Genomic DNA, 57,671 nt, shown 5'->3' with positions numbered 1-57,671 from the left:
GCCAGGTAGTGAATTCACGATGGCTGGCCAGGTGCACCGGGTTATCCAACAGCTCTGCGATACGCTTCACGCGCTCGGGGTCACCGGGGACGATCGCCAGGGTGGCGCCTTGCAGATCCGCTTTCTTCAAACCCAAGTGAAATACATCAGACATATTGGACTCCTGGTTGCCCCCTGCCAGCATGGTCAGGGCACAAGTTAAGATGATTCTTTATGATACTTTCAAGCCTTTACCCCCCTCTTCGGGGAGGCGCCAACTATGGTCGAAAGCGCTTTCCAATTCCTTGAAGCGCCTCACACTTCCACGCATTGACAGTGACAAACATTGCGCAAAACGTTTGCTAACTCAATGAAATAATTGACAAACGTTTTTCTGCCAATCGAGTCAGATGCGAGAAAGTCAAGCCTGGTTCAGCGCTTAATTAACGACTCGTGATCGACCCCGTAAAGTTGTAAACAAGATGCTTTTGTATCCCTTTCTAGATGGTAGCCTAGATCTTAACTACCACTTAATGGCTAACTATAGGAAGTCCATCATGGCTACATTCAAGTTCTATATTCCCGCTATCAACCTGATGGGTGCCGGCTGTCTGCAAGAGGCCGCCGCCGATATCAAGGGCTACGGCTATCGCAAGGCGCTGATCGTCACCGACAAAATCCTCAACCAGATCGGCGTAGTCGCCAAGCTCACCACCCTGCTGGCTGAACATGGTATTGAAAGCGCTGTTTTCGATGAGACCAAACCCAACCCCACTACCAGCAACGTCGAAGCGGGTCTGGCCATGATCAAGGCCAACGACTGCGATTGTGTCATCTCGCTGGGTGGCGGCTCGCCCCACGACTGCGCCAAGGGCATCGCGCTGGTGGCCGCCAACGGTGGCAGCATCAAGGATTACGAAGGGGTGGATCGCTCCACCAAGCCGCAGTTGCCGCTTATCGCCATCAACACCACCGCCGGTACCGCCTCCGAGATGACCCGCTTCTGCATCATCACCGACGAAGCGCGCCACGTGAAAATGGCCATCATCGACAAGCACGTTACCCCGCTGATGTCGGTCAACGACCCCGAGCTGATGCTGGCCAAGCCAGCCGGTCTCACCGCCGCCACCGGTATGGATGCCCTGACCCACGCCATTGAGGCCTATGTCTCCACCATCGCCACCCCGGTGACCGATGCCAGCGCCGTGATGGCCATCGAGCTGATTGCCAAGCACCTGCGCACCGCAGTTCACCATGGCGATGACCTGCATGCCCGCGAGCAGATGGCCTATGCCCAGTTCCTGGCCGGCATGGCCTTCAACAACGCAAGCCTCGGCTACGTGCACGCCATGGCCCACCAGCTGGGCGGCTTCTATGACCTGCCCCACGGCGTCTGCAACGCCGTGCTGCTGCCCCACGTTCAGGCGTTCAACGCCCAGGTGAGCGCCGCTCGCCTGAAGGATGTGGCCCGCTACATGGGGGTGGACGTGAGTGCCATGAACGACGAGCAGGGCGCCGCCGCTGCCATTGCCGCCATCAAGCAACTGGCGCTGGATGTGAAGATCCCGGCCGGTCTGGAGCAGCTCGGCGTCAAGGCCGATGACTTCGATACCCTGGCCAGCAACGCCCTGAAAGATGCCTGCGGCTTCACCAACCCGAAACAGGCGAGCCACGAAGAGATCGTCGCCATCTTCCGCGCGGCGATGTGACCCTGTTAACACCTTGAATAGCGAGGGGCCGATCAGGCCCCTCTTTGCATTATTTCGTCAACACGACATCGTTGATGGAGCTCGCCAACCGGGTCAGTACAGTACGAATATTGCTTTTGGTTGCTTTGAAGGCCAGGGAGCGATCACTGGCACACTGGGCCACGAAACGGGTATCCCCTTCGAACGCCACCGTGTAGATCTGGATCCCCTTGCGTTTCATCTCCCGGCATAACAGCAACTGCTTGCGATCCCGCAATGCCGCTTCGGTCATGTGTTCCCCATCGGAAAACAGCACCATGATCTTGCGGTTATCCTGTAACCCATATGGGCGCGGCAAAGCTGCCGCCCCCTGCCGCCAGCGTCCCTGCCACTCTGGTGAAAGCAGCCGCCAACCCCACATCACCCCCTCTGCCGTGTTGGTATTGAATGCGGCATAGAGGGTATCAAGCGCCTGACGATAGTCGGCACGGGTCGCAAGATGAGGCTGGATCGGACTGACCCCGCAATCTGCATCATCGAAAATACCGAGCTTGTCACGGCGGTTTTCCAGATAGCGATCCAGCGGATTTTCTTTGGGCGCAAAGGCCAGCAAGGGCGTCCCATCGCCATAATGGGCAATGGGGGGAGGCTTGGTACTGTAAAAAAGATGGGGCCGCAGTTCATCCCGCGGAGCCTGCTCCAGTTTGCGGATCCAGCCGGGCGTGACCTCTGCCACCCGATCGATACCATCAACATGTTCCGGCAATCTGGCACAGAATGCCTTGCGTTGACGCCCTGGCACCTCCCGCGACAACAGATTGAGCCAACCACGCTCCTCTGCCAGCGTCCGCAACCCGAAGGGAATTTCGATGCTTTCGGGATGAAACAGCTCGGGATGATCGCCGATATTGACCAGCCCGGTGGCGGGAATGATGCTGACTACCCGATCCTGATTGCGCCGCTCTCGACCAAACAGCACCTCGCCAAACTCGACAAGGCCCTGCTTGATCGCCTTCATGGGTGCACCTGACATGGAATCGGAAATATCCAGCACCAGCGCGACTTCAATCCGGCTTCGTGCACTGCTGGCACGCGCAGCCGCCGCAATCGGCATCCCATCCTCCCCTTCATCTATCGCCGAGAGATCCATCAGAGCGGGAACTTTTCCCTGCAAGATCACCTGCGCCCCCTGCTCTCCCTGGTTCAGGCGGGGAGTAGCCACCTGCAGGTTACGCCCGCTCAGATTGGCCTGCATCAGCGCCTGGGCATCTTGCAAGGCTGTGTCGCTATCTGCCGCAGAGTAGATGACTGCATCGGCAGCGGCGCTGAGCAGACTCTGGCCGTTGTAACCGCGCACCAGCTCGATGGCGCCCCCGGTCAGCGCCAATACTCCGACCAGCATCAATGCGAATGCCGGAGATAAGCCGCCACGCTGTTCAGACAATAGTGGCATCAGTGAACCTCCTGAATAAAGTGGGTGGTCAACGCACGATCGCCCCACAGGCGGCGAAACATGCCCCCCCCTTCCAAATCCGGACGATAGCAAAGGGTCACCCGCATCAAGGTGCCAACCCGCAGCGGCGGCCAATTGCCCTGCCCGGCACAGCCACTTCCCTGCAACAGCGGCAACAGTTCACCACTGGCGCTGTTGTACTGCTCTATGGTCAACGCCGCTTGCCCACCATGCAGAGCCGCCAGTTGCTGCTGCACAAATCCTTGATAAAACGCCAGCTGGGAAACTGCCGCCGCATCCTGCGTGCCCCCTTGCTGGGTCACGATCTGAGTCACGTTATAGGCCACATTGTGCAACCGCTGTTCAAGGCGCAGCAGTTGCAATGCCTCGTTGCCAAAACTGAGCAGGGCCAACAGCGCGGGGATAAACAGCATCGCCTCGATGCTGATGCTCCCTCTGTTTTGTGCGGGTCGAGAGATGGTTCTGCTCATCCTGCACCACCTGCCGGCAACCGGTCAGTCAGCAACAACAAGGTGCTCTGATAACCCAGCTGGCGATCGGCCACCAGCCAGCTCGGGGTCAACAGCAAACGGGGGCGAAGTCTGGCAGTCACCTCCAGCACGGGATCGGCAGGCGCACGGGTGTCACTGCCCGGATCCAGCCCCCCCTCTTGTTGTCCCAACATGGCTGCAAGTGACACATGATGCCTGACAGTCACCTCCACCCCGGCCAATTCACCGTGCCCTTGCTTGAGTAACCGCTCCCGAATAGCGCCAGCCAAGGGAATACGCCCGGCGGCCGACTCAGCCTGCAGCTCCCGCAATGCAGCGCGCAGGCCATACTCCAGGGTGCTGTATTGCAGCTGTATCCGCAGCACATCCACCACCAGCAACAACAACGCCAGCAGCAGTGGCAAGATGATCACCAGTTCGATGCTGGCCACGCCACGCTGATGATTCACACAGACTGCCCTCTGAGTTGCGCCTTGAGCAGCCGGATATCGTGTTCCAGCTGGCTGGCACTGAGAAAGCGTGACAGGATGAGGCGAGCCTGAGGTTCATTGCCCTCGGCCAGCAGCAGCAGGGCGTAGTTCATCTCCACCTGGGGTGGCAGGCTCTGATAATGCAGCAGCGGCTCGAAGGCCTGACGAGCTGCGACCCGGTTACCCTCCATCAGCCAGCCCAATGCCAGATTGCCCCGATAGTCAGGCTCATCCGGAGCAGCGGCTACCGCCGCCTCAAACAGCGCACGCCCTTTGGCAAACGCCCCCTGCCGCAGACTGGCTACCCCCAGCCCATTGCTGAGCCGGGCCCGTGCCAGCGGTGTCAGCTTCGGCAAGGCGAGTCCTTGACGATAAGCGGTTGCGGCCTCCTCCGTACGACCATCATCGAGCAGGAACTTGCCCAGATAATTGGCCGCCTCCGGTGCCTGCTTGCCAGCGCGGTCGAGCAGCTGTTGCAGGCCATCGCGTGCGGCCTGCTTTTTATCTTGCTGATAACGGGTTCGCGCCAGCATCAGCTGCGCCTCTTCCAGCGAGGCATCACTGCTCAAGAGCGCCAGATAGAGGCGTTCCGCCTTCTCGTACTGGGCAGAATCAAAAGCAGCCTTGGCCACCGCCATGCCATTGCTTTGACTCTGCGCCGATGCATCACCATGGCTGCTGCATCCCGCCAGCAGAAGCAGCGAGATAAAAATGAGGTAATAGCTTGATTTCATATCCGATTCCATCACCTGCTCAACGCAGGCTGTTGATCAACAAATTGAGGGTGGGGGCAATGATCAGCACCAGCATGGGCAACATGATGAGCGCCATCTGGATGAGAGTGATCTTGCCCGGCAGGGAGCCTGCCTGCTCCTCCAGTGCCAGTCGTCGCATCTGGCGCGCCTCCTGACTGATGGTGCGCATGGTCTCGGCCAATGGCGACCCGTACTGCTGAGCCATCTGCAAGGTGTTGGCGAGACGATCCAGCTCGGGCAAACCGGTCCGCCAGGCAAGCCGTGCCAGACAGCTGGCCTGATCGCCGCGCATCTGGATCTCGGCATGGGTACGCAAGAATTGCCGGGCAAGCCCCGGCTCCAACGCCTCCAGATAGTGACCCACTCGCAGCAACGCCCGATCCAGCGCAAGCCCTGCCTCGACACTGATCACCAGCAGGTCGATGGCATCAGGCGCCACCTTCTGCTGAGCCGCCTTGACCTTGCGGGCCCGCCACTGCAGCCAGCGCTCCGGCAAACCGGCCCCTACCACATAGGCCATCAGTACCCACATCAGGGTGAATCCATCGGCCGGGGCACCCAGCAGGCGCCATGTCAGCACCATGATGGCCAACCCCAGCCCCCCCAGCAGCTTGGCACCCCGTAGCCGGTCAAAACCCTGGCTGGCAAAGATCCCGGCTTGCGCCAGTAACTGCTGCAAGCGTGCCTGCTCGCGGCCGCCCACCGGATAACCGCGGCCGCACCACGCCAGCCACTCACGCCCCGGCACCTTTGCCGCAGCAAGAGTGGCATAACGGCGACACTGTTGTTGCCACTGTTGCTGTTGCCGGTAACCGTACCAGCCCGTCACAGCGGCAAGCGCAAGCGACAGCAGTGCCAATGCGAATAGTTGGGTAACAGCCATGACCTACCCCTGCAGACGCGTGAGCCGGCGGATAAGCCAAAGCCCCACCGCCACGCTGATTGAGACATACCCCATCACCCACTGGCCGCTGGCCGTGGTCATCAGATAGGTAAAGTGCTCCCGTCCGGTACTGAACAGCACCAGCAGGATGATGACAGGCAGAGCGGCCAATACCTTGGCAGAGTTGCGACTCTCGGCGGTGATGGTCTGGATGCTGGCCGCCAGGGTCTGACGGGCACGCAGGGTTTCGACCAGTTGTGCCAGCACATCGGAGAGGCGACCACCGGTCTCTTGCTGCAGGCTGAGCACTATGGTCAGAAACTGGAACTCGGCCACCGTGACCCTGCTTGCCGCCTGTCGCATCACTTGCGCCACCGGTTGCCCCACCTGCAACTCGTCGTGCATCTGGGCAAACAGCCGTGACATCAAGCCGCGCTGCTGCCGTGCCACTTGCAGGAAAATATCGGCCAGCGGCGCCCCCACCCGCAGCGCCCGGATCATCCCGTCAATCACCTCGGGCAGGCCGGTGCGAAACTGCTCCAGCGCTCGCTGTTGCAGCTGTTGATAGAGCAGCAGACCAAGCAGCAGTGCCCCGCCAACCGCCAGCAACAACGCCAGCCAAAGCGGCATGCCATTGGCGACCAGCAAGATGCAGGCAAGTGCGGCGCCTGCCGGCCCCTGCCAGCACCAGCGAGTCAGTTGTTCCTGACCCACCATGGTCACCATCTGCTGATACCACTGGGGCAAGGGACGCGCCGCCTCCTGGGACTCCGGTTGCCCGCCATAACGCTGGCTCTGTTGCAGCCAGGCTTCACGCCGACTCTGCCACTGCCAGAGCAGCAGACAAGCCGCCCCCCAGCCAAGGCAGACCGATAACAGCATACTCATGCGCCCTCCTCCCCATCTTCATCCATGCACGCCTGCAACTCGGCTAGCAGGCCCGCCTGACGAGCCTTTTCTTGTACCCCGGCCGAGAGCGGATGGGCCATGAAGCGCCCCTGCAACTTGCCATGCAGCTCGGACTCCAGCACGAAACGAAACACCGGTTGCATCCTGATCTGGCCTCCCTCCAGCGCCGTGATTTCACTGATGGCAGTGATGCGGCGCTGACCATCGCGCATCCGCTCCAGTTGCACCACCAGATCCACCGCGCTGGCGATCTGGGCCTGAATGATCTGCTCAGAGAGGCGCTCAGCCCCCATCTGCAACATGTTGGTCAGGCGCAGCAGCGCATCTTCCGGGGTGTTGGCGTGCAGGGTGCAGAGTGAACCGTCATGGCCGGTATTCATCGCCTGCAGCATGTCGAACGCCTCGGCGCCGCGCACTTCCCCCAAGATGATCCGGTCCGGCCGCATCCGCAGCGCATTGCGCACCAGCGCCCGCACACTCACCTCCCCCTTGCCTTCGGCACTCTCGTTGCGCGTTTCCAGCGGTACCCAATGCGGCTGCTCAAGAGAGAGCTCGGCAGCATCTTCAATGGTGATGATCCGCTCGTCGTCATTGATGTGCTTGCTCAGGGCGTTGAGCAGGGTGGTCTTGCCCGACCCCGTCCCCCCCGAGATCAACACGTTGAAACGACTGCGAGCAGCCAGACCGAGAAAGCGGGCCATGGCATCCGACAAGGCCCCTTTCTCCACCAGATGAGCCAACGTCAGGCGGCTACTCGGGAATTTGCGAATGGAGATGGAGGTGCCGCACAGGGCGATAGGCGGTGCAATGACGTTGACCCGGCTGCCATCGGCCAGACGAGCATCCACCATGGGGGTAGACTCATCCACCCGCCGTCCCACCGCATTGACGATCCGCTGCGCCACATTGAACACATGCTGACGGTCGCGAAAGCGCACCCCTGATAACACCAGCTTGCCGTGCCGCTCCACATAGACCTTGTCCGGACCATTGACCAGAATGTCCGACACCTCGGGATCATCGAGCAGGGGTTGCAGCGGCCCGACCCCCACCATCTCATCCACCAGTTGCCGCCCCAGCAGGAGCAACTCCTGACGGTTGTAAGGGAGCATGCGGCGGCTCGAGAGCTGATCGAGGGCATTCGCAACCCGCTCCAGCAATGCATCACGGGGCAAGGTGGCGGCCACCGAGGGCTCCACCAGCTCGTAAAACGCCTCGCGCGCAGCCTCAGACATGGTCAGCAGCGCCCCTTGTACCGGCGGCTGCCGATTGCTGGCTTGTCCGAACATCAGCGCAATCCTCCCCGGCGGCGTCCCGCAGGTTGAGTGCCAACCAGCTCGGCTGCCAGCCACTTGATTGCTCGGGCCAGTTTGCTTTTTTGCTTGATAAGCGCCATACCGGCCCGCTCGGCTCGCACAAAGGCGCCGTGGTCATAAGGCAACACGGCGGCATGAGGTTGACCACAGACTCGCTCCAGCTCCGTGGCGGGCACTCGCCCCTCCTTGCCGCGGCAATGGTTGCCTACCAGCAGGTGACGTTGAGCCTGCCCCCCTTTGGGCAAGTTCCCCAACAGTCGCAATGCCCCCAGACTGAAATCGTGCAACCAGATCACCACATCTGCCTCTTGCAGCAAGGCGCGTAACCCATGGCTGCGCAGGTCCGGCACATCGATAATGAGGGTGCTGTAGTGCTCAGCCATCACATTGACCGCGGCCACCAACTGCTCGGCGCCGAGCACCAGCTCAGCGCCCTCGTCATAGAAAAGGAACAACCGTGACCCGAGTTGATGAGCGGTGTGGGCCAGCAGGGTGCCATCTAACCGATCAGTCGCCTGCCACCACTGCTCGCCGGGCGGGGCATAGTCGCTGCCCAGCAAAATAGGGTGACGGCTGTGATAAAGATTGAGATCCAGCAGGGCCACCTGACGGTGATGCTGCTCTGCCAGCTCCAGTGCCAGATTGGCGCAAACGGTACTGGTGCCCACGCCACCCGCGGCCCCCACGACACAGATCACTCTCCCTTTACGCAAGGAGGTCACCAGAGGCACCCCCAGCAGACGCAGCAGACCTGCACGAAGCGCATCAGGATCCAGTGGCGCCGGGTAGTAATCATCCACCCCCACCGAGATCAACCAGCGAAACAGGGCGACATCTCCCCGCTCCCCCAGCAGCACCAGCCGCATCTGGGGTGGACAACATTCGGCAAGCGCCGCCAGATCGGCCGCCAGCGTCTGCTGATTTTCCACTTCCACCAGCAGGATATCGGGCGCCCCGTGAGCCAGACAGTGCGCTCTGGCCTCTGCCAGAGAACCCGTCAGTTGCAGGTGCTCCACATCGCTCAATCCGGCCATCACCCGCTCGACCCCGGCACTCAAGGCAGGCTGGCGCGTCACGGCCACCAGCCGTTTGGCTTGTTCACTCATGACTTACTCCCCGGTCGTCTGCTGTTTCTTGGCCGACTTGGCCTTGCCCTGATAGAGGCGCTGTACCGCGCCGGCATCGAGGGCGCTACCACTGCCGTCATAACGAGCACCTCGGGCCCAGTGCTCGCCATGGCTTTGGGCACGATATTGATTGCGCAGCACCAGACAGGCGCTGGCAGGGGCTGACGCCCCGCCTCTGGCATAACGGCAGCTACCCGGCTGCAAGGTGGCATGGAGTTGCACCTGATAGTCACCTTGCCCAGTCGGGGTGAAGATGAGCCGGGTATCGAGCGCCAGCCACTGAGCCAGCTGCTGGCGCAGCGCCTCCGGCGTTGGCGCATGGCTTGCTGGCTGCGGCCCGCTGATCTGCAGCGTGACTTTGCCCGCCTCCAGCCGATTGGCCAAAGGGGCCAATTGCCATTGCAACTGCTGTTGCAACTGCGACGGGGCAACCCGGAATTGCAACTGATCCTTGAGAGGGGCAGCCGGTGGTGGAGTGGTACAAGCCAGTAGCGGCAACGTCATGGCCAGCAACAGCGTCTCTTTCAACATGGTCATCCTCCTCAGTAGCTGTAGCCATAGTTGCCAAACAGGCGGGTTGTCTGCCCCGCCGGCAATTGGGTTGACCCCATGTCGGTGAAGAACAGTCGCTCGAAGCGACTCGGAGCCCGGTAGTGATCCAGCGGCGTCGACAGAGAAAGGGGATCGCTGGTGGGCTGTACCAGACGGGCGGTAGCGATGATCACCAGCTCGCTCTCCTGATTTTTGAAGCTGTTGCTGCCAAAGAAGGGGGCCAGCCCGGGGATCTCTCCCAGGAAGGGCAACGCTTCGTTATTCTGGTTGCGATGGCTGCGCACCAAACCTGCCAGCGCAAAGCTCTGGCCGTCAGCCAGCTCGATGGTGGTGGTGGTACGACGCGTCTCGATACCCGGTACCACGACCCCGGCAATGGTGACGCTGTTCTCCCGGCTCAGGGTCGATACTTCCGGGGAGACCGTCAGGCTGATGCGATTGTTGTCCAGCAGGGTCGGCGTCAGCTCCAGCGAGATACCGAACTTCTTGAACTCAATCTCGGGCCCGTTATCCCCGTTGCCAACCGGAAAGGGGAACTCACCGCCGGACATAAAGGTCGCAGCCTCTCCCGATTTGGCCGTCAGGTTGGGCTCGGCCAGTACATTGACCAGGCTGTTTTCCACCAGCGCATCGATGATGGCGTTGATGTAGACCACATCTTTCTTGCCGGTCCAGCTGCCTCGCTCCAGCGGCTTAGGGAAACGGTTACCCGGCGAGACACCCAACTGCAGATACTCCCCCATCGCGCTCCAGCGCAGTCCCAGCTGTTCACTGGTAGTACGCTGCATCTCGACGATGCGCACCGATATGTTGATTTGATCCGATCCGGCCAGTCGCAGCTGGTTGATGACATTGGCGTACTGACCGCTGCCCCCACCGGCGACAGCGGCACCTTCATCCTGGTTACCCGCCGGAGGCGAAGGGGCCATCACCGTACTCTGGGCGACGGATTGCGGTTGCAGTCCCTTGGCAAAGCCTTCCACCATGCTGAGGATTTCGTGCGCCTGCAGCGGGCTGGTCACCTCTCCTGCCACTACGATGGCACCGCCCGACTCGCTAAAGGTGAGTCGACTCTGGGGAAAATGCTGACGGGCCAGCTGTTCAAGCGGTGCGAGATCAGCGACGACGGTTACCCGATAGTGACCCAGGGTTCGGCCATCGAGGGCGGTCACCACCAGATCGGTGTTGCCCACCTTGCGGCCATAGATCAGCAATTGCTGATCAGAGGGGCTGTGTACTCTGACCAACTCCGAATTGGCCACAAATGCATCCAGCACAGGTTCATCAAAATTGAGCAGAGTGGATTGCTCGGGAGTGAGCGTCAGGCTCTCGGCGGCTGCGGCCCAGAGCGGCAGCATGGCGAGCAATATGGCAAATGTTCGCAACATCATTTCCTTTCTGTGTTGATTAGGGTTGACGGGTTCGGTCGTTGCCGTCGCCATAACTGATCTTGACCCCATGACCTGGAATAGCTCTCGGGTTCTGGCCGCGAGTGACCTGTTCAGCCCATATCAGACTCCCCTCCGGCAGCGCCATCGCAGGGCTGCCCGCCGGTGCGCTCTGTGCCGAACGCAGTACCAGAGCCAGCTCTCCCAAGCGATGTGCCAGCAACAAGCGTGCTGCCGCCCGAGGGGGCAACTCGAAGGTCACGGCGACCTGGTCGAAGTTATCCTGTGCCGCAGGATTGCCGTTGAGCGCGGCGATATCGGTCACCTGGGCGTCGATGGCCAGCAGTTTGATATCGGTCAGAATGATCTCGGCCGACTGATTGCTGGTTACCTCTGCCCCTTGGGCATTGTGCTGACGCGCATGCTTGCTGGTGAGGATCACATCCACCCGGTTACCGGGCCGGATCAGGCCGTGGCTGGCCGCCTCCCTCCCCAACGCCAGCGTCACCGCTCGCATGCCCGGCGCCATCATGGCGGAGAGATAGTGACTCTGCTCGGGACGAACCAGATCATCGGCAGAGACTATCTGGCCCGCCTCCAGCGTGCGGGTCACCAGACTCCCCTTGAGGGCCTTGGTATCGGTAAAACCAAACAGAAAGAGACCCGGCAGGTTCCTCTCTTCGGCTTCGGGAAGGGCTTGCCAGCCCAGATCTTCGGGATGGATGAAAGAGCCAGCCTGCACCCGATGGGCGGCAACCAGCACTTGGGCCACCCGATCCGGCGCTAACGATTCTGCTGGCGGATCCCGTGGGGATGCAGCGCTCTGCGGCGCAGGTTCAGCTGGCCACAAGGTAGCCAGCATCGCCGCCAGCACCAGCAGTGCAGCGATAAGCAAAAAGAGTTTCTTCATAAGGTGTGACTACATAAATAGAGGTGTGGTCAGAGCTGCCGCCCAGAGGATGGCAAACCCATAAGGCACAGTAGTTGGATTGGGTGAAGGGCGCAGGCGGCTATGGATCAAACACACCAGGCTGAGCAGGCCACCGGAGAACGCCATCAACAGCAATAATTCGGGCCATTGCTCGCCTGCCCCATAGAGGCAGACCGCCAGCAACTTACTGTCCCCGGCGCCACACCAGCCTCGGTGATAGGCAACCAGTCCCAGCAGCAAGGTCAGTATGGCCAACACCAGTGACAGCGGATTGAACGGCAACAACCAGCCAACCCAGAGGGCCAGTACCAGCACCGCAAGATTGGGGATCCGCCGTTCGAATAGATCACTGACCAGACACCAGCAGGCCATCAATGTGGCGAGCCATTGCCCCCACGCCATCACTTGCCAGCCGCGTCCATATTCAACCCGGCAACGATGGCGGTGAACTTCTCCTTCAACGCCGTGATGAAGATCCCGTCCGAGCCAAATATGGCCAGGATCCCGGCCGCCAACCCTGCAGCCAGGATGCCGTACTCAATGGCCGTGGCACCGCTTTCATCCTTCAGGTAGTCACGAAGGTAATCCCAAACTCGCATCGTCATTTTTTGTCCCTGTTTTTTATGCCTGAAATTAAACAACGACAGGATGATATTGAGATCACAAACAAGAATCAATATCATTATCACCAAATGAAATAATTCGCAGAGTGAATTTGCCAATCTAACGAAGTTAACAGCAAAAACATCTGCAATGGGTTTCATTTACGCGCTAAAAACCGGACTTGGCAGATTAATAATCTAAACAACAATAACGGAGTCGAACGTGTTCAGGACAACGAAACCACTGCTGTTGCTCCTTTGCTGCGCCACATTGCTGGCATGCAAGGCAGAGCTGGGCAGCCCCGAGCAGGCGGGAAATAACGCAAGCAACAGCGGAGGAAGCGGTAGCAACCAGCAACCCACCACACCGGATAGCGGAAGTGGCAACACCCCGGGCACTGCGGGAGGTACTGCCAGCGGAGGAAACACCAGCAGTAGCAGCGGAGGGAGCTCAGGTAGCGGCTCGGGAGCAACTGCACCAGACCAATCGGGCCAACCAACAACGGAGACGACACAGCCCGCCCCACCCACTTCGCTGGATCTGGCCGGCGCACTGCCGCTGACTCACGAACAGGGTGGACAATTTGATATTCAGCTCTGTGCCGACAAGGTCTGCGTCACCCAGAGCGCTCAGGCTGATGGCAGTTTCGGCTTCAAACTGAAATTGAGCCAATGGCCACAAGACAAGGCGCTGCGCCTTGTCGCCAGCCACCGTCAGAACATCGCGCTATCCCTCAGCAGTGAATTGCCTACGCTGACACAACTGCTCAAACAGGATCAAAACGGGGATGGCATCATCACCGAGCAAGAGAGTCCTCGTCTGCACCTTTCCCCCATGCCGCTGGCATATCAGAGCATCATGGCGGCGCTGCAAAAGCAGGAGGGAAAACAGGATGTCTCTGGCCAGCTCTTCAGTGACCCTCATCTCAATCACCGTTTTGCCCGAGATCTCACCGCCTTGCTGCAGTTGACCCTGAACGGCGATATGCCGAACCCGGCTCAGCAGCTCGGTGAGTTGGCAACTGCACTGGTCAGCCAGCAACAGTCCAACCCGACATCCACCCTGCTTGAACACCTGACGACACTGGCCACCAGCCAAGGCACAACATTACCTGACGACGCCGAAGCCCGGCTGAACGATGCCCTCGCTGCCATGGAGAAACTGGATACCCGCACAGCGACCTACCAGCTGCTCACCACCTTCTACCCACAGCGCAAACTGACCTTGCTGGGACAATTCCCCTCTCGTCTGAGCGAAGCATCGGTATCGGTAGAGATCGGTGCCAAACCCAACCACGATGGGCTCAATGCCCACTATTTCACACCCGAACGCCCCATTCGGCCACAACGGCTTGCGGTAATGGCCCAGAGTGGTCGGATGCAAGAGTCTCTTCCCATCAAGCAGGGCAACCAGTACAGCATCACTCTCACGCTCGCTGACCTCAACAACAGCTTCGCCAGTTGCAAACCGGGCAGCAGCGAGACCAGTGATGATCTGATGGAAGATACCCTGACCCTGGTGGTACAGGATGCCAAGAGTGAGGTGGAACTGCGCTCGGTGCTCGGCTCTTTCTGCGAGCTGGTCAAGCGCGATGAAAATCGCGATGGCATGCTCGGTGCCAACGAATATCCGCGCCTCAATGTGGGCTATACCACCACGGCGCAGTGGGCTCTGCTGCTCAAAACCACTCTCAGTGCCGGCATGGGCTCTTTCCTGGACTGGCAAGCCTGGACCCTGGCGGAGCTGGATCAAAAACTCAAGGCACTACCAAGGCATCAGGTTGAGCTACTGGCAGCCATGGTTGCCCTGCAGGCCGAGGGGGAGCTCTGGCAGCAACCTGTCAACCTGATCGAGGGCACTGATTTTCGCCAGCAACTGCTGAGCTGGCTGGAGATCAACATGGCCAATGAATATTCAACCGTGTCCCGCAACAATCAGATACCGGACCTGTTCAAACTGGAAACCACCATCGCCGAAAATAGCGGGCTGGGGCCCCTGTTGAATGCCAATCCAGACAAGAACATCTCCCACATCATCAAGGCGGCGGCAGGTCTGATCCGCAACTCGGAAAGCGATGCTCTTCTCTATCCCGGAACCAGCACAGCGGGTAGCTGGCTCACCCCCTACCCCAACAGCCCCATATCCCCTGTCTGTCAGCGCGAGGTGTTGTCAGATCAAGTGATCGGCCTGGCTATTCTGGGCCAGGGCCGTGATCAGGATGGTAGCCACTGGGTCACCATCGGCTGGCAACCCCAGGAGGGAGTGAGTCAGTATCGAATTGGCTGGGGGAAAACCCCGTTTGAACATATTGAAAACGCCGAACAGCAAGACATCAGCCAGCTGACTCGCATCACCCTCAAGGGTCTCCCTCACTATCAGGACTACCAGATAAGAGTGATGAGCGAGGGTGGCACCATCAGTGCCCCACTGACCTACCGAGCCGGGCAGTTGCATGTGGCCGATACCCGTATCACCCACAGCATGGGGCTGGATGATGGCAAGCGTGGCCGGGACTTGGATAGCCGCTGCGATCCCTTGAGTGGACAAGCGGTCAACAGCAATCTGGATGGAGAGCTTGGCGCTCGCTACATCAAGCTGGACAACCGGGGAGAGCCGCTACCACGCCAGGATCTCTCCTACAAACAGATGCCGTTTGCCTGCGTGGTCGATGCCCTGAGCGGGCTGGTATGGGAGACCAAGGTACAACACAAGGATGGCGAATCTTCCCTGCACGATGACAAGAGCCTGTTTGCCTATGACGATATCCAGAGCAACAACGCCTTCAACGGCAGCTGCTATGACCCGCAAAGTGGCGCCCTGGCCAGTGACCGTAGCCGCTGCAATCTGAAACGCCAAATAAGCCAGGTCAACCAGAGCAAGCTGTGCGGCCTCTCCAACTGGCGTGCCCCCAGTCAGCAGGAGTTCTATGGCATCATGACCCTGACCGGCGAGAATCCCGTTGCCCTCGATACCCGCTACTTCCCGCTCTATTCAGGTCTGCAATACACCGATGGCAAATGGCAAGAGCTGGAGAGGATCTTCTACGGCTTCTGGACCTCGGATGTCATGCCAATCAGCCGTCCCATCGGCACCTGGGCGAAAGATGATGGCGGTCCGGATGCATATAAGGTTCGGCCGGATACCCAGCTGCGAGGCAGCGTTGCCAGCCAGTATCAACCCCACCACGTCATGCTGGTGAGCGATGGCTTCAAGGTCACAGGAGAATAAAATGTACCACTCTCTCTTCCCTCTATTACTAACTGCCGCCCTGTTGCCAGTAGCAAGCCAGGCCCGTGTATGCCTGCTTGGCTATCAGGACGATGATACCCGTTTCGTTAGCGAACTGATCGACACGGACGAAGGCAAGCTGCAGGTGGTCAACGACAGAGCCACCGGTCTGCAGTGGCTCTACTGCCCATACGGCCAACAAGTCAGTAATAATGGCTCTGGCTGCGAGGGCATGCCCGAGGTGATCAACAGCAGAGCAAACCCGAGTGACAACCCCTTGATGACCATCATCATGCAGGCCAACGACCGGCTGAACACCCCTGCACACCCTTGGCGGGCCCCAGACATCAAGGAGCTGTTTACCCTCTACAACCCTCAGTGCCAACCTGGTACCTACAGCGCAGTGGGCTTTCCAGACCCTCAGCTGGCCGCAGATACTGAAACCCTCAAACAGCGTGCGTGTGAAGCCAGATATGATCCGGTGACCAATGAATATATTGAGCCGACTGAAGAGCAGGCACAGGCTTGCAACAAGCTCACCGAGCAAAGCAATGCCTTAACCATGCTCCAGTTTATTTCAGACAGTTCCTCCGGAGATGGATACAACTACCTTCAGTTCGAACCATCACATGAAGTGTTTAATGAAGGCGGTTACAGTGCACCTATGCTTAGGCTCGTCAGGCCAATCCCGAACCACAGTGAATGACGCCGTGCTGGCCAAAGGGAGGTAACTCCCTTTGGCAATTTTTGCCTTGGCTTTTTACTTCCGCCAAGGGAGTAGGTATGATTCGGCCAGCGTAAAAAGACTTGAATGGATGATCTGAACTCGATATGCGGATGAAACACCTGATTGCCGCGGCTTTGGCCGCCCTCACCCTCTCCGGTTGCAGCCTGGTCTATCGTATCGATATTCCCCAGGGCAACTATGTGGAACAAAAACAGGTCGACAAACTGCGCCAGGGGATGACCCGCGAGCAGGTCAGCTATGTACTGGGAACCCCCATGTTGCGTGACGGCTTTGACCCCAACACCTGGTACTACCTCTATGAATTCCAGCCGGGCCACGGCGACAAGGAGCGCAAAGAGCTCACTGTCACCTTCGCCAACGACAGGCTGACCACAGTGACGGGTGACTTCCCGCTGCCAGCAGCTTTCAATACCCCGCTCTGATATCCCGCAAAACCGGCCTCGCGCCGGTTTTGTTTTATCCAGCCCCGCGTAATTCATCCTGCCCGACAACACTGAGTCATTTCTCCCCATTGCAGCTGCTCGCAAATTGCCTGATGCTGATGAACAGCCACCATGGCATCAACACCATCGAATGACACAGGGAGAATCCCCATGAGCCGGATCCTGATTGCCGGAGCCAGCGGCCTGATCGGTCGCGAACTGGTGCAGCAACTGCCTGCCGAACATGAACTGACCCTGCTCTGTCGCAAGCCGGGCAAGGAGGCGCACCACTGGCTGCCGGTCAATTTTGATGATCTGGCCAGCGTCACCCTCTCCCGCCCGGTGGATATCGCCTTCTGTGCCCTCGGTACCACCCGCAAGGAAGCGGGCTCTGCCGAGGCGTTTCGTCGGGTCGATCTCGACTATGTGGTCGCCTTTGCCGAGCTGGCCCGCCGCCACGGTTGTCAACGGCTCATCGTGGTCTCAAGCATGGGGGCCAGTGCATCGTCCCCGGCTCTCTATCCGCGTACCAAGGGGGAGATGGAGCAGGCCCTGCTGGCCCAATCCTGGCCACGGCTCGCCATCGTGCGGCCCGCCATGCTACTCGGAGATCGCCAGCCACCGCGCCTCTCCGAGCAGATCTTTCAGACCATCTATCCGCTGTTTCGGCCACTGCTGGTGGGCAAGCTCGCCCGCTGGCGCGCCATCGAGGCCCGTCAGGTGGCCCGCGCCATGTTCGCCCTCTCGAAACTGCCTGCCGGGTGCGAGATTGTCGAGAACGAGCAACTGCTGGCACTCTGAGCCCGACCTTCCCCACTACTTAAGCTCTATGCCGTAAAAACAGCAGGGCAAGCCAACCGGCTTGCCCTTTGTCTATCTGTTGGCGTGATACACCCCAACCACCTCTTGCCACCATTGACCGCGCTCGGCAGTCAGGGCAACCGCCATCAACCGCGAATATGGTCGATAAAGGCGTCGATCTGCTCGCGAGTGCAGGCCGGATTCATAAAGACTGCCTTTTCCCCGGCGATGTAGGAGTACTTGCCGCGGGCGTCATAGTCGGAGTGGGCCACCGCCTCCACCCAGTTGGTGTAGAGCCCCACCTTGCCGCGCCCCTTGAACAGGCTGCGGTGGTAGTCAGTGTTACGCTGCAGTCGCGCCTTGTAGGCAGGGTCGCTGGAGCGGGCCAGCTCGAAGGCGAATTCGGCTTCCGGATCGCTCACCCACTCGGGGTTGTAGATCTTGAAGCCGACGCTCGGCCCCTGATTCTCCTGCGCCACCAGCTTGACGTTGCCAAGCTGACTCAGGCGATAGCGGAAGTAGTTGGCATTTTGCAGGCAGTGGGCCAGCACGGTGCGATACCCCTCGACCCCCATGTAGTTGAGCGCCGCATAGGCACCGAACAGACCGCTCGCGCCGCGGGAGCACTCGATGGTGGATTGCAGGTGGGTCTGGCCCTGAATGTCCCGCTCGAAGTAGGAGAAGTTCTCCGGGTCATTCTCCATCGCCTTGAGGTCATCCTGCTCTTTAATCATCACCAGACTGGAGGTGTAGGGCACATAGCCCCACTTCTGGAAGTCGACGGTGAAGGAGTCGGCATATTTGAGCTCGGCAAAGCGCGCCACGTTGCGCTCGATCCCCGCCAGGGTAGCGCTGTTGATGGCGAGCGGGTTGGCGACAAAGTCGTAACCCAGGAAGAAGATCATCGACCAGCCGATGGCTGCATCGACGTGGATGTGAGGTTTGACCGCCACCTCGAACTGCTCGCAGAGGCGATTGCGCAGCTCGAACACGGGTTTCACCTGATCCACCCCGAAGGTGTCGGTGGTGCCCATGGTGAGCATGATGGTGGGTACCACGTGCTTCAGGGCAAAACAGGCAGTCAGGGTGCGCTCGAGGTGGTCGAGATCGATGTCATTGTTCTCGCCGACCTGAATGCGGATAGTCTTGTTCTCGATATCGACCCCGAGCAGGGAGAGGTTGGTGATGTTGGAGTAATGCCCCCCCTGGGAGTTGATGATGCGGTAATCCTGATAGTGGCCGAGCCCCTTGTGCTTGGCCTCCGGCAAGGTTTTGCGAATGCCTAGCAGGTAGCCGTAGAGGTTACAGAAGGTCCCCCCCTGGGTGAAAATGCCGGTGGCCCGCTCGGGGTCATAGCCCGCCAGCAGCGCAATCTGGCGCACCACCTTCTTCTCCAGCTCCTCGGCCACCCCGGCGTATTCGGAGTAGACCAGATTGGGGTTGGCCAGAATGCCCAGTTGGGCACCGTAGATAGCGGGATCCGCCGACATGGTGATGACGTTCTCGACGCTGGAGGGGTTCTCCCAATCCTTCGACAGGGCGGCGGCAAACAGCAGCTCGGCCATCGGCTCGCCCGGGGTGCGCATGGTGGCGGGCACCGGCATGGTCTCGCAGAGATCGGCCAGGCGGGCGCGGCCATCAGGCCAGGCATTCAAACGGGCATCCGGCGCCAGGCCACGGGCCCGAAATTCATTGAGGGTGGCAAATCCGGGTTCGCGAAAAACGGGCCAGAGATCGGGATTGCGCGAGAAAAAGTTGGCTTTGACGGTGGCGAAACGGGCGGAGAAATCGGGGTGGATGGCATTGACGCTTTCGTCTTGCAGATAAAGTAAGTCACTCATTTTTATACCATTAGTACAGCAAATGTGCAGCCGTTATACCCCTGTACCAGAGGGGCTGACAGCGACAATATCTAATGGCCTACCCTACTTTTTATCATGTATCAGCCATGACAAGGGCTGGCAAAAAGGCGCCTTTGAGGCGCCTCTTTTTATTTCGTGATCTTGCTCCCATCCTGGCTGACAACGTACTCACGACCAGACCGCCATCCGCGCAGCGCCCCCTCAACGCAGGGAGGTCAACAGCCACTCGGCAAACTCCGCCAGCTCGCTCTGCTGATGCGGGAAGGCCGCCAGCCAGGGCTGCAGACACGCGGCGACAGCGTCCGGTCGATAGCCGCAACCCGTCAGTTCGGCCGCCAGCAGATCAAACGGGGCCGGCTCCAGAGTATCGCTAAAGAGCTGCGCCCGGGTGATGACCCCCTTCTCCACATCAAAGTGCAGCTCCACCCCGCCCCAGCTGAACCGCTCCTCCAGCAGGTGGCTGAACGCCGGTGCATGGCCATAGTTCCACTCCCAACTGCGCTGGCGGGCGAAGGTCTCGGCAAAGCCCGGCAGATCCGGCATCAGCTCCGGGGAGATGTGCTCGGGCTCAACTCGCGCACCGTAATGGTGTAAGAAGGCCTCGACCAGCGCCTCGCTCATCTGTTGATGGTCGATCCCCGGCAGCAGTTCGCACAGATTGGCCACCCGGCTGCGCACCGAGGTGATCCCCTTGGCCGCCAGCTTCTTGGGGTCGGGGTTGAGGTAGTTGGCGAGCCGGCCGAGATCGGCGTCCAGCAGCAGGGTGCCGTGGTGAAAACCGCGATCCAGAGTCTCCCTGTAAGCCGACCCCGATACCTTGCGCTCCCCGTCCGGGGTCGCCACCAGCAGATCGTTACGACCGGAGGCAAACGCCTCGATCCCCAATCGCTTGAGCCCGTCCAGCACGATGGCGGTGGAGACACTCTTGTCATACTCCGGCTTGCCCGCCATGAAGGTGAAGCAGCTGTTGCCAAGGTCGTGGAACACGGCGCCGCCACCGCTGCTGCGACGCGCCAGGGTCACCCCATCCTCCTCCATCCGGCGGGTATTGCACTCCTTCCACGGGTTCTGGGCCCGGCCGATCACCACGGTATTGGCATTGCGCCAGAGGAACAGCACCCGCTGGCCGGGGTCCATCTGGCGGAAGATGCACTCCTCTACGGCCAGATTGAACAGGGGATCGTGAGAGTCGGAGACAAGCAGACGCAAGCGGGACATAAAAAGACCTTATCCGGAACTGGGGGCAACATGATAACACTGACGGGGTACCATCACTGAGCCATTGCACATTAACCGGTGCGCAGCAGCCACGACACATTTGCGTCACACCTGACCGCCCCATAAAAGTATCTATTGATATAACGACACAGCTTGACGTGCAACCACGGAAAAAATGCAGTCAAGCCACAATGACAACGATAAAAACGGGAAAAAGTGGCTAGAATGCGACCACTTCGATAGGCCATATGACTCTCTTATTGGTCACATAACTTGCAAAAAAACGGCATGTATCCATCCCGTGTGATGAACGACACAAAAATGACTTTCCAACCCCCCTATACCCTATTGCAAACGCCTTTTCTCCCCTTGCAGGTGACACAAAATTGCTTGAATCTAGCCTAGACATCGCTCCCGAGAGAAACGTTGTATGACGGAGAACGCAGCCCCCCGCCAGCCCCTCAGCTGGTTTATGCCAATGCTGGTCAGTATGGTCATCGCGACCCTGACCTCTCCCCCCGTGCGAGCCGGCGAGCAGGTCATCGTCCAGTTGCCGTGGCAGCACCAGTTCCAGTTTGCCGGTTACTACGCGGCCATCGCCAAAGGGTTTTATCGGGAGGCCGGTCTGCATGTCACCTTGCGCGAAGCGGACTCCCGCACCGATGTGGTCAGCGAGGTGATCTCGGGAAAGGCCCAGTTTGGCATCAGCGGCAGTGATCTGCTGCTGGATCGGGCTGCCGGTCGTCCGGTGGTGGTACTCGCCGCCCTGCTGCAGCACTCGCCGCTGGTTCTGCTCACGCTGGATCGGCCAGATATTCGCAACCCGGCCGATCTGACCAACAAGCGACTGATGCTGGAGCCGGGCTCCAACGAGCTGCTGACCTACCTTTCCCACCATACCCGCAGCCGCGACTGGGTCACCCTTCCCTACAAACAGGGGATTCAGGCACTGCTGGCGGGCAAGGTGGATGCCATCAGCGCCTACAGCACTACCGAGCCCTTCTATCTGCAACAAAAAGGGATCCCCTATCGGGTCTTCAGTCCACGCACCATCGACTTCGACTTCTACGGCGACAACCTGTTTACCTCCGAACGGGAGCTGATCACCCGACAGGATCGGGTCTACGCCTTCCAGCAGGCCAGCCTCAAGGGGTGGCGCTATGCGATGGACCACCCCGAAGAGATGATCAACCTCATCATGGAGCAGTACCCGACCGGGGCTGGCCGTGAACAGCTGGAGTTCGAAGCTCGCGAAACCAGAGAGCTGATGCAGCCGGATCTGATCGAACCTGGCTACATGCAGCAGGAGCGCTGGCTGCAGATCGCCAAAACCTATCTGGAGGCGGGCATGCTCACGGTATTGCCCAACCTCGACCGCTTTATCTACGATCCGGCGCAGGAGCGGCTACGCCAGCAACGGCAACTGCTCGACAAGAGCGTGGCGGTGGCCATGCTCATCACCTTTACCCTGATGACCCTGCTCGGCATCTTCTTGCACCTCTATCTGCGCCTGCGCCAGGAGGCGCGGGATCGCCAGCGGCTGACCCGTGAACTGGCCCAGAGTGAGCAACACTACCGCTTTGTTGCGGAGAACAGCGCCGATGTGATCTGGACCATGGATGCCGCCAGCTTGCGCTTTCGCTATGTCAGCCCGGCCATCACTCCTCTGAGCGGCTACGAAGCCCCCGAGCTGTTTGCCCTGCCCCTCAAACAGCTGCTGCCGGATGCCTCAAGGCAGCTGCTGCGCGAGGAGATCTCCGCCACCCTGGAGGCCTGGCAGCGGGGGGAACATGACCAGACTCGCCGGGTCATTCGCACCCAGCTGCGCCACAAGGATGGCCATCTGGTGGCGACCGAGACCATCACCACCCTCCATGGCAACCACAATGCCCAGCCGGAGGCGATCCTCGGGGTCACCCGGGATATCACCGAGCGGGCAGCGCGAGAGGAGATGATGCGCCGCCTCGCCTTCTACGACCCCCTCACCGGGCTGCCCAATCGCCGCTTGCTGCAGCAACGGCTCAAGGAGCTGATGGAGCAGGAGACGCCCCGTCCGCTGGCATTGATGTTTATCGATCTCGATCACTTCAAGCCGATCAACGACACCTTCGGCCATGAGACCGGGGATATTCTGCTCAATATGGTGGCCGAGCGGATGAGCCACTGCGTGCGCAAACAGGATCTGGTGGCACGGCTGGGGGGCGACGAGTTCGTTATCTTGCTGCCGGAGAGTGGCGACGAAGTGCTGGCGGTGGCCGACAAGCTGCACCAGCAGCTGCGCCATCCGTTCCAGCTGGAGGGGCAGGAGCTGCTCATCTCCAGCAGTATCGGGCTGGCGCTCTATCCCGAGCACGGGGAGGATGCCAAAACCCTGATGCACCACGCCGATCAGGCCATGTATCAGGCGAAGAATCGCGGCCGCGGCCGGGTCTGCCTCTATACCGAGGGCCTTGATCCCGAGCAGGGCGCCCTGCTGTGGCAACCCGGCCACGAGTGCGGTCACCCGCGCATTGATGCCGAGCATCGCCAGCTCTTCGTATTGACCAACCGGCTGCTGGAGCGGATGAAAGATCAGCACGAGGATCCGGCCCCGTTTCTGGAGAGTCTGGAGAGCCTGTTCGACATGGCCCGCCACCACTTCGCCTTTGAAGAGCAGATGCTGGCGGAGATCGACTATCAGGAACTCGTCAGCCACCGTCAGGATCACCAGCGCCTGCTCAACAAGGCGGGCCAGTTGCTGCACGCCGCCAAAGCGGGGACGCTGGGCAACGACGAGCTGCTCAACTTCATCATTCAGGAGCTGGTAGTCGGCCACATGAGTCAGGCGGATCGCCGCTACTTCCCCCTGTTCAGATCTGAGCGCAGCCTGTCGGTTGCAGAGGGGGTCGCCTAGTCCCCCTCTGCTCAGACCCGAGCGCAACGCGCCTCTTGCGAAAGGGGCGACCTAGTCACCCCGCAGAGCCACCACGGGGTCGAGACGCACTGCCCGCAAGGCGGGAGCGACCCCGGCCAGCAGGCCAACCAGGGCGCTGCAACCGAGCGCCAGCAGCAGATAGAGAGGATGGAGGGTAAGCGGCAAGCCTGCCGCCAGCAGGGTGAGCAGCAGCTTGAGCCCGCCGAGCAGGGCCAGCCCCATGGCTCCGCCCTGCAGCGCCAGCACCACGGCTTCGAGCAGGAACAGCAATAGAATGCGCCGCCGTGGACAACCCAACGCCATCAGCAAGCCCACTTCGGGGATCCGCTCCTGCTGGGCGATGCTCATGATGCTGAAGATGCCGACCGCCCCGATCAGCAGCGAGATAATGCCGAGCCCGCCAACCGCCAGCTTGATGATAGAGAGGATCTTGTCGAGGCTGGTCAGCATGTCCTGCTGGGAGGTGAGGGTGAAGTCCTCGGCGCCATGGCGGGCGATCAGCACCCGCCGGATCTGGGCGGTGATCTCGGCCTCCGTCTGTCCGGCGCGATAGATGACGTCGATCTCCTGCAGCCCCTCCTTGTTGAACAGCGCCTGGGCGTGAGCGGCGGGCAGATAGATCATGTCATCCAGATCAAAGCCGAGAAATTGCCCCTTGGGCGCCAGCACGCCGGCCACCCGAAAACGGCGATCACCGGCCCGCAGCAGACTGCCCGGCGCATCGCCGCCGGGAAACAGCTCAGCCGCCACCTTGGCACCCAGCACCGCATAGGCGCGGGGCATGGCACTGTCGTCCGCGGGCAGAAAACGTCCCTGCACCAGGGTGAGTCGCCAGCCGGAGAGCGCCGCCGGGCCGGTGCCCAGAATGGCGGTGCTGCGGGTCAGTCCGCGGCTGCGCACCTCCCCCTGCCCCTGTACCACAGGGAGCGCCGCCTCGATACCCGGTAATCTGGCGAGGGCATCGGCATCCTCCAGCAGCAGGGGACGGCTGCTGGAGAGGATGCCGGGCGGGCCGCCGGCGGTTTCGGTCTTGCCCGGGGTCACGGCGATCAGCCGGGTGCCAAATTGGGAGAAGCTGTCGAGCAGATAGAGCCTGAGCCCCTCGCCGATGCCGGTGAGCAGGGTCACCGAGGCGATCCCGATGGCGATCCCCAGCGCCGACAGCAGGCTGCGGCTGCGCCCCGCCAGCAAGGCGCGCCAGAGCCAGAACAACAGATCGGCGGCGCGCATCAGCCACCGCTCCACTGCCCGCTGCGCAGGCTGCTGACCGGATCTTGCCGTGCCGCCCGGGAGGCGGGCAGCCAGCTAAAGAAGAGCCCGGTCAGCAGGGCCGCCGGTATGGTGCAGAGGGTCGCGAGCAGAGGGACCGCCACCGGAAAACTGGGCCACACCAGTCCGGCGAGGGCCACCAGGGCATAGCCCAAAGCCGTACCAAACAGCGCGCCACTGCCGCTCAGCAGCAGCGCCTCCCACAAAAACAGCTGGCGGATCTGGCGACTGTCAGCCCCCAGCGCCTTGAGCAGGCCGATCTCGCCGGTGCGCTGGCGGGTGCTGATCAGCGCCAGATTCATCATCATGATGCCGGAGACCAGCAGGCTGATGGCACCGATGCCGGCAACTGCCAGGGTGAGGGTCGCGAGAATGGTGGAGAAGGTGGCCAGCATGGCGTCACGGCGTACCACTGTCACATCGAGCACCCCGTGGCGCGCCTGCATCAGCTGCTCCAGTCGCTTGACCAGCGGGGGCACCGCCTGCCCCGCCAACGGCTGGATCAGCAGCCGAAACAGCCCCTCGGTGTTGAACAGCCGCATGGCGCTGCCGACCGGGATCAGCGCGGCCTCGGCCATGTCCATCCCCAAATTGCTGCTCTGGCTGGTGAAGACCCCCACCACCCGAAAGCGGCGATTGTCAAAACGCAGCCACTGGCCGACCGGATCGGCCTGACCAAACAGCTCCAGGGCCACTACGGCCCCGAGCAGGACGGTCGGCCTGTCCTCTGCGGCGTCCCCCGGCAGCCAGCGGCCGGAGAGCAGCACCAGCCCGTGGGTATCGCGCAGCCCGTTGCTGCTGCCAAGCAGCATGGTCTGGCGCAGCCGCGCCCCCTGTTTGGCCTCGGCAAAGCCCATCACCAGCGGCACCAGCCGCACCTTGGGCTGATGCTGGCCAAGGTAGTGCATGTCATCGAGAGTGATCTGCCGCAGGCTGTTGCCGGTGACCGGCGGCAGCCCGCCTGTGGTCTCCTTGCGGCCCGGGAACATTACCAGCAGATCCTTGCCAAGGGAACTGAACTGGTCGGCCACATAGCGCCTCGCCCCCTCCCCCAGCGCGGTGAGCAGCAGCACCGAGGTGACGCTCAGACTCACCGCCAGGATCAAGACCAGCGCCCGTGAGCGCTGGCGCAGCAGGGCCACGGCGGCAAAGCGGATCACATCGGGGCGCCGCATTCAGCCACCGCCGCTATCAATGTTAATGCGGCCATCGTTCATCAGGATCCGCCTGCCCGCCCGTTCACCGAGGCGCGGATCGTGGGTCACCACCACCAGCGTGATCCCCTGCTCCCGGTTGAGCCCCTCCAGCAGGCTAATCACCTCCTCCCCGGAGCGGGAGTCGAGATTGCCGGTGGGCTCGTCGGCCAGGATCAGCCGCGGCGCCATTGCCATGGCCCGGGCGATGGCTACCCGCTGACGCTGACCGCCGGAAAGCTCGGCAGGGCGGTGTCCGGCCCGGTTCTCCAGCCCCAGCTCTCCCAGCAACTGCTGGCTTCGGCGATGGCGCTCGGCGGGGGCGATCCCGCACAGCATCAGCGGCAGCTCGACGTTTTCACGGGCGGTGAGGCGGGAGATGAGGTGAAACGACTGGAACACGAAACCGATGCGATGGCCGCGCAGCTGGGCCAATGCGGGTTCTGACAGGGTGGCGGTATCCTCCCCTCCCAGCCAGTAACGCCCCTCATCGGGCCGATCCAGCAGCCCCAGCACATTGAGCAGGGTCGATTTGCCGGATCCCGAGGGGCCCATCACCGCCAGATACTCCCCCTCGGCAACCCGCAGGGAAACGCGGTCGAGGGCGGCCACTTCGCCCCCCCCCAGAGTGAAACGACGGCTGACGGCATCAAGGCGAATGAGATCACTCATCCGTCTGCTCCGTGGCGGCGCTGAAAGGGCCCTCCCCGACAATCTGTCCGGGCTGGGCTGCCAGCCGATCACCGACGGCGAGCCCCTCGGCGACTTCAATCCAGTTCCAGTTCTCCACCCCCCAACGGGGCACCACCCGCACCAGCTTATCCCCTTCCAGCCGCAGCACGCTGCCATCGTCGGCCCGGCTGCTGGCCGCTACCCGCAGCACATCGGTGGCGCGGGTCACCTCGACTTCAAGGTCGGCGCTGTAGCCGATAAGCAGGGGGACATCGGTGCGCACAGCGGTGAGCGCCGCCTCCACCTCCACGGTGCGGGCCTGCTTCTCCAGCTCCTTCACATAGGGGGCGATGCGGGTGACGGTGGCGGCAAAATCGCGCCCGGGCATGGCATCGAGCAGTACCCGGGCAGACTGGCCCACCTTGAGGCGGGCGGCATCCACCTCATCGATGGGGGCTGAGACATACAGACACTTATCATCGATAAGATCGATCACCGGAGGCATGGCTACTCCGGGCGGTGAGGGAGTCATGTATTCGCCCAGCTTGCTGTTGACCTCCGCCACCACTCCGGCAAAAGGCGCCAGCAGGCGGCGCTCGCTCAAGCGGGCCTCCACCTGGGCGACCTGCGCCTCGTCTACCCGCTCCTGCTGACGGGATGCCTGACAGACATAGCGGCGGGTATCGGCCAGATTCTGGGCCTGCTCGGCGAGGGTGCGGGAGGTGAGGTTTTTGGCCAGCAAGGTGGCCAGCCGGTTGGCCTCCCGCTCGTAGTAGGCCGCCTCGCTGCAACGCTCCTCGCGCTGGGTCTTGCCGAGCGCCTGCTGGGCGCGGGCACGGGCAAGATCGGCGTGAATATCGTCGCTCCAGAGGGTCAGCAGCAGATCTCCCCGGGCCACCCGATCCCCGGCCTTGACGGCGATCTGCTCCACCACGCCGCCACCGGGCAGACTGAGTCCGGCCCGCTGGCACGACTTGATGGTGCCAGCCCGGGTGTTGACCACAGTGACCAGCACATCCCCCCGCCCGACCTCTGCCAGCCTGATCGGCGCCGGCTGCGGTCGCCACCACCATGCTGCCGCAGCCACCGCTACCACAGCGCCACTTCCCCACCACAACCAACCTCTCTTCATCGCGCATCCTTTCGCTAGTGACTCCCGTCATGTGCGTCGGGAGAGCAGGGCATAATAGAGCAAGGGTATCACCACCAGGGTGAGCAAAGTGGAGACCAGGATCCCGAAAATCAGGCTGATGGCCAGTCCGTTGAAGATGGGATCATCGAGGATAAACAGGGCTCCGATCATCGCCGCCAGTGCCGTCAGCATGATGGGTTTGGCCCGTACCTGCGCCGCTTCGATCACCGCCTGCTCGAACGCCACTCCGGCGCTGCGCTGCTGCTCGATAAAGTCCACCAGCAGGATGCTATTGCGTACGATGATCCCGGCCAGGGCGATCATCCCTATCATCGAGGTGGCGGTAAACTGGGCTCCCAGCAGGGCGTGGCCCGGCATCACCCCTATGATGGTGAGCGGAATGGGAGCCATGATGATGAGCGGCACCAGATAGGAGCGGAACTGGGCCACCACCAGCAGATAGATGAGGATCATCCCCACCCCGTAGGCGATGCCCATATCGCGGAAGGTCTCGTAGGTGATCTTCCACTCCCCGTCCCACAACAGCGCCACCTCTCCCAGCTTGTCGGGCTGCTGTACGTAATATTGGGGCAGGTCGATATCAGCACCGGCGGCAAACATGCCGTAGAGCGGGCTGTCGGTATGGCCACCCATGTCGGCCACCACCATCACCATGGGCTGCATGTTCTTGTGCATGATATAGCTGGGGGCCACCTCATCACGGCGACTCACCAGCTCGGAGACCCGCACCAGCTGGCCGCTCTGGCTGCGCACCTTGAGGGCCAGCACACCCGCCAGATCCCGTTTGTCACCGGGAGCCAGTTCGATGCGGATCGGCACCGGATACTTGGCGCCTTGCCCCTGCAGCCAGCTGGCATCCTGATAACCCACCCCGCCATTGAGGGTGTTCACCAGCTCCCCGAGATCGACCCCGAGCAGGGCCGCCTTGCTGCGATCCACCACCAGCCGCCACTTGGGCTGCGGGTCGGTCAGATAGATATCCACATCCACCAGATCCGCCGTGGCCACAAAACGAGCCTGTACGGCGCGAGCCGCCGCTTCGCGGGCGGCCTGAGTTGGGCCATAGATTTCAGCAACGATAGGTGACCAGACCGGCGGGCCAGGCGGCACCTCAACGACTTTCAGGTTGCCCCCTGCCGCACTGGCGATGGCCTGCAGCGGCTCCCGAACCGACTGGGCAATCTGGTGACTGCTGCGATCCCGCTCATGCTTGTCCACCAGATTGACCTGAATATCCCCCACGTTAGCGCCGCTGCGGATAAAGTAGTGGCGCACCAGCCCGTTGAAATTGATGGGGGCGGCGGTGCCGGCGTAGATCTGGTAATCCTTCACCTCCTCCACCTTGGCAAGCTCTCGTCCGACCGCCAGCAGGGTGCGCTCGGTCTGCTCCAGGGTCGCCCCCTCCGGCATATCGAGCACCAGCTGAAATTCCGACTTGTTGTCAAAGGGGAGCATCTTGAGCACCACCCACTGCACCACCGGCATTGCGGTGGCGGCCCCGACCAGCAGCAACACCACCAGCCAGAGTTTGCGTCTGGCACGCTTGGCGCCATCACCAATCAGGAAAGGGGTCATCAGCCGGTGAAAAAGACCCGCCTTGGCCTCGCCGTGGGCACCGTGCACCGAATCCTTGAGCAAATGGCTCGCCAGCCAGGGGGAGAAGATAAAGGCCACCAGCAGGGAGATAAGCATCCCCATGCTGGCATTGATGGGAATGGGGCTCATGTAAGGGCCCATCAGCCCGCTGACAAAGGCCATCGGCAGCAGGGCCGCGATGACGGTCAGGGTCGCCAGTATGGTCGGCCCCCCCACCTCGTCCACCGCCCCCGGTATCAGATCCTTGAGCGCCCCCTTGCCCAAACCGCGATGGCGGTGGATGTTCTCCACCACCACGATGGCGTCATCCACCAGAATGCCGATGGAGAAGATCAGCGCAAACAGCGACACCCGGTTGAGGGTAAAGCCCCAGGCCCAGCTGGCAAACAGGGTCAGCGCCAGGGTGATGACGATGGCAACCCCCACTACCAACGCCTCGCGCCAACCCATGCTCACCAGCACCAGCAGCACCACCGCTGTGGTGGCAAAAATCAGCTTGCCGATGAGGGTGTTGGATTTGGTCTCGGCGGTGACGCCGTAGTCCCGGGTCACCGTCACCTCGACCCCGGCAGGGATGAGTCGGTTCTGCAAACTTTCGACCCGCGCCTCCACCTGCTTGGCCACATCGACCGCGTTCTGGCCCGGCTGCTTGCCGATGGCCAGGGTCACCGCCGGATAACTGGCCTGTCCCATCCCCATCCAGCTGCGTTTGGTCGGAGTCTCCTGACCCAGAGAGACCCTGGCCACATCCCCCAGATAGAGCGGCTTGCCGTCGTGCAGCCCCACCACCAGTTCTCTAGCCTCCTGCTCGCTTTGCAGGAACTGCCCCACCTGCACCTTGATCTCACTGTTGTTCTGCTCGATAGCCTGTGTGGTGCCTACCTGATTGGCGGCCGCCAGTCGCTGGCTCAGCTCGCCCCAGCTGATGCCGTGGGCACTGAGGGCCGCCGGATCCGGCATCACCCGCAGCACGGCGCTCTGGCTGCCCAGCGTGTAGATATCGCGGGTACCGGGAATGCGCTTGAGTTCGGTCTCCAACTCATGGGCGACCCGGGTCAGCTCGGGTGCCCCCAGTTGCTTGCTCCCCTCTTTGCTCCATAAGGTCAAACTGACGATGGGGACATCATCGATCCCCCGGGGTTTCACCAGCGGCTGACCGACTCCGATCCCCTGTGGCAACCAGTCGCGGTTGGAGTCGAGCTGGTTGTTGAGATCGACGATGGCCTGTTCGCGGCTCACCCCTACCTTGAATACCACCACCAGCAGGGCGCCATCGGGTTGGGAAAAAGAGTAGAGAGTATCAATTCCCTTTATCTGGGAAACCACCTGCTCGGCAGGGGTGGTGACGAGAGAGGCCACTTCAGCCGGAGTGGCTCCCGGGAAGGGAATATAGACATCGGCGAAGGTGACATCGATCTGCGGCTCCTCCTCCTTGGGGGTCACCAGCACTGCAAACAAGCCGAGCAACAGCCCCACCAGCGCCAGCAGCGGCGTGATGGCCGAGCCCTGAAACAGCGCAGCCAGCCGACCAGCAGGCCCCAGCCTCTCCTTGTTGCCATTCAGCTCGCTACTCATGGGCCACCTCCTGCTGCTGCGCCCAGGCATCGGGAGCCAGCTTGTCACCGGCTTGCAGGCCGGCCAGGATCTCGCACTGTCCCTCGACGCAATGGCCGACCCGCACCGGCGTCAGGGCCCAGCCAGCGGGCTGCTGCAGATAGACGCCATTGAACTCCCCTTGCCGCAGCAGGGCGCGATCCGGCACCTGCAACACCTGACGCTCACCCTGCTTGAGCTGCACCTTGAGCCACATGCCGGGCAATACCCCGGCGGTTTGCGGCGGCAAGTCGAGGCGCAACCTGAAGGCGTGGCTCTGGCTGTCGGCATAGTTGAAGCGGGTCAGTTTGACCGGGGTAACAGACTTGCCATCCGGCAGCAGCACCTGCACATCCGCAGGCTCACGAGCCAGCGTCAGGGCGGATTGGGGCAACTCCACCTCCACCCGCAAGGTGTCGAGAGAGAAGCCGGAGAGCAGCGGGGTACCGGGGGCGACAGTCTCCCCCAACTCCACCAGCCTCTTGGTCACCACTCCGGCGTAAGGGGCCAGAATGCGGGTATAACCGTAGGCCTCGCGGGCCTGAGTGAGAGCCGCATCGGCAGCGTTCACCTCGGCACGGGCGGCGCGATCAGTCGCCTGGGCATTATCAAGCTGGGCGCGGGTGATCACCCCCTTGGCAATCAGCGCCTGAAAGCGGGCGAGCTGGCGCTCGGCTTCCACTTGCTGGGCCTGCGCCCGCGCCAGCCGCGCCTCAGCACCCGTGACGGCGGCAAACTGCTCTTTGCCGCTGATCTCCAGCAGCGGCTGCCCCGCCTGCACCTGATCGTTCACATCCACCAGCATGCGGGAGACCCGGCCGCTGGTCTGGGCCGCCACCGTCCCCTGATTGATGGCGCTGACGGTGCCATCCAGCGTCAGCCAGTCGGTCACCGGCTGTGGCGCCACTGTCAACAAGGGCTCTGGCTCCCCGTCCGCGGCAAAGGCCCGGGGGGATGTCATGGCCTGCGATGTCATCACCAATAAGGTGATCCCCAGCAACCGGATCTTTTCCATCATTACTCTCCTTCCCTGGCGTAATCTGTCACTTCACGGGATCAGGCGGTATGGGACTGGCGCACCTTATCCACTCCCGGAACTGGCGCCTTGGTCAGCACCCTGGCCAGCCCTCTGTCAAACAGCAAGATCCCGGCCACCATGGCCGCTATAAACAACATTATCATGGGCTGCCCGCTGGAAATGAGACTCAGAGCAGGCCCCGGGCAGATACCCACCAATCCCCAGCCGATGCCAAACAGCGCGGCCCCGCCGATCAGCCTGCGCTCCAGCCGAGGGACTGGTACGGCTGCGATGGGCTCCCCCAGCACACTCTGGCGACGGGGTTTCACCAGCAGAAAATAACCCGGCATAAAGACCAGCAGGGCCCCTCCCATCACGAAGGCGAGGCTGGGATCCCAGGCCCCGGCCAGATCGAGAAAACCGGTGACCCGGGCGGGATCCATCATGCCGGAGATGGCCATCCCCAGTCCGAACAACACACCCGCAAACAAACTTGTCAGCAACTTCATGGCAATCAGCCCCTTACAGCAGATGATGAGTGACGAAGACGGTGATAAAGCCAGCCGCCATAAAGGTCAAGGTGGCGACGATGGAGCGCAGGGAGAACCGCCCCATGCCACAGATGCCGTGGCCGCTGGTGCAGCCATTGCCAAGACGGGTACCGATGCCGACCAGCAGACCGGCCAGCAGCACTACAGGCCAGCCGGGCAAGGTGGTGAATGCGGGCATGGTGGCCCAACCCAGGGTCAGCGCCAACCAGGCGCCCGCCCCCAGCCCCAGCAGAAACAGCACCCGCCACGGCGCACGGTGTTGCAGTGCACCGGCCAGAATGCCGCTGATCCCGGCAACCCGGCCGTTGAACAACATCAGGATCAGGGCCGACAGCCCCGCCAGCATGCCACCGCCCAAAGAGAGCAGCCATTGGCTTTCCATCATCAAGATTCCTTATTTTCTGAGTGACAAAAATGGGTTTGCAGCGCCCCCAGCACATCGGCGGCTGCCTCGCTCACCAGCGAGTAGTAGATCTGCTGGGAGACCTTGCGCGAACGGATAAGGCCGTAGCGCTTCAATACCGAAAGTTGCTGGGAGAAGGCCGACTGCCCGAGTTGGCTATGGGCCAGCAGCTCCCCGACCCCCTTCTCCCCCTCCACCAGCTGGCAGAGCACCATCAGGCGTTCGGGATGAGCCAACGCCTTGAGCAGGGAGGCGGCGGCTGTCGCATGTCTGTTCATTTCGTCGAATTGGCTCATAAGAGTAAATTAGCAATTGCTGATATTTGTTCTATTGTATAAAACAACACTAAATTAGCAATATCTAAAGTAGATAGGGAGAAAGACCATGACAGTAGATAACGGAGTCAGAATCGTCGCGGGTTGCATGTTGCTGCTCTCGCTTATCCTTACCACCTGGGTTCATCCGGGCTTTGTCTGGTTGAGTGCCTTTGTCGGGGTCAACCTGATCCAGAGCGCATTCACCGGTTTCTGCCCTGCAGCGATGATCCTCAAACGGATAGGATTTAAATAACAGGGTCGGATGACCCAGGCTCATATGAGCGTGTAATAAACGCAGGAGGCTGAACATGGCAACGGTAATCGTCATCGGCGCGGGTCTCGGGGGCATGTCTGCCGCCTACGAACTCAAGGCCGAACTGGGCAAGCAGCATGAGGTGATCCTCATCAACGACAAGCCGGACTTTGAATTCACCCCCTCCAACCCCTGGATTGCCGTCCAGTGGCGGGAGCGCAAGGAGACCTCGATCCCCATCGAACCCCATGTGAAGAAAAAGGGGATCCGCTTTATCCATGCCGCCCTGACCGAGCTGCAACCGGCGGCGCAGCAGCTCACCCTCTCCGATGGCCAAACCCTGCGTTACGACTTTCTGGCAATCTGCACCGGCCCGGCCCTCGCCTTTGACGAGGTGACGGGGGCTGGCCCCGAATCCGGTGGCACCACCAGCGTCTGTACCCTCTCCCACGCCGAAGAGTGCCGCCACAGTGTCAGCGCACTGGTCGATGAGCCCGGCCCTGTGATTGTCGGTGCCATGCCGGGCGCCTCCTGCTTCGGCCCCGCCTACGAGTACGCATTCATCCTCGATCGCCACCTGCGCGACAAGAAGGTGAGAAAAAATGTGCCCATGACCTTTGTCACCAGCGAGCCCTACATCGGCCATCTGGGTCTCAACGGCGTGGGGGACTCCAAGGGGATGCTGGAGAGCGAACTGCGGATGCGCGACGTGCAGTGGATCTGCAATGCCCGCACCGTGGCGGCGCAAGATGGCCAGATGACGGTGGAGGAGCTGGACGATGAGGGCAACATCAAGCGCACCCACACCCTGCCCTACAAACACGCCATGATGCTGCCCGCCTTTGTCGGCATTGCGCCGCTGCGGGGCATCGAGGGGCTGGTCAATCCCCGCGGCTTTGTCATCGTCGACGAACACCAGCGCAACCCCGCCTTCCCGCAGATTTACGCCGCCGGGGTCTGCATCGCCATTGCCCCGCCGCACAAGACGCCGGTACCAACCGGGGTGCCCAAGACCGGCTATATGATTGAGGCGATGGTGCGCACCCTGAGCCACAACATCAAGGCGGAGCTCAGCGGCCAGCCGCCGGTGACCAAGGCAGTGTGGAATGCCATCTGTCTTGCAGACATGGGGGACACGGGTGCCGCCTTCGTCGCCATGCCGCAGATCCCGCCGCGTAACGTCGCCTGGTTCAAGAAAGGAAAGTGGGTCCATCTGGCCAAAATCGCCTTCGAGAAGTACTTCCTGCACAAGATGCAGGTGGGGGATACCGAGCCCATCTACGAAAAACTGATGCTTAAATACCTCGGCATCGACAAGACCGAATGACCCCGCAAACCCGGCCCTCGCCGGGTCTGCTTTTCGCGACCCTGCGCGGCAAAACGGGGCTTTCGATTATGTTTCAAGATGTTGCTGCGGGCGGTGCGGGGTTTACCCTGCCTGCCGCCTCGGCTATCATTCGAGCATCTTATCAATAGCGGAGACCATCAGTGGGCAACTCATCAAGTGACAGTTGTAGACCGACCCTCATCGTCGGTACCAAGGTCGCGAGCTAGCCGCAGGTCTTTCTCTGCCGCCACTCGCAACCCTGCGAGAAGCGGAAATCCACTCCCCTCTTCTCCCTTTTTACACTTGACGTCTGGCAACCAGTGGCCAACTGCCACGGTCGCCATGCCTGCATAGTTTCTGCTTCCCACAAGGAGGCTGCTATGCGTTTTATATCAATCAAACCGGCTGCGACTCGCGCGGTCGCAACAGGTTCTGTTGCTACCCGGGCTCACCCCCTGTTGAGCAGGCTCGGCCGTGGCATGCTGCCACGCTGGCTGGGCGGCAAACAGCGCCAACACCATTACCGGTTACAGATCCGCTGTGAGGATCGCGCCGATATGGAGCAGGTGCTGGATATGGTGAACCACACCCTGCAACCGGCGGGGCTGCAACCGATGCAATCGATGAAGCCGGGTCGCGGCGGCGGGCGCGAGCTGGTGCTCAACCTGCAGTGCACCCCGCCCCAGCGACGCTATCTGGTGCAGTTCGTTCATCAGGTCGGAGTAGCACATCCGGTGCGCTGGCAACTGCGCCCGCGCATCGACTGCGATCCCGAACTCAACTGACCGCACACCTGCGTTAACCACAGTGAAAGGGGCCAGCCACGCTGGCCCCGCTTGTTGCGTCCTCTCCGAGCGTCAGGGCATCTGATGATGCTCGCGCCCCGGGACGCCGCGTTTTTGTTTTTCTGCTGGCCATCCGCGCAATCATCCCCTGATCCATCCGCCTCCCGGCGTTTCATCATGGATTGCGCCAAGCCAGCGCTCATCAGAAGGAGTACGCCATGAAGATGTGGCAACAAATTGACATGCTCTCCCTGCTCGACACCCTGGCCAGCCTACTGCTCGCCTTTGTGCTCGGCAGTCTGGTCGGGCTGGAGCGCCAGTACCGCCAACGTACCGCAGGCCTGCGCACCAACGTGCTGGTCGCCGTGGGCGCCGCCCTGTTCGTCAGTCTGGCCCAGCGTATCTATGACCTGCACGGCGGCAACTACAACGTGGTCCATGTGGTGGCCTATATCGTCTCCGGCATCGGCTTTCTCGGTGCCGGCGTCATCATGCGCGAGTCGGGCAATATCCGCGGCATCAACACCGCCGCCACTCTCTGGGGTGTCGCTGCTGTCGGCGCCGCCTGTGGCGCCGGGCTGGCCATGGAGGCAATTCTGGGCGCCCTGTTCGTGCTGGCCGCCAACACTCTGCTTCGACCGCTGGTCAACCAGATCAACCGTCGCCCGGTGGACAATACCGACACCGAAGTGACCTACAAGGTGACGGCGCTCACCCCACGCGAGCACCAGAAAGAGGTGCTGCACTGGCTCGAAGAGATGCTGGAGCAGGCCAACTACCCCTTGAGCGAACTCGATATCGAGCCGTTTGGCGAGGGGGATCTGGAGATCTCTGCGGTGCTGCTGGCTACCTCCATCGATGGCGATGAGCTGGATGCCCTGATGCAAAAGCTGGCCATCCACCCCCATATCAAGCAGGTCTTCTGGCGCACCAGTACCACCGACTGAGCTGCCGGTCAGAGGAACGAGCCACCCGCCCACAGCAAAAAGCCCCGCCAGCAATGGCGGGGCTTTTTCATATGGATGAGCGAAGAGTGGCTAGCGGCGACTGCGCCAGCGCACCCTGGGGGTGATCACCTGGGCGGTCTGTGCGGGAGGACTGCCCGCTATCAGTTGCTGCATCAGCTCGAAAGCGGCGAGGGCCAGCGCCGGACAATCCTGCGCCACCGAGTCGATACGCATGGGGATGCAGTCGAGCAGGTCGTGATCGTCGAAGGTGCACAGGCGCATGCCCGTCTCCATCAGCCCCGCCTCGTTGAGGTAGCGCAGCACCCCTTCCAGCAAAGTAAAGGAAGCGGTAAAGAGCCCCCTGGGGGGGGCTCCCAGCTCGGCCACCAGCTCGGCCATCAGCTGATAACCGGAGCTCGGCTGGTAGTCGCGATGACGCACCCTTGCAGCATCGGCTTCAAAACCGGCGCGATGGAGCCCCAGCTCATAGCCCGCCAGCCGGTGACGGCTGGGGGAGAGATCCAGCAGGCCGCCGAAGTAGTAGATCTGCTCGCCGCACTCGCTGGCCATGTCCCGCACCAGCTCGGCGGTCGCCTTGCAGGCATCGGAGATCACCATGGGCAGGCGCGACTCGCCAATATGGCGGTCGAGCTGCACCACCGGCAGGCGGTCGTGAATGCGGGCATAGATGTCATCGCTGTGGCCGCTGGAGGCGACAATCAGCCCATCCACCTGACGGCTGATGAGGTTGTCCACCACCCGCTGCTCGAGAGCGGGATCATCCTCGGAGCAGGCGATCAGCAGCTGGATGCCCGCCTCTCGGCAGTGCGCCTCGAGGGCGCGGGCAATGCGGGCAAAACCGAAGTTGGTGAGATCGGGTATCACCAGTCCCCAGGTGTAACTGCGGGTCTCACGCAGGGAGCGGGCGTGAAAGCTCGGCAGGTAGTGACACTCCTCCGCCACCGCCTGAATACGCTTGCGGGTATCGTCGGCAATCCGGTACTCCGCACTCTTCCCGTTGAGCACCAGACTGGCGGTCGCCTTGGACACCCCCGCCAGTTCGGCGATCTGGGCAATCGTGATCCGTTTCTTCTTCTCCACCTGGCCTCCCGGCTGACTAGAACCGGGCTATTGTACTAGGCACGCCGACAGCGGCCAGTGATTGAGGCAAATTTTGCAGCCATCATCGCCGTTACCTGATGAAAGTTGCGGCTTTTCCCCGGGGAAGTAGCGCGCTGACAGGCTGTTTCGCCCCTCATCGATGAAACACTCCAGACTGGAGCGATCGCACAGGACGGTGATCCGCCCGCCAGCCCATGGACTGCTGCGGGTCTCCCACGCTCCGCTCTGCCAGTTCTGGCGCCGCAAGGTGATGCGCCCCGGCTGCCAGCACAGCTCGGCCACGGCACCAAACCAGAGGCTCCCCTCACCACACAGGTCCAGATCGAGCCAGGCCGAGTCGATGGCCAGCCCCGGAAACTCGCCAAGCGTCCCCTCGAAGCGGGTCAGCTCTCCCTTCAATGCCGCAAGCTCCGCCACCGGCCGCTGGCAGAGCCACTCATCCTGCCAGAACAGCTCCCTCGGACAGCTCATCTGGTGGAGCCAGCCGTGAGCGATCGTAGGCTGACTCATCTCGTTCTCCTCCGGCAGCCCCAGCCAACCGAACAGGAGGCGGCGACCCTGAGTGTCCAGGGTAGTTTGCGGCGCATAGAACTCGAAGCCCCGATCCAGCTCGTGGAAAGCCCCGTGCTCGAAGCGCTCGCCGTCGAAGTTGCCCGCCAGCCAGCCGCACTGGTAGAGGTTGCGATAATCCTCGCCTGCCGGGGCAATCCCCTGCGGGCAGCTGATCAGCACATGGCGTTCCCCCAACGGGAAGAGATCCGGGCACTCCCACATATAGCCAAACTCACCCAGCCCCCCTCGCCCGCTACCGGCGATGGGGCCCACCCGCTGCCAGCTTTGCAGGGTCTCGCCGCGATAGAGCAGCACTTCCCCCTTGTCATCCAGGGTGCGGGCTCCCAGCACCATCAGCCACTGCTGGCCGTCGTGCCACACCTTGGGGTCGCGCACGTGGCCGCTGTAGCCTGCGGGCAGATCCAGCACAGGCCCCAGCTTGGCAAAACCACCCTCACCGTCGGCCCGGGCCAGACACTGATAGGCGGTACGGCTGCCGTCCGGGTATTTGACATTGCCGGTGTAGATAAGGGTCAGACGCCCCTGCTCGTCGCTCACCGCAGAGCCCGAATAGCAGCCGTGGCTCTCATAGGCTTCGGTGGGTAAGAGCGCCACCGGCTCGTGCTGCCAGTGCAACAGATCGGTGGAGGTGACATGGCCCCAGCCCTTGTTGCGGTGCTCGCAGCCAAGCGGGTTCCACTGGTAGAAGAGGTGGTAGCGCCCGTTGTGCTCGATAAAGCCGTTGGGATCGTTAAGCAGCCCCACCGGGGCTGCCAGATGCCAGCGGGGCCGATGGGGATCGGCCGCCGCCTTGAGCTGTCCGGCCAGCAACGACCGGACAATCTGGTTGAGAAGATCGCTTTCCTTCATCACTCCACCTTGTACTTAAGCAGGTAGGAAGCGGCGAAGGCGGCGCCAAAGGCGATCACCAGCCCGATGATGTAGTGAATCAGGCTCATGGGCTGGACGATGGCCATGCCGGGAATACCGGTCAGCCCCACCGCCGTCATCCCCACCTTGGCCGCCACCACGTAGGCGCCGCCGCAGGCCCCGCCAAACAGACCGGCGAGGAAGGGTTTGATGTAGCGCAGGTTCACCCCGAAGATCGCCGCTTCCGTGATGCCCAGCAGGCAGGACATGGCAGCCGGCACGGTAATGGCCTTGATCTTCACGTCGCGAGTCTTGAAGTAGACCGCGAGGCAAGCCCCGCCCTGTGCCACGTTGGCCATGGCCCAGATGGGCAGCAGGAAATTGACGCCAATTTGCGGATTGGCCAACAACCCCGCCTCGATGGCGTGGAAGCTGTGGTGGATGCCGGTGATGACGATAAGCGAATAGGTGCCGCCAAACACCAGCCCCGCCAGCCAGCCCGCCTGCTCATAGAGGGCGCTCAGACCGAACGAGATGCCATCCCCCAATACCCGACCCGCCGGGCCGATAAAGAGCAGCGCCACGAAACCGGTGATGATGACGGTCAGGAACGGGGTGAGGATCAGATCCAGCGCATCCGGAATGCGCTTACGCAGCTGTTTCTCCAGATGGGACATAAACCAGACTGCCAAGAGCACCGGGAAGACGGTGCCCTGATAGCCGATCATCGCCACATCCAGTCCGAAAAAGTCCATGGTCTTGAAGCCACCGGCCACGCCCCAGGCGTTGGTTAGCGCCGGGTGGGTGAGGATGCCGCCAAGGGTCGCCCCGAGGTACGGATTGCCGCCAAACTCCCGCGCCGCCGTAAAGCCGATGAGGATCGGCAGTATGATAAAGGCCGCCGAACTGAACATATCGAGCATCACAAACAGGGCGCTGTCGGCATTGACCCAACCGTAGGTGCGCACCATGCCGAGCAGCCCCATCAGCAAGCCCGAGGCGACGATGGCCGGAATGATCGGCACGAAGATGTTGGAGAGGGTTCGCGCCAGCCGCTGGGCCACGTTGAGCTTGGCCGCCGCCATGTCGGTCAGCTCAGCCTTGCTGGCGGTGCCGGTACCGGTCAGCGCCACAAACTCCGCATAGACCTTGTTGACCAGACCGGTGCCGAAGATCACCTGAATTTGGCCCGCGTTGCTAAAGCACCCCTTGACCCCCTCCAGCTTGTCGATGGCGGCCTTGTTTACCTTGCTGTCATCGGCCAGCACCAACCGCAGCCGGGTGGCGCAGTGGGCAGCGCTGACGATATTCTCCTTGCCCCCGAGCAGGGGCACCAGATCCTTGGCTATCGCACTGATATTCATATTCTTCCTCTTATGACCCGCCACGCTGGCGGGCCCTTGTCACATGAGAGTAGGGGCTGTCGAGCCGGGCTTCTAGCCTCAGCTCAACAGCCGCTTGCGTCTGATCGCAAAAAGGCATCCAGCTCGGAGCGTGTCGGCAGCGCCGTCATCGCCCCCTTGGCGGTGGTGGCAAGCGCCCCGCAGCCGTGGGCCTGAGCTAGGATGGCGGGTAGCTCGGCCAGCGTCGGCAGCGACGAGCGCCCGGCCAGCGCAGCCAGCAGACCGGCGACGAAGGCGTCCCCCGCCCCCGTGGTGTCGATGGGCGTCACTTTCTGCCCTACCCACTCCAGCAACTCGCCATCAAGGCGAGCCACCACCCCGGCCGCTCCTCTGGTCACCAGCACCAGCGCCGGGCCAGAGAGAGTTGCAAGCCCGGCGACTAGTTCATCCTCGCCACTCAGCAGTTGCAGCTCCTCAATGGAGAGCTTGACCACATCCGCCTGTGCAATTGCCTGACGCACCAGCGGCAGCATCTCGGCGGGGTTGCCCCACACCTCGGGGCGCAGGTTGGGGTCGAAACAGACCCGCCCGCCTGCCGCCTTGATAGCCGCCATGGCCTGCAGGCAGCTGGTGCGCACCGGCTCGTTGGCGAGCGCGATGGAGCAAGTCAGCAACCACTGACCGGCATCGAAGCGGGGCAACTCATCCGGGGTGAGAAACTGGTCGGCACTGGGGCGCACCATAAAGGTGAAGCTGCGTTCCCCCTCATCATCCAGTGCCACCAACACGGTAGAGGTGCGATGGTCAGGATCGAGCCGCAGCGCACCGATATCCACCCCCTCCCTGCTCAGGGTGTCCGCCATAAAGCGGCCGAACGGGTCAGCACCAACCCGGCCGATAAAGGCCGCATCGCCGCCCAGCCGTGCCACGCCAACCGCCACATTGGCGGGCGCGCCACCCGGACACTTGAGGTAGTGCAACGCCCCTTCCGGGATCAAGTCCACCACCGCATCCCCCATTACCCACACACGATTCGTCACCTTGCTACTCCACTGCTGCATCGGATCCACGGTCAAACCCGAACTCTGTTCTGTTGGCTGGCATTATCGGCTAAACCGTTTTAGCCAACCAACAGATCTCGGCACCGGCTGCCATTTTTGTGATCGGGATAACGAACTAGAACCAGGTTTCCATCTGTACGCCAAAGTTCCACTCGCCACCGGCGGTGAAGTTGCTCTGACCCATGGCATCGTCGCTGGCGTAGTTGTCGAGCTCGGAGGACCAGTCCATCCAGCTAGCGAACACCCGCAGTTCGGGACGTTCGAAGAAACCGGTGGTCTGCGCCTTGAAGGTGGGGGCGAAGGTGAGCTTGGTGAAGTTGCCGTTCACCGCCTGGCGTCCCTTGTAACCCTTGGGATCGAGATCCATGTATTGCCAGGCTGCCTCGTAGACCAGCTCGACGTTCTGGCTCAGCACCTGGGCCACCCGGGTATTGAAGGTGAGCCAGCGGTACTCGTCTCCTTTCACGTAGCGATCCTGACTCTGCTCGGCCAGCAGGGCCGGGGCAAAACGCCAGCGCGAGTTGAGATCGGTAGCGCCAAACACGGCGACCCTCACCGCATCGGCATCCGGCAACAGCTCGCTGTCAGAGCCCAGCCCCTTGACCTCGGCCCCCAGCCCATGGCCGTACAGCACCGCCGCCTTGGCAAAACCGGGGTTGATGCCAAAGAAGCTCTCGCCGTGGTAGGCCAGCAGGGTGTGTGCCCCCTTGTCCGCCGCCTCGCTGCCCACCCCCTTGTCATTGATGCGGGCGTCATTGTCCTTGGCCGAGAGACCGTTCACCATCCACTGCCAGTTGCCGACGCGGTTGTTCATGGTAAGGATGTAGCTCTCGATATCGGAGAGACTGCTGGCGCTGATGTCGCCGTAATCGCGGCCATAGAGAGAGAAGTTGGCCTTCCAGCTGTCGGCCAGCTGCACGTCGTAGACACCGCCGCCGGTACCGGCCAGGAACACCACGTCGGAATCGAGCCAGTGGATGTCAAAGTTGTCGCGGTCAAAGCGCTTACCCGCCCACAGCACCGCATTCCTGAAGGGGCCGTCGAAGCTCGCCAGATTGCCGATCTCGGCAAACACCTGACGGGTATTGAGGCTCGAATCGCTGGCGGTCCAGTCGTTGCTGGTCTCCACCCCGTCTGCCAGCATCAGCTTGTAGCGGGCCCAGCTGCCATCCTCGAAGGTCTGGGTTTTCAGCAGGTTGGCCTCCATGTAGGTGTCATCCTCGTTGCCAAGGCGACCGACTGCCCCGCCCACCGAACCGGCCGGGGTGATGTAGGGGCCACCGCGCCCACCGTTGCCATTGCTGTTGACCAACAGGCCCGAACGAGCGTAACCGTGAAACTCGAAGCCCTGGGCACCAGCGGTCTTCTCATCCACCTTCTGGCTGCGGTTGTCGGCCACCTGAGCCTGCTCGCTGGCGGCGCTCGCCTTCACTTCCGCCTGACTGGCACGGCTCTCTGCTGCCTCGGCTCTCGCTTCAGCCGCCTGTACCCGCGCCTCCAGCGCCGCCAGACGGGCCTCGATACCGCCGTCCGCCGCCCATAGAGGGTTGCTCATCCCCAATCCCAGCGCTACCGCCAGCGCCAACTTGCTCTTGAACATCATCATCTTCCTCACCTGTCATCTGTGGCCCGAACGGGCGCTGTTGTTATCGACAGCCAGAGCATAGCTAAACCAATTTAGCCAACTCAATACAGCAACTAAACCGTTTCAGCAACAGTGTGAGCGGGATAACATTTGTACAGCAGGAATTGGCGGGAGTTGTGAGGAGGATCCCTCATCAGGATCCACTCAATAGGGCGGATCCTGGCTAAACGGCGGGCAAAAAAAGAGCCGGCACAAGGCCGGCTCTGTTTATTCGGGTCGCTGAAATCAGCTGGTCAGATCGTCGAAGAAGCGTTTCACCCCTTCGAAGAAGCCTTCCGATTTCGGCTTGTGAGTCTTGGCAGCGGCGCCGCTGAAGGATTCGTCCAGCTGGCGCAACAGCTCTTTCTGCTGCTCGGTGAGGTTGACCGGAGTCTCGATCACCACCTTGCACATCAGATCCCCTACCTGGCCGGAGCGCACGGACTTCACGCCCTTGCCGCGCATGCGGAACATCTTGCCGGTCTGGGTCTCCGGAGTGACCTTGAGCTTGACGCGGCCATCCAGGGTCGGCACTTCGATCTCGCCACCCAGGGCAGCTGCGGTGAAGCTGATGGGCACTTCGCAGTAGAGGTTGTTGCCGTCACGCACGAAAATTTCGTGCTCTTTGACGTGCACCTGTACGTAGAGATCCCCTGCCGGAGCCCCTGCCTCCCCCGCTTCCCCTTCACCGGAGAGACGGATGCGATCGCCGGTATCGACGCCCGCCGGAATTTTCACCGACAGGGTCTTGGTGCGCTGGTAGCGACCTTCACCGTGGCACTTGCGGCACGGATCTTTGATGATCTTGCCGCGACCGTGACAGTGCGGACACGCCTGCTGCACCGCGAAGAAGCCCTGACGCATCTGCACCTGGCCGGAGCCGTGGCAGGTCGGGCAGGTCTGGGCACTGCTGCCGGTGTGGGCACCGGAGCCGTTACAGACTTCACAGTGAACCAGGGTCGGCACCTTGATCTCCTTGGAGACCCCGCGCACCGCCTCTTCCAGCGTCAGCTCCATGGTGTAACGCAGGTCGGAGCCACGGGCCGGGCCACGACGGGCACCACCACGGCCACCGCCGAAGATGTCACCGAATACGTCACCAAACATGTCGGCGAAGTCGGCACCGCCGCCAAAGCCACCGTGGCCACCGCCACCCTGGCTCGGGTCGACACCGGCATGGCCGTACTGGTCGTAACGGGCACGCAGGTTGGCATCGGTCAGGACCTCGTAGGCTTCCTTGACCTCTTTGAACTTCTCTTCGGATGCGGCATCACCCTGATTACGATCCGGGTGATACTTCATGGCCAGGCGCTTGTACGCCTTCTTGATCTCGCGATCGTCGGCATCTTTCGCCACACCCAGTACTTCGTAGAAATCGCGCTTCGACATACTCATCCTGTGGTTACGCAGACGGGCGTTGGTTACCCAACGCCCGTGAATTCATTGACCAAGCCGATGGGCGAAGCGGACTTCGCCCATCTGGGTAGGGCTTACTTCTTGTCGTCTTTCACTTCTTCGAACTCGGCGTCGACTACGTCGTCGTCAGCCTTGGCAGAAGAGGAGGACTGACCGGCATCAGCACCGGCAGCACCCTGGGCCTGAGCCTGCTGCTGGGCAATTTCCATCAGCTTCTGGGACGCTTCCAGCAGAGCCTGCTGTTTGGCTTCGATAGCAGCCTTGTCGTCACCCTTGATGGCCACTTCCAGCTCGCTCAGAGCAGCTTCGATCTTGCTCTTGTCGTCAGCAGGCAGGGCTTCACCGGCTTCGGTGATCTGCTTGCGTACGGAGTGGACCAGACCATCAGCCTGGTTGCGAGCCTGTACCAGCTCTTCAAACTTCTTGTCCTCGGCCGCGTTGGCTTCGGCTTCGCGTACCATGCGCTCGATCTCGTCATCAGACAGACCAGAGGAGGCCTGGATGGTGATCTTCTGCTCTTTGTTGGTCTCTTTATCTTTCGCAGAGACGTGCAGGATACCGTTGGCATCGATGTCGAAGGTCACTTCGATCTGCGGCAGACCGCGCGGTGCCGGACGGATGCCTTCCAGGTTAAACTGGCCCAGAGACTTGTTGTCGCTGGCGCGCTTGCGCTCACCCTGCAGCACGTGAATGGTCACGGCAGACTGGTTGTCTTCGGCAGTGGAGAACACCTGGGACTTCTTGGTCGGGATAGTGGTGTTCTTCTCGATCAGCGCAGTCATCACGCTGCCCATGGTTTCGATACCCAGGGAGAGCGGGGTGACGTCCAACAGCAGTACGTCGGTCTTGTCACCGGACAGTACGGCGCCCTGGATGGCAGCACCCATGGCCACGGCTTCGTCCGGGTTGACGTCTTTACGCGGCTCTTTGCCAAAGAACTCGGCAACGGTCTTCTGAACCAGCGGCATACGGGTCTGACCACCAACCAGGATCACGTCGTCGATCTCGCCAACTGCCAGACCGGAGTCTTTCAGGGCGACACGAACCGGCTCCAGAGAGTCCTTCACCATGTCTTCTACCAGGGATTCCAGCTTGGCGCGGGTCACCTTGATGTTCATGTGCTTCGGACCGGTGGCATCTGCAGTGATGTACGGCAGGTTGACGTCGGTCTGCTGGGCAGAAGAGAGCTCGATCTTGGCTTTCTCGGCGGCATCTTTCAGACGCTGCAGAGCCAGCTGGTCGTTACGCAGGTCGATGCCCTGCTCACGCTTGAACTCGTCTACCAGATAGTTGATGACGCGGTTGTCGAAGTCTTCACCACCCAGGTGGGTGTTACCGTTGGTCGCCAGTACTTCGAAGGTGGTTTCGCCTTCGACTTCGTCGATCTCGATGATGGAGATATCGAAAGTACCGCCACCCAGGTCATATACGGCAACCTTGCGCTCGCCCTTGACCTTGTTCACGCCGTAAGCGAAAGCTGCTGCAGTCGGTTCGTTGATGATGCGTTTTACATCCAGACCGGCGATGCGACCGGCATCTTTGGTAGCCTGACGCTGGGCGTCGTTGAAGTAGGCCGGAACAGTGATAACGGCTTCGGTTACCGGCTCACCCAGATAGTCTTCGGCAGTCTTTTTCATCTTTTTCAGCACTTCGGCAGAGATCTGCGGCGGTGCCATTTTCTTGCCCTTCACTTCAACCCAGGCGTCGCCGTTGTCAGCTTTGGCGATGGCGTACGGCATGATTTTCAGGTCACGCTGCACTTCTTCATCTTCAAAACGACGACCGATCAGACGCTTGATGGCGAACAGGGTGTTTTTCGGGTTGGTGATGGCCTGACGCTTGGCCGGCTGACCAACCAGGATCTCGCCATCATCGGCATAGGCAATGATGGACGGAGTAGTACGATCGCCTTCTGCGTTCTCGATCACGCGAGCAGTGTCGCCATCCAGAATAGCGACGCAGGAGTTGGTAGTACCCAGGTCAATACCGATGATTTTACCCATTTGACGAATCTCCAAATACTTTGAATAAACTGGCGAGGAACTCGCCTTAATGCGTTAACGGCTAGGTGGGGGCTGCCAATCTGGCTTTCAAGCTCCCGGCATCAAATTTTTTGTGCCGCCGCGGCCTTGCTACCTATATGGGGTCGCCAGACGCAGCTTCAAGCCCCAACCCTAAAAAACCACACCCTTTGTCATGGTTGCACGGTCACGTTGAGCCGTTAAACCGGGCAAGATGAGCAGGGGCTGCACTGCGAAACAAAAAGCCCGCCACGGGGCGGGCTCGGGCACCCACAGCCAATCAGTCGACCGCTTTGGCGATCATCACCATGGCCGGACGGATCACCCGACCGTTGAGGTCATAGCCCTTCTGCATAACTGCAATGACGGTGTTCGGGGCCACATCGGCACTCGGTACCATGCTCATCGCCTGATGGGCGTTGGGGTCAAACGGCTGGTTGATCGGGTCGAGCGCCACCAGACCAAACTTGGCCACGCCGCTCTGCATGGATTTCAGGGTCAGCTCGACACCTTCAATCATCGGCTTAAGGGCTTCGTTCTCCTTGTCGGCCAGTTCGATGGCTCGCTCAAGGTTGTCCAGCACCGGCAGCAGTTCATTGGCGAACTTCTCCAGAGCGAATTTGTGCGCCTTCTCCACATCCAGCTCGGTACGACGGCGCAGGTTTTCCATCTCGGCGGCAGTACGCAGGGCGCGTTCACGCTCTTCCGCCGCTTTTTGGATGGCGGTTTCCAGCTGCGCTTCCAGTTCGGCAATGCGGGCCTGTTCGGCTGTCACTTCACTGTCTACATCGGTCGGCTCGACTGGCTGGGCTTCGACTTGCTCCATCGCTTCAACCTTTTGCTCTTCGTGGTTCATGACATCTCCAATTCCGGGGTTACTTATGAGGGCCCTGACGTCTGGTTGAGCGACCGGACGACAACAGACCGACTATGTTGGCGCTATTATGGGGATGCATCCCCGGCTTTCAAGGGGTAAAGGGCAATCTGGGTTGCTGAATAGCCGCAACCGTCGGTTTATCCGGGTTGCCGCTCACCGTTTAACCATTAGCCTCAAGGGGATAGCCCCCCCCGTCACACGGGAGAGCGTCACAAGCGGAGCAAAGCACTGTATACTGGCCCGCAATACCCATCCCAGATCTGACTGACTATGGATTCTCCGTTCAAAACCATCGCCCTGATTGGCAAACCCCACCATGAGGGGGCCAACCAGACGCTGACCGGCCTGCATCAATACCTGACCGCCCGCGGCTTTCGGGTACTGGTGGAGAGCCGGGTCGCCCAGACCCTGAGCATCCTCGATGAAAACGTGATGGATCTGGTGCAACTGGGCCAGCAGGCCGATCTCGCCATCGTGGTGGGCGGCGACGGCAACATGCTGGGGGCGGCGCGGGTACTATCGCGCTTCGATGTGGCGGTGATCGGGGTAAACCGGGGCAACCTCGGCTTTCTGACCGATCTCTCGCCGCAGGATTACCTGCTGCCGCTGGAGCAGGTGCTCTCCGGCCACTACAAGAGCGAACACCGCTTCCTGCTGGAGGCCTCGGTCTATCGCCACGGCGAGCGCAAGTCGAGCAATCTGGCGGTCAACGAGGCGGTGCTGCACCCGGGCAAGATCGCCCACATGATCGAGTTCGAGGTCTATATCGATGGCAGCTTTATGTATAGCCAGCGTTCGGACGGCATCATAGTGGCCACCCCGACCGGCTCGACCGCCTACTCCCTGTCGGCAGGTGGCGCCATCCTCACTCCCAAGCTCAACGCCATCACGCTGGTGCCCATGTTCCCGCATACCCTGAGCAGTCGCCCCATCGTACTCGATGCCGACAGCGAAGTACGGCTGCTGGTCTCGCCGGACAATCAGGACGATGCCATGCAGGTGAGCTGTGATGGCCAGGTGACGCTGGCGGTCCACCCGGGGGACGAGATCCTGATCAAGAAGAGCCACCACCAGCTTCATCTGGTGCATCCCCTCGACTACAGCTACTTCCACGTGCTGCGCAACAAGCTCGGCTGGGGCAGCAAGCTGTTTTAATCGGCGCTGACCGACAACGGCATTGCCAGAGAGGGCGCCTGAATTGGCGCCTTTCTCATTTCTGTCGTAGCAACGTCCCCCGCACTTCATATCCGTACTGCGTACCAATAGTCAGTCCCGCATTCTCATAGCCATAGCGCACTGGCGCGGCTTTCCTTTGTTAAAAATGACGGTGCCCTCTTTACTGTATATAAGACCAGTATATACTGGATGCATACACAGTAATGTTGACCTATACAGGATGAGACCATGCTGACCCAGCTGACCGTCAACAACTTCGCTATCGTCAAGTTTCTCGAACTCGATCTGCAACCGGGCATGACCTGCATCACAGGTGAGACCGGCGCCGGTAAATCCATCGCCATCGACGCTCTCGGTCTCTGCCTCGGAGAGCGGGCCGAAGCCGGCATGGTGCGACCCGATAGCGACAAAAGCGAGGTCAGCGCCCGCTTCCTGCTGGACAACAACCCGGCCGCCCGCGCCTGGCTCGCCACCAACGAACTGGAAAACGAAGGTGAGTGTATCGTCCGGCGAGTCATCTCCGCCGAGGGCCGCTCACGCAGCTATATCAACGGCGTGCCCGTCCCCCTCACCCAGATCAAGAATCTGGGTCAGCTGCTGGTCAACGTACACGGTCAGCATGCCCACCAGATGCTGCTCAAACCCGACTACCAGCTCGCCCTGCTCGACGGCTACGCCGGCCACCATCTGCTGCTCGATGAGGTGCGCCAGCACTATCAGCAGTGGCGTCAACTGCAAAACGAGCTCAACCGGCTCAAGGCCGAGCAGCAGCAGCGGGAGGCCCGTCGCCAGCTGATCGAGTATCAGGTGCATGAGCTGGACGAATTCGCCCTGCAGCCGGGGGAGTTTGAAGAGATAGAGGAGGAGCACCAGCGTCTCGCCAACGGCACCGAGCTGATGCAGGAGTGCGGCGCTTGCCTCGATCTGCTCTATGACAACGAAGAGACCACTATCGCAGGGCTGCTGCAATCGGCCGTCGATCGGGCCGAGGGGCTGGTCAGCATGGACAGCCGCCTCAACCCGGTACTGGAGATGCTGAATGAAGCGCTGATCGGGGTGCAGGAGAGCCACAGCGAACTTCGCAGCTACCTCGATCGGCTGGAGCTGGATCCCGAGCGTTTTAACGAGCTGGAGGCCCGCCTCTCCAAAGCCATCAATCTGGCACGCAAGCACCACGTCAAACCGGCCGATCTGGCTCAGTACCATCAGGAGCTGGCCTCGGATCTCGCCCGCCTCAACTCTGACGAAGAGCGGCTAGAGGGGATGGAAGATGAGCTGGCCGAGGCCCGTCAGGCTTTTGTCCAGGCCGCCGAAGCCCTGAGCCAGAGCCGTCAGCGTTACGCCCAGGAGCTGGGCGCCAAGGTAACCAGCAGCATGCACGAACTGGCAATGCCCGATGGCCGCTTTGCCATCGAGGTGCGCCCCGATGCCCAGAGCAGTCTGTCACCACTGGGTATAGATCGGGTGGAGTTCATGGTCACCACCAACCCGGGCCAACCGATCCAGCCGCTTGGCAAGGTGGCCTCCGGCGGTGAGCTGTCGCGCATCAGCCTCGCCATCGTGGTGATCAGCGCCCGCAAGGTCTCCACCCCGACCCTGATTTTCGACGAAGTGGATGTGGGGATCAGCGGCCCGACTGCCGCCGTGGTGGGTCGCCTGCTGCGCCAGCTCGGCGAGTCCACTCAGGTGATGGTGGTCACTCACTTGCCTCAGGTGGCAGGCAACGGCCACCAGCATATGGTGGTGAGCAAGCATACCGATGGCAAAACCACCGAAACCCGGATGGATGCACTCGACCAGAATGCCCGTCTCAATGAGCTGGCACGCCTGCTCGGTGGCGACCAGATCACCGACAACACCCTGGCCAATGCCCGCGAGCTGCTGCGTCGCTGAATCAGGCAATAAAGCCCATTTGCAGCGATGGCGACTGATAGCGCTGACAGAACATGCTGACTTCGCAGGTACGGACGAGTGCCATGGCCTGCACAGTCAGCAATAGCCAATAGCCAACTGTGATAACTGAACTCGCGTCAGGATTACCGACCCAGATCAATAAAATGGCGAGTTAGGCGAAGCTGGCAGCAACATGGGCGTGGATCCGGTTGCCTTCATGTGGCGGATTTCGCATAGTGTTGCCCCCCTTTATGGGTATCCAATTGTGAGGCTTTGTCTATGATCCACGTTTTTGGTCACAAGAATCCTGATAGCGACAGTATCTGCAGTGCGCTGGTTATCACCGACTGGCTCAATGGCCAGGGCCGTCAGGCCACCCCATGGCGTCTGGGTGACCTGCGCACCGAAACCCGTTTTATTCTGGAGCAGGCTGGCGTCAGCGAACCCGAGTTGCTGACCAAAGATTTGACCGGTGAAGATGTCTGGCTGGTGGATTTCAGTGATCTGGAACAGGGCCCTGCCACACTGGCACAAGCCAATGTATTGGGTCTGGTGGATCACCACCGTCTCGGTACCTTGGTCACCCAGTCTCCGCTGGATGCCTGGATCCGGGCCGTCGGCTGCACCTGCACCATCGCCTTCGATCTGCTGAGCCAGCAAGGTACCGTGACCCGCAGCCAGGCTCGCCTGATGCTGGGCGCCATCATGAGCGACACCCTCTGTCTCACCTCGCCGACCACCACCGAGCAGGACAAGATCGCTTGTGAGCGTCTGGCACCGCTGGCCGAAGTATCGCTGGCCGAATTCGGCCAACAGCTGCTGATGGCGAAAACCGACCTGAGCGGCCTGACTCCGGCTCAACTGCTGCAGCAGGATGAGAAGGCATTCCAAGCCGAAGGTCTGAACTTCATCATGAGCCAGATCGAAGTGGGCAGCGAACAGCAGCTGGCCGAGCACCTGCCAGCCCTGCAGCAGGAGATGGCCCAGCGCGTGGCGAGCGAAGGGCTCGACTTCTTCGTGCTGATGGTGACTGACCTGACGGCCGCAGCCAGCCGCATCTACTTTACCGAGCACGCCAAAGTACCGGCAGAGTCCAGCTACCACCCGGGCTTTGTCAGCCGCAAGAAGCAGGGTCTGCCCTGGGTGATGGATCTGCTGGCCAAGGCCTGATCTTCCCTCGCCATCACCTATTCCAAAGCCCTGCCTCTGCGCAGGGCTTTTTCATCGCCACCGCCAGCCGCACTCCCCCCCTCTTGCTGATCATCTTGCTCACCACTGCGGTCTCTCGTTTACTCCTTTCACGGCTTATTGATAGTTAACGCCATAACTTTGCTTACATATTTGCGGCTGTTATTTATCAGGGCTTTGCTGCAGGATAATCGCCGCGCACAACCTTTTCCGTTTCCATTCAGGTGATCGATGAACATAACCCCCAAGCAGAGAACCCTGGCCATCACCATGCTGATCGCCGTGGTGCTCCTCGGCTGGCTGCTCTGGCCCAGTCAACCACCCAAGGCGATGCTGACCGCTCAGGTGACCCGCGAGGATATTGCCCAGACCGTGCTGGCCAGTGGTGTGCTGCAGGCCGTAGAACAGGTGGATGTGGGGGCCCAGGTCTCCGGTCAGGTTACCAAGCTGGCCGTCGAGGCTGGAGATCAGGTCAAGCAGGGAGACCTGCTGGCCGAGATCGATCCCCTGATTGCCCAGAACAACCTCAAGACGGCCGAGGCGGAGCTTGCCAGCAACCGCGCCCAGCTCAAGATCAAGCAGGCGCAACTCAAACAGAACGAGCTCGCCTGGCGGCGCCAGCAGCAGATGTTCAAGCAGGAGGCGAGCTCACGGGCCGATCTGGAGAGTGCCGAGGCACTGCTGGCGGTCACCCGCGCCGAACTACAAAACAGCCAGGCCAATATCGACAATGCCCTGATCAAGGTTGATCGGGCCAAGACCGAGCTGGGCTACACCAAGATCCTGGCGCCGATGGATGGCACCGTCATCAGCATTGTGACCCGTCAGGGCCAGACCCTGGCGGCCAGCCAGACGGTGCCGACCGTGCTCAAGCTAGCCAACCTCGAGACTATGACGGTCAAGGCGCAGATCTCCGAAGCTGATGTCACCAAGGTCAAAGCCGGCATGCCGGTCTACTTCACCCTCATTGGCGATCCGGATACCCGCTATCAGGGTACGCTTCGCGCCGTGGAGTTAGCGCCTACCAACATCAACGATCAGGCCACCACAGGCACCACCACCAACAATGCGGCTGTCTACTACTACGCCCTGTTCGATGTGCCCAATCCCGACCATACCCTGCGGGTGGCAATGACCACCCAGGTGACCATAGTGCTCGGCGAGCGCAAGCAGGTGCTCACTGTGCCGCAAACCGCCCTCGGCAAGTCGCTGGGTGACAACGAGTATGAAGTCACCGTGATCAAGGAAGATGAGACGACCGAAACCCGCCATATCAAGACCGGTATGAAGGATGAGATCCGCATTGAGGTGATCAGCGGGCTGAGCGAGAAGGAGGAGGTGCAGCTCAATCACGGTGCCCCCGCCGACAATGATGAGATGGCGGTGATGCTATGAGTGAGCCCCTGAACCAGCTGCCGTTGATCCAGCTGAAAGGGGTCGAGCGACGCTACCAGAGCGGCGACAGCGAAGTCACCGTGCTCCACCCTCTTGACCTCACCATCACGGCAGGAGAGATGATCGCCATTGTCGGCGCGTCCGGCTCCGGCAAGTCGACCCTGATGAACCTGCTGGGTTGTCTGGATAGCCCGAGCGGCGGCCAGTATCTGTTTCGCGGTCAGGACACCGCCACCATGGATGCGTTGGCGCTGGCCCGCCTGCGTTGCCACCACTTCGGCTTTATCTTTCAGCGTTACCACCTGCTGCCTCATCTCGATGCCGCCGCCAACGTGGAGATCCCCGCCGTCTATGCCGGCACCAGTCGCCCGGATCGCCAGGCGCGCGCGCGTCAGCTGCTGGGCAGACTGGGGCTGGCCGATCGCAGTCACCATACCCCGGGCCAGCTCTCCGGCGGTCAGCAGCAGCGGGTCAGTATCGCCCGGGCGCTGGCCAATGGCGGCGAAGTGATCCTCGCCGATGAACCGACCGGCGCACTGGATAGCCAGAGCGGCAAGGAGGTGATGGCGATCCTCAAAGAGCTGCACGCTCAGGGCCACACCATCATTCTGGTCACCCACGATATGAACGTGGCCAGCCATGCCGACCGGATCATCACTCTCAAGGATGGTCGGATTGAACAAGATAGCGGCCCCTACCAAACGGCCGTGTTGGCTCCAACCACCGCCACAACCACAGCCCCTCAAAAAATAGTGCCCACTAAAGGTGCCATGGGCCACGACTGGGATCGTTATCGGGAAGCGGGACGGATGGCGATCCATGCCATGCTCGCCCACCGGATGCGCACCTTCCTCACCATGCTCGGCATCATCATCGGTATCGCCGCCGTGGTGAGCGTGGTCGCTCTTGGTCAGGGGGCGCGCGCCAAGGTGATCGACCAGATCAATGCGATGGGCACCAACACCATCGAAATCTTCCCGGGCAAGGGATGGGGCGATGAGAAGATGGCCAGCATCCAGACCCTCAACAAGGGGGATCTCGATGCACTGCTGGGGCAACCCTATCTTGCGGGCGCCAGCCCCGAGATCGGCAGCTCAGGCCAGTTGCGCTATCGCAACAAGACCAACAGCGGCAACGTGACCGGGGTTGGTAACGACTATTTCAAGGTGAAGGGGATGACGCTGGTCAGTGGCCGCTTACTGGAGTGGCAAGATATCCAGCAGCGTGCCGCCGTTGCCGTGGTGGACAAGAAGAGCATCACCAGCCTGCTTGGCAAGGAGGATCCAGTCGGCAAGGTGGTACTGGTCGGCACCTTGCCGGTACGGATTGTCGGTGTGGTTTCGCAGGAGACCGGCTTCGGCCCCACCAGCCAGTCGGTCAATATCTGGCTGCCCTACAGCGCGGTGATGAGTCGCCTCATCTCGCAGCACCACTTCAGCCAGATCACCATCCGGGTCAAAGACGGGGTACAACCGGCACTGGCCGAGCAGGCGGTGATCGAGCTGATCACCAAGCGCCACGGGGTGAAGGATTTCTTCACCTTCAGCAGCGACAGCATCATCAAATCGGTGGAGAAAACCACCGCCACCATGACCCTGATGGTCTCGGCCATCGCGGTGATCTCGCTGATCGTCGGCGGGGTGGGCGTGATGAACATCATGCTGGTGTCGGTGGTGGAGCGCACCCGCGAGATCGGCATTCGCATGGCCGTGGGCGCCCGCCAGTCGGATATCCTGCAGCAATTTCTGATTGAAGCTGTAATGGTCAGCTTGCTGGGGGGGATATTCGGCGTCGGCCTCTCGCTGGGCATTGGCGCGCTCTTTTCACTGCTGGTGGACTCCATCAAGATGCAGTTCTCGCTCTTCTCCATCCTGATGGCCTTTGGCTGCTCGTCACTCATCGGGATCCTGTTTGGTTACCTGCCGGCACGCAATGCGGCGCGGCTCGACCCTGTTGTCGCACTGGCGAGGGAATAACAATGCACAAACTCTCCTGGCTGGCTCTCTCTATGGCCCTCAGCGGCTGCAGTCAGCACAGCACCTATCAAAGACCCGAGCTGGCAATCGCCCCCACATGGCAACAGGCAGAGGGCACCCGACTGGCTGCGCAGGCTGGCCCCTGGTGGCGGGAATTTCATGATCCCCAGCTCGACAAATTGGTCGAGGCGGTTCTGGCCGTTAACCCGGACATGCGTGTGGCGGCCCTCAAGCTCAAAAGCGCACGACTGGGCGCCGAGCAGGCAGATACCAACCTCACCCCCTCGGTCAATGGCACTATCGCAGCCAGTGGCAACAAGGATCTGAAAACCGGCAAAGGCACCAACAGTCTGGGCCCCTCGCTGAGCCTCAGTTACGAAGTGGATTTGTGGGGCAAGCTCGCCTCGGTGCGAGATCAGGCAAGCTGGGAAGCAGCGGCAAGCGAGCAGGATCTCGCCAGCACCCGACTGCTGCTGATCGGCAATACCCTGGAGCAGTATTGGCAGCTCGGCTATCTCGGCTCTGCCATCACACTCGGAGAACAGCAGCTGGCCAACCTGACCCGTACCGAGCAGCTGACCCAGACCAAATACCAGGCAGGCGCCATCACCCGACTCGATCTGGCGCAGGCACGCCAACAGTTGGCCGGAAAACAGGCTGAGCTGGCCTCCCTCAAGGCTCAGCAGGAGCAGGCCCGCAATGCCCTGCGTCTGCTACTGGGCCGCAGCAGCGGACCGCTGGAGTATGGACCCGCGTCCCTTGCAAAGCAGACCATTCCTGAACTTGCGGTGGGTATTCCGGCCGATGTACTGGCTCGCCGCCCCGATGTCAAAGCGGCCGAATTGCGGCTGCGCAAGACGCTGGCAAAAGGTGACGAGATCCGCACCAGCTTCTACCCCAGCCTGACCCTGACCGGCAGTGCCAGCACCGCATCCGATAGATTGGCGCAGGTGCTGCAAAATCCGGTCGGCACGCTGGGAGCCAGCCTTGCCCTCCCCTTCCTTGAATACAACCGCACCCAGCTCGCCATCGAAAGCTCAGAGCTGGATTACCAGATCGCTGAAACCGAGTTTCGCAAACAGCTCTACACCGCACTGGTTGAGGTGGAAGACAATCTGGCCGCCCGCCACTATGGCCAGCAGCGACTCGATTATCTGCAAGAGCAGCTGAGTTATGCCCGGGAGGCAGAACGACTGGCCAAGGCTCGCTTCCAGGCGGGTGCAACCGGCGTACAAGCCTGGCTCGATGAGCAGAACCGACTGTGGGATGCCCAGCAGAGCCTGCTGGCCCAGCAAAAAGAGCAGCTCACCACCACTGCCAAAATCTATCGCGCCCTGGGCGGCAGCGATAGCGTGACGCCCCGATAGCGCTTCACCTGGCCATTCCCCACTCAGCCTACTGAGTGGGGAATATCATCGCCATAGACCATACATGTATGGAGATGGTATTCACCTGACAGTTGCCCACAAAAGGGAGTGGTCATACGGCTTCAAACCGGATAACAAAACGGTACCCCTACCGTGTTATCTGGAGTCACCGTATGACCACCAACGAGAAAGTAGCACGTCGCAAACTCAGCCTGCTAGAGCTTGCCAAAGAGCTCAATAACCTCAGCAAAGCCTGCAAGCTCATCGGCTACAGCCGTCAGCAGTTCTACGAAATTCGCCGTAATTACCAGACCTATGGCGCCGAGGGATTGCTCGACAAATTGCCCGGCTGTAAAGGGGCTCATCCCAATCGGGTCGCTCCCGAGATTGAACAGGCCATACTCGATTACTCCCTCACCAGACCAGCTCATGGCCCTCTGAGGGTCGCCCAAGAACTGGCTCTGCAAGGCATCAATGTCAGTGCCGGCGGCGTGCGTGGTGTGTGGCAACGTCACGACTTGCTCTCCAAACACGACCGCTTGTTGCGCCTCGAAAAAACCCACCGTGAGCAGACCATTGAGCTCAATGACGAGCAAATTCGCCTGTTAGAGCGATTCAGTCCCGAGTTCCGAGAACGCCAGATTGAGGTCCACTACACCGGGGAACTGGTGGCGGTCGACACCTTCTTCGTCGGCGCGCTCAAGGGGGTCGGTAAGGTGTATCTGCAAACCGTGCTGGACTGCTATAGCCGCCACGCCTGGGGGCGGCTCTACACCAGCAAACTGCCCATCACCTCGGTCCATGTGCTTAACGAAACGGTGCTGCCGTTTTTCGAGGCCCACGAGGCACGGGTCTATACCATCCTGTCGGATAACGGGCGCGAGTTCTGTGGGCGCCCTGACCACCATCCCTACGAGCTGTTCCTGCAACTGGAGGGGATTGAGCACCGAACCA

The 57,671-nt window shown here is 61.2% G+C and carries 50 protein-coding genes (1 of these 50 running past the window's edge); 17 read left to right on the top strand and 33 right to left on the bottom strand.

What is annotated here, in order from left to right:
- Positions 1–154 carry the 5' portion of a uridine phosphorylase gene (gene udp / locus AB5Y86_RS03055; RefSeq protein ID WP_005337975.1) on the bottom strand. Its footprint begins 602 nt before the window's first position, so the window shows 154 of its 756 coding nt (coding positions 1–154); it begins with the start codon at positions 152–154; its stop codon lies off the left edge, out of view.
- A 382-nt stretch (positions 155–536) separates the two neighbouring features.
- Here udp and yiaY point away from each other — a divergent pair, with 382 nt between their 5' ends.
- A complete protein-coding gene (gene yiaY / locus AB5Y86_RS03050; protein ID WP_368192099.1) occupies positions 537–1,688 on the top strand; it encodes an L-threonine dehydrogenase in 1,152 nt (383 codons plus the stop codon).
- Between the two features lie 49 nt (positions 1,689–1,737).
- Here yiaY and AB5Y86_RS03045 read toward each other — a convergent pair whose 3' ends face one another.
- Genes AB5Y86_RS03045 through AB5Y86_RS02985 form a run of 13 tightly spaced genes read right to left on the bottom strand, consistent with a single transcriptional unit; the run spans position 1,738 to position 12,727 of the window.
- Positions 1,738–3,120, bottom strand: coding sequence for a pilus assembly protein FlpL (locus AB5Y86_RS03045; protein ID WP_368192098.1), 1,383 nt, complete (start codon positions 3,118–3,120; stop codon positions 1,738–1,740).
- Positions 3,120–3,611, bottom strand: coding sequence for a pilus assembly protein FlpK (locus AB5Y86_RS03040; RefSeq protein WP_368192097.1), 492 nt, complete (start codon positions 3,609–3,611; stop codon positions 3,120–3,122). The genes AB5Y86_RS03045 and AB5Y86_RS03040 overlap by 1 nt, the downstream gene beginning before the upstream one ends.
- Positions 3,608–4,081 carry a TadE/TadG family type IV pilus assembly protein gene (locus tag AB5Y86_RS03035; RefSeq protein WP_005359316.1) on the bottom strand — a complete coding sequence of 158 codons (474 nt, stop codon included), beginning with the start codon at positions 4,079–4,081 and terminating at the stop codon, positions 3,608–3,610. Before AB5Y86_RS03035 ends, AB5Y86_RS03040 begins: the two co-directional genes overlap by 4 nt.
- Positions 4,078–4,836 carry a lipopolysaccharide assembly protein LapB gene (locus AB5Y86_RS03030; protein ID WP_110302836.1) on the bottom strand — a complete coding sequence of 253 codons (759 nt, stop codon included), beginning with the start codon at positions 4,834–4,836 and terminating at the stop codon, positions 4,078–4,080. Before AB5Y86_RS03030 ends, AB5Y86_RS03035 begins: the two co-directional genes overlap by 4 nt.
- Positions 4,837–4,855: 19 nt before the next feature.
- Positions 4,856–5,740: a type II secretion system F family protein gene (locus tag AB5Y86_RS03025; protein WP_368192096.1), complete on the bottom strand. Its 885-nt coding sequence runs from the start codon at positions 5,738–5,740 to the stop codon at positions 4,856–4,858.
- 3 nt (positions 5,741–5,743) lie between these two features.
- Entirely contained in the window at positions 5,744–6,628 is an 885-nt protein-coding gene (locus AB5Y86_RS03020) for a type II secretion system F family protein (RefSeq protein ID WP_368192095.1), read from the bottom strand.
- Positions 6,625–7,938 carry a CpaF family protein gene (locus tag AB5Y86_RS03015; protein WP_368192093.1) on the bottom strand — a complete coding sequence of 438 codons (1,314 nt, stop codon included), beginning with the start codon at positions 7,936–7,938 and terminating at the stop codon, positions 6,625–6,627. Before AB5Y86_RS03015 ends, AB5Y86_RS03020 begins: the two co-directional genes overlap by 4 nt.
- The gene (locus tag AB5Y86_RS03010) at positions 7,938–9,071 is read right to left on the bottom strand and encodes a P-loop NTPase (RefSeq protein ID WP_184232363.1); all 1,134 of its coding nucleotides are present in this window, start codon (positions 9,069–9,071) and stop codon (positions 7,938–7,940) included. Before AB5Y86_RS03010 ends, AB5Y86_RS03015 begins: the two co-directional genes overlap by 1 nt.
- Before the next feature lie 3 nt (positions 9,072–9,074).
- Complete coding sequence (locus tag AB5Y86_RS03005; protein WP_368192092.1) at positions 9,075–9,623, bottom strand: pilus assembly protein FlpD; 549 nt, start codon at positions 9,621–9,623, stop codon at positions 9,075–9,077.
- An 11-nt stretch (positions 9,624–9,634) separates the two neighbouring features.
- Positions 9,635–11,032, bottom strand: a complete 1,398-nt coding sequence (locus AB5Y86_RS03000; RefSeq protein ID WP_368192144.1) for a type II and III secretion system protein family protein — start codon at positions 11,030–11,032, stop codon at positions 9,635–9,637.
- A 19-nt stretch (positions 11,033–11,051) separates the two neighbouring features.
- Positions 11,052–11,942, bottom strand: a complete 891-nt coding sequence (cpaB, locus tag AB5Y86_RS02995) for a Flp pilus assembly protein CpaB (protein ID WP_368192091.1) — start codon at positions 11,940–11,942, stop codon at positions 11,052–11,054.
- A 9-nt stretch (positions 11,943–11,951) separates the two neighbouring features.
- The gene (locus tag AB5Y86_RS02990) at positions 11,952–12,365 is read right to left on the bottom strand and encodes a prepilin peptidase (protein ID WP_185716067.1); all 414 of its coding nucleotides are present in this window, start codon (positions 12,363–12,365) and stop codon (positions 11,952–11,954) included.
- The gene (locus tag AB5Y86_RS02985; protein ID WP_227016189.1) at positions 12,365–12,727 is read right to left on the bottom strand and encodes a Flp family type IVb pilin; all 363 of its coding nucleotides are present in this window, start codon (positions 12,725–12,727) and stop codon (positions 12,365–12,367) included. Before AB5Y86_RS02985 ends, AB5Y86_RS02990 begins: the two co-directional genes overlap by 1 nt.
- A 61-nt stretch (positions 12,728–12,788) precedes the next feature.
- Between AB5Y86_RS02985 and AB5Y86_RS02980 the strand changes: the two genes are divergently transcribed.
- The 4 genes from AB5Y86_RS02980 to AB5Y86_RS02965 all read left to right on the top strand — a co-directional run bounded on the left by AB5Y86_RS02980 (position 12,789) and on the right by AB5Y86_RS02965 (position 17,765).
- Positions 12,789–15,794, top strand: a complete 3,006-nt coding sequence (locus AB5Y86_RS02980; RefSeq protein ID WP_368192090.1) for a DUF1566 domain-containing protein — start codon at positions 12,789–12,791, stop codon at positions 15,792–15,794.
- A gap of 1 nt (position 15,795) precedes the next feature.
- Entirely contained in the window at positions 15,796–16,500 is a 705-nt protein-coding gene (locus tag AB5Y86_RS02975; protein ID WP_368192089.1) for a hypothetical protein, read from the top strand.
- Positions 16,501–16,625: 125 nt separating this feature from the next.
- Positions 16,626–16,964 (top strand): outer membrane protein assembly factor BamE, encoded by a 339-nt coding sequence (bamE, locus tag AB5Y86_RS02970; RefSeq protein ID WP_111901246.1) that lies wholly within the window; start codon positions 16,626–16,628, stop codon positions 16,962–16,964.
- A gap of 171 nt (positions 16,965–17,135) precedes the next feature.
- On the top strand, positions 17,136–17,765 hold the full coding sequence (locus AB5Y86_RS02965; RefSeq protein WP_368192087.1) for an NAD(P)H-binding protein: 630 nt from the start codon (positions 17,136–17,138) through the stop codon (positions 17,763–17,765).
- 146 nt (positions 17,766–17,911) lie between these two features.
- On the opposite strand, the gene AB5Y86_RS02960 is transcribed toward AB5Y86_RS02965, so the two are convergent.
- Positions 17,912–19,606: an aspartate aminotransferase family protein gene (locus AB5Y86_RS02960; RefSeq protein WP_368192085.1), complete on the bottom strand. Its 1,695-nt coding sequence runs from the start codon at positions 19,604–19,606 to the stop codon at positions 17,912–17,914.
- A gap of 222 nt (positions 19,607–19,828) precedes the next feature.
- Positions 19,829–20,845 carry a lipoate--protein ligase A gene (locus AB5Y86_RS02955; protein ID WP_368192084.1) on the bottom strand — a complete coding sequence of 339 codons (1,017 nt, stop codon included), beginning with the start codon at positions 20,843–20,845 and terminating at the stop codon, positions 19,829–19,831.
- Positions 20,846–21,275: 430 nt separating this feature from the next.
- Here AB5Y86_RS02955 and AB5Y86_RS02950 point away from each other — a divergent pair, with 430 nt between their 5' ends.
- Entirely contained in the window at positions 21,276–23,738 is a 2,463-nt protein-coding gene (locus tag AB5Y86_RS02950) for a diguanylate cyclase (RefSeq protein ID WP_368192082.1), read from the top strand.
- A 51-nt stretch (positions 23,739–23,789) separates the two neighbouring features.
- On the opposite strand, the gene AB5Y86_RS02945 is transcribed toward AB5Y86_RS02950, so the two are convergent.
- Genes AB5Y86_RS02945 through AB5Y86_RS02905 form a run of 9 tightly spaced genes read right to left on the bottom strand, consistent with a single transcriptional unit; the run spans position 23,790 to position 33,503 of the window.
- Complete coding sequence (locus tag AB5Y86_RS02945; RefSeq protein WP_368192079.1) at positions 23,790–24,989, bottom strand: ABC transporter permease; 1,200 nt, start codon at positions 24,987–24,989, stop codon at positions 23,790–23,792.
- The gene (locus tag AB5Y86_RS02940) at positions 24,989–26,203 is read right to left on the bottom strand and encodes an ABC transporter permease (protein ID WP_368192077.1); all 1,215 of its coding nucleotides are present in this window, start codon (positions 26,201–26,203) and stop codon (positions 24,989–24,991) included. The genes AB5Y86_RS02945 and AB5Y86_RS02940 overlap by 1 nt, the downstream gene beginning before the upstream one ends.
- Positions 26,204–26,893 (bottom strand): ABC transporter ATP-binding protein, encoded by a 690-nt coding sequence (locus AB5Y86_RS02935; RefSeq protein ID WP_368192076.1) that lies wholly within the window; start codon positions 26,891–26,893, stop codon positions 26,204–26,206.
- Complete coding sequence (locus AB5Y86_RS02930; RefSeq protein ID WP_368192074.1) at positions 26,886–28,025, bottom strand: efflux RND transporter periplasmic adaptor subunit; 1,140 nt, start codon at positions 28,023–28,025, stop codon at positions 26,886–26,888. Before AB5Y86_RS02930 ends, AB5Y86_RS02935 begins: the two co-directional genes overlap by 8 nt.
- Positions 28,026–28,052: 27 nt before the next feature.
- Positions 28,053–31,217, bottom strand: coding sequence for an efflux RND transporter permease subunit (locus tag AB5Y86_RS02925; protein ID WP_368192072.1), 3,165 nt, complete (start codon positions 31,215–31,217; stop codon positions 28,053–28,055).
- The gene (locus AB5Y86_RS02920) at positions 31,210–32,250 is read right to left on the bottom strand and encodes an efflux RND transporter periplasmic adaptor subunit (RefSeq protein WP_265775923.1); all 1,041 of its coding nucleotides are present in this window, start codon (positions 32,248–32,250) and stop codon (positions 31,210–31,212) included. The genes AB5Y86_RS02925 and AB5Y86_RS02920 overlap by 8 nt, the downstream gene beginning before the upstream one ends.
- A 41-nt stretch (positions 32,251–32,291) precedes the next feature.
- Positions 32,292–32,762, bottom strand: a complete 471-nt coding sequence (locus AB5Y86_RS02915) for a YeeE/YedE family protein (protein ID WP_236357612.1) — start codon at positions 32,760–32,762, stop codon at positions 32,292–32,294.
- Between the two features lie 13 nt (positions 32,763–32,775).
- Positions 32,776–33,189 (bottom strand): YeeE/YedE family protein, encoded by a 414-nt coding sequence (locus tag AB5Y86_RS02910; RefSeq protein WP_236357613.1) that lies wholly within the window; start codon positions 33,187–33,189, stop codon positions 32,776–32,778.
- A complete protein-coding gene (locus AB5Y86_RS02905; protein WP_005338008.1) occupies positions 33,189–33,503 on the bottom strand; it encodes a helix-turn-helix transcriptional regulator in 315 nt (104 codons plus the stop codon). The genes AB5Y86_RS02910 and AB5Y86_RS02905 overlap by 1 nt, the downstream gene beginning before the upstream one ends.
- Positions 33,504–33,591: 88 nt before the next feature.
- Here AB5Y86_RS02905 and AB5Y86_RS02900 point away from each other — a divergent pair, with 88 nt between their 5' ends.
- The 4 genes from AB5Y86_RS02900 (at position 33,592) to AB5Y86_RS02885 (ending at position 36,836) form a co-directional block, all read left to right on the top strand.
- Positions 33,592–33,777, top strand: a complete 186-nt coding sequence (locus AB5Y86_RS02900; RefSeq protein ID WP_005344304.1) for a DUF2892 domain-containing protein — start codon at positions 33,592–33,594, stop codon at positions 33,775–33,777.
- 55 nt (positions 33,778–33,832) lie between these two features.
- A complete protein-coding gene (locus AB5Y86_RS02895) occupies positions 33,833–35,104 on the top strand; it encodes an NAD(P)/FAD-dependent oxidoreductase (protein WP_005338013.1) in 1,272 nt (423 codons plus the stop codon).
- A gap of 380 nt (positions 35,105–35,484) precedes the next feature.
- The gene (locus AB5Y86_RS02890) at positions 35,485–35,889 is read left to right on the top strand and encodes a hypothetical protein (protein WP_368192069.1); all 405 of its coding nucleotides are present in this window, start codon (positions 35,485–35,487) and stop codon (positions 35,887–35,889) included.
- 218 nt (positions 35,890–36,107) lie between these two features.
- Positions 36,108–36,836, top strand: coding sequence for an MgtC/SapB family protein (locus AB5Y86_RS02885; protein WP_108612365.1), 729 nt, complete (start codon positions 36,108–36,110; stop codon positions 36,834–36,836).
- Between the two features lie 90 nt (positions 36,837–36,926).
- Here AB5Y86_RS02885 and AB5Y86_RS02880 read toward each other — a convergent pair whose 3' ends face one another.
- From AB5Y86_RS02880 to grpE, 8 genes are all read right to left on the bottom strand, one after another.
- Positions 36,927–37,937, bottom strand: a complete 1,011-nt coding sequence (locus AB5Y86_RS02880; RefSeq protein WP_100654144.1) for a LacI family DNA-binding transcriptional regulator — start codon at positions 37,935–37,937, stop codon at positions 36,927–36,929.
- A 27-nt stretch (positions 37,938–37,964) separates the two neighbouring features.
- Positions 37,965–39,380, bottom strand: coding sequence for a sucrose-6-phosphate hydrolase (locus AB5Y86_RS02875; protein WP_236357623.1), 1,416 nt, complete (start codon positions 39,378–39,380; stop codon positions 37,965–37,967).
- The gene (locus AB5Y86_RS02870; RefSeq protein ID WP_042657031.1) at positions 39,380–40,744 is read right to left on the bottom strand and encodes a sucrose-specific PTS transporter subunit IIBC; all 1,365 of its coding nucleotides are present in this window, start codon (positions 40,742–40,744) and stop codon (positions 39,380–39,382) included. Before AB5Y86_RS02870 ends, AB5Y86_RS02875 begins: the two co-directional genes overlap by 1 nt.
- Positions 40,745–40,827: 83 nt before the next feature.
- On the bottom strand, positions 40,828–41,784 hold the full coding sequence (locus tag AB5Y86_RS02865) for an aminoimidazole riboside kinase (protein WP_368192066.1): 957 nt from the start codon (positions 41,782–41,784) through the stop codon (positions 40,828–40,830).
- 115 nt (positions 41,785–41,899) lie between these two features.
- A complete protein-coding gene (locus tag AB5Y86_RS02860; RefSeq protein WP_368192064.1) occupies positions 41,900–43,390 on the bottom strand; it encodes a carbohydrate porin in 1,491 nt (496 codons plus the stop codon).
- Positions 43,391–43,654: 264 nt separating this feature from the next.
- Complete coding sequence (gene dnaJ / locus AB5Y86_RS02855; protein ID WP_005338032.1) at positions 43,655–44,797, bottom strand: molecular chaperone DnaJ; 1,143 nt, start codon at positions 44,795–44,797, stop codon at positions 43,655–43,657.
- Between the two features lie 101 nt (positions 44,798–44,898).
- Positions 44,899–46,827: a molecular chaperone DnaK gene (gene dnaK, locus AB5Y86_RS02850; RefSeq protein ID WP_368192062.1), complete on the bottom strand. Its 1,929-nt coding sequence runs from the start codon at positions 46,825–46,827 to the stop codon at positions 44,899–44,901.
- Between the two features lie 298 nt (positions 46,828–47,125).
- On the bottom strand, positions 47,126–47,701 hold the full coding sequence (grpE, locus tag AB5Y86_RS02845; protein WP_005338036.1) for a nucleotide exchange factor GrpE: 576 nt from the start codon (positions 47,699–47,701) through the stop codon (positions 47,126–47,128).
- A gap of 291 nt (positions 47,702–47,992) precedes the next feature.
- On the opposite strand from grpE, the gene nadK reads away from it, so the two are divergent.
- The 7 genes from nadK to AB5Y86_RS02810 all read left to right on the top strand — a co-directional run.
- Positions 47,993–48,877 carry an NAD(+) kinase gene (gene nadK / locus AB5Y86_RS02840; protein ID WP_005338038.1) on the top strand — a complete coding sequence of 295 codons (885 nt, stop codon included), beginning with the start codon at positions 47,993–47,995 and terminating at the stop codon, positions 48,875–48,877.
- Positions 48,878–49,126: 249 nt separating this feature from the next.
- The gene (recN, locus tag AB5Y86_RS02835; RefSeq protein ID WP_368192060.1) at positions 49,127–50,791 is read left to right on the top strand and encodes a DNA repair protein RecN; all 1,665 of its coding nucleotides are present in this window, start codon (positions 49,127–49,129) and stop codon (positions 50,789–50,791) included.
- Between the two features lie 279 nt (positions 50,792–51,070).
- Entirely contained in the window at positions 51,071–51,961 is an 891-nt protein-coding gene (locus AB5Y86_RS02830; RefSeq protein WP_040065992.1) for a manganese-dependent inorganic pyrophosphatase, read from the top strand.
- A gap of 249 nt (positions 51,962–52,210) precedes the next feature.
- Complete coding sequence (gene macA, locus AB5Y86_RS02825; RefSeq protein ID WP_139495691.1) at positions 52,211–53,374, top strand: macrolide transporter subunit MacA; 1,164 nt, start codon at positions 52,211–52,213, stop codon at positions 53,372–53,374.
- Positions 53,371–55,350: a MacB family efflux pump subunit gene (locus AB5Y86_RS02820; protein ID WP_368192057.1), complete on the top strand. Its 1,980-nt coding sequence runs from the start codon at positions 53,371–53,373 to the stop codon at positions 55,348–55,350. The genes macA and AB5Y86_RS02820 overlap by 4 nt, the downstream gene beginning before the upstream one ends.
- Before the next feature lie 2 nt (positions 55,351–55,352).
- Positions 55,353–56,717 carry an efflux transporter outer membrane subunit gene (locus tag AB5Y86_RS02815; RefSeq protein ID WP_368192055.1) on the top strand — a complete coding sequence of 455 codons (1,365 nt, stop codon included), beginning with the start codon at positions 55,353–55,355 and terminating at the stop codon, positions 56,715–56,717.
- A 173-nt stretch (positions 56,718–56,890) separates the two neighbouring features.
- A partial coding sequence (locus tag AB5Y86_RS02810) for an IS481-like element ISAs19 family transposase (RefSeq protein ID WP_368192053.1) occupies positions 56,891–57,671 on the top strand: 781 nt, incomplete at its 3' end.

Origin of the sequence: Aeromonas sp. s8, from assembly GCF_040907785.1 — a bacterium.
In the GTDB taxonomy this organism is placed as follows: domain Bacteria; phylum Pseudomonadota; class Gammaproteobacteria; order Enterobacterales; family Aeromonadaceae; genus Aeromonas; species Aeromonas veronii.
Note: the sequence above shows the minus strand (reverse complement) of the source record. Positions and strands in the feature narration are given on the sequence as shown.

Coding starts and splice junctions, on each gene's coding strand:
- grpE (WP_005338036.1), bottom strand. CDS start 47,701: ATGAACCACGAAGAGCAAAAGGTTGAAGCGATGGAGCAAGTCGAAGCC.
- AB5Y86_RS02910 (WP_236357613.1), bottom strand. CDS start 33,189: ATGATGGAAAGCCAATGGCTGCTCTCTTTGGGCGGTGGCATGCTGGCG.
- AB5Y86_RS02945 (WP_368192079.1), bottom strand. CDS start 24,989: ATGCGCGCCGCCGATCTGTTGTTCTGGCTCTGGCGCGCCTTGCTGGCG.
- AB5Y86_RS02950 (WP_368192082.1), top strand. CDS start 21,276: ATGACGGAGAACGCAGCCCCCCGCCAGCCCCTCAGCTGGTTTATGCCA.
- AB5Y86_RS02935 (WP_368192076.1), bottom strand. CDS start 26,893: ATGAGTGATCTCATTCGCCTTGATGCCGTCAGCCGTCGTTTCACTCTG.
- AB5Y86_RS02815 (WP_368192055.1), top strand. CDS start 55,353: ATGCACAAACTCTCCTGGCTGGCTCTCTCTATGGCCCTCAGCGGCTGC.
- AB5Y86_RS02860 (WP_368192064.1), bottom strand. CDS start 43,390: ATGATGATGTTCAAGAGCAAGTTGGCGCTGGCGGTAGCGCTGGGATTG.
- AB5Y86_RS02905 (WP_005338008.1), bottom strand. CDS start 33,503: ATGAGCCAATTCGACGAAATGAACAGACATGCGACAGCCGCCGCCTCC.
- AB5Y86_RS03040 (WP_368192097.1), bottom strand. CDS start 3,611: ATGAGCAGAACCATCTCTCGACCCGCACAAAACAGAGGGAGCATCAGC.
- AB5Y86_RS02940 (WP_368192077.1), bottom strand. CDS start 26,203: ATGCGGCGCCCCGATGTGATCCGCTTTGCCGCCGTGGCCCTGCTGCGC.
- AB5Y86_RS02920 (WP_265775923.1), bottom strand. CDS start 32,250: ATGGAAAAGATCCGGTTGCTGGGGATCACCTTATTGGTGATGACATCG.
- AB5Y86_RS02990 (WP_185716067.1), bottom strand. CDS start 12,365: ATGGCGTGGGGGCAATGGCTCGCCACATTGATGGCCTGCTGGTGTCTG.
- AB5Y86_RS02875 (WP_236357623.1), bottom strand. CDS start 39,380: ATGAAGGAAAGCGATCTTCTCAACCAGATTGTCCGGTCGTTGCTGGCC.
- AB5Y86_RS02975 (WP_368192089.1), top strand. CDS start 15,796: ATGTACCACTCTCTCTTCCCTCTATTACTAACTGCCGCCCTGTTGCCA.
- AB5Y86_RS03015 (WP_368192093.1), bottom strand. CDS start 7,938: ATGTTCGGACAAGCCAGCAATCGGCAGCCGCCGGTACAAGGGGCGCTG.
- recN (WP_368192060.1), top strand. CDS start 49,127: ATGCTGACCCAGCTGACCGTCAACAACTTCGCTATCGTCAAGTTTCTC.
- dnaJ (WP_005338032.1), bottom strand. CDS start 44,797: ATGTCGAAGCGCGATTTCTACGAAGTACTGGGTGTGGCGAAAGATGCC.
- bamE (WP_111901246.1), top strand. CDS start 16,626: ATGCGGATGAAACACCTGATTGCCGCGGCTTTGGCCGCCCTCACCCTC.
- AB5Y86_RS02870 (WP_042657031.1), bottom strand. CDS start 40,744: ATGAATATCAGTGCGATAGCCAAGGATCTGGTGCCCCTGCTCGGGGGC.
- AB5Y86_RS02830 (WP_040065992.1), top strand. CDS start 51,071: ATGATCCACGTTTTTGGTCACAAGAATCCTGATAGCGACAGTATCTGC.
- AB5Y86_RS03020 (WP_368192095.1), bottom strand. CDS start 6,628: ATGAGTATGCTGTTATCGGTCTGCCTTGGCTGGGGGGCGGCTTGTCTG.
- AB5Y86_RS02960 (WP_368192085.1), bottom strand. CDS start 19,606: ATGAGTGACTTACTTTATCTGCAAGACGAAAGCGTCAATGCCATCCAC.
- AB5Y86_RS02895 (WP_005338013.1), top strand. CDS start 33,833: ATGGCAACGGTAATCGTCATCGGCGCGGGTCTCGGGGGCATGTCTGCC.
- AB5Y86_RS02865 (WP_368192066.1), bottom strand. CDS start 41,784: ATGCAGCAGTGGAGTAGCAAGGTGACGAATCGTGTGTGGGTAATGGGG.
- AB5Y86_RS02900 (WP_005344304.1), top strand. CDS start 33,592: ATGACAGTAGATAACGGAGTCAGAATCGTCGCGGGTTGCATGTTGCTG.
- AB5Y86_RS02955 (WP_368192084.1), bottom strand. CDS start 20,845: ATGTCCCGCTTGCGTCTGCTTGTCTCCGACTCTCACGATCCCCTGTTC.
- AB5Y86_RS02915 (WP_236357612.1), bottom strand. CDS start 32,762: ATGAAGTTGCTGACAAGTTTGTTTGCGGGTGTGTTGTTCGGACTGGGG.
- cpaB (WP_368192091.1), bottom strand. CDS start 11,942: ATGAAGAAACTCTTTTTGCTTATCGCTGCACTGCTGGTGCTGGCGGCG.
- AB5Y86_RS03000 (WP_368192144.1), bottom strand. CDS start 11,032: ATGTTGCGAACATTTGCCATATTGCTCGCCATGCTGCCGCTCTGGGCC.
- AB5Y86_RS02890 (WP_368192069.1), top strand. CDS start 35,485: ATGCGTTTTATATCAATCAAACCGGCTGCGACTCGCGCGGTCGCAACA.
- AB5Y86_RS02925 (WP_368192072.1), bottom strand. CDS start 31,217: ATGAGTAGCGAGCTGAATGGCAACAAGGAGAGGCTGGGGCCTGCTGGT.
- AB5Y86_RS02930 (WP_368192074.1), bottom strand. CDS start 28,025: ATGAAGAGAGGTTGGTTGTGGTGGGGAAGTGGCGCTGTGGTAGCGGTG.
- AB5Y86_RS02820 (WP_368192057.1), top strand. CDS start 53,371: ATGAGTGAGCCCCTGAACCAGCTGCCGTTGATCCAGCTGAAAGGGGTC.
- AB5Y86_RS03030 (WP_110302836.1), bottom strand. CDS start 4,836: ATGAAATCAAGCTATTACCTCATTTTTATCTCGCTGCTTCTGCTGGCG.
- AB5Y86_RS03005 (WP_368192092.1), bottom strand. CDS start 9,623: ATGTTGAAAGAGACGCTGTTGCTGGCCATGACGTTGCCGCTACTGGCT.
- nadK (WP_005338038.1), top strand. CDS start 47,993: ATGGATTCTCCGTTCAAAACCATCGCCCTGATTGGCAAACCCCACCAT.
- macA (WP_139495691.1), top strand. CDS start 52,211: ATGAACATAACCCCCAAGCAGAGAACCCTGGCCATCACCATGCTGATC.
- yiaY (WP_368192099.1), top strand. CDS start 537: ATGGCTACATTCAAGTTCTATATTCCCGCTATCAACCTGATGGGTGCC.
- dnaK (WP_368192062.1), bottom strand. CDS start 46,827: ATGGGTAAAATCATCGGTATTGACCTGGGTACTACCAACTCCTGCGTC.
- AB5Y86_RS02985 (WP_227016189.1), bottom strand. CDS start 12,727: ATGAAACCCATTGCAGATGTTTTTGCTGTTAACTTCGTTAGATTGGCA.
- AB5Y86_RS02965 (WP_368192087.1), top strand. CDS start 17,136: ATGAGCCGGATCCTGATTGCCGGAGCCAGCGGCCTGATCGGTCGCGAA.
- AB5Y86_RS03010 (WP_184232363.1), bottom strand. CDS start 9,071: ATGAGTGAACAAGCCAAACGGCTGGTGGCCGTGACGCGCCAGCCTGCC.
- AB5Y86_RS03025 (WP_368192096.1), bottom strand. CDS start 5,740: ATGGCTGTTACCCAACTATTCGCATTGGCACTGCTGTCGCTTGCGCTT.
- AB5Y86_RS02885 (WP_108612365.1), top strand. CDS start 36,108: ATGAAGATGTGGCAACAAATTGACATGCTCTCCCTGCTCGACACCCTG.
- AB5Y86_RS03045 (WP_368192098.1), bottom strand. CDS start 3,120: ATGCCACTATTGTCTGAACAGCGTGGCGGCTTATCTCCGGCATTCGCA.